At 44.3% G+C, this 57671-nt stretch carries 42 protein-coding genes and 1 other annotated feature (2 of these 43 only partly in view); of the genes, 35 read left to right on the top strand and 7 right to left on the bottom strand.

Annotation, left to right across the window (positions count from 1 at the left end; translation table 11 throughout):
* The 10 genes from QMA13_RS25575 to QMA13_RS25530 all read left to right on the top strand — a co-directional run.
* A protein-coding gene (locus QMA13_RS25575; protein ID WP_282936535.1) for an S-layer homology domain-containing protein crosses the window boundary here: on the top strand, window positions 1-6298 show its 3' portion. It extends 1424 nt beyond the left edge of the window; the window shows 6298 of its 7722 coding nt (coding positions 1425-7722); its start codon lies off the left edge, out of view; it ends in the stop codon at window positions 6296-6298.
* Window positions 6299-6480: 182 nt separating this feature from the next.
* Entirely contained in the window at window positions 6481-7416 is a 936-nt protein-coding gene (locus tag QMA13_RS25570; protein ID WP_282936534.1) for a carbohydrate ABC transporter permease, read from the top strand.
* A gap of 2 nt (window positions 7417-7418) precedes the next feature.
* Entirely contained in the window at window positions 7419-8285 is an 867-nt protein-coding gene (locus QMA13_RS25565) for a carbohydrate ABC transporter permease (RefSeq protein ID WP_282936533.1), read from the top strand.
* An 81-nt stretch (window positions 8286-8366) separates the two neighbouring features.
* Entirely contained in the window at window positions 8367-9710 is a 1344-nt protein-coding gene (locus tag QMA13_RS25560; RefSeq protein WP_282936532.1) for an ABC transporter substrate-binding protein, read from the top strand.
* A gap of 77 nt (window positions 9711-9787) precedes the next feature.
* Complete coding sequence (locus tag QMA13_RS25555; protein WP_282936531.1) at window positions 9788-11551, top strand: sensor histidine kinase; 1764 nt, start codon at window positions 9788-9790, stop codon at window positions 11549-11551.
* A gap of 19 nt (window positions 11552-11570) precedes the next feature.
* Window positions 11571-13172 (top strand): response regulator, encoded by a 1602-nt coding sequence (locus tag QMA13_RS25550; protein ID WP_282936530.1) that lies wholly within the window; start codon window positions 11571-11573, stop codon window positions 13170-13172.
* Window positions 13173-13403: 231 nt separating this feature from the next.
* Entirely contained in the window at window positions 13404-14561 is a 1158-nt protein-coding gene (locus tag QMA13_RS25545; protein ID WP_282936529.1) for a response regulator, read from the top strand.
* A gap of 167 nt (window positions 14562-14728) precedes the next feature.
* A complete protein-coding gene (locus QMA13_RS25540) occupies window positions 14729-18580 on the top strand; it encodes a helix-turn-helix transcriptional regulator (protein WP_282936528.1) in 3852 nt (1283 codons plus the stop codon).
* Between the two features lie 229 nt (window positions 18581-18809).
* Window positions 18810-20690, top strand: a complete 1881-nt coding sequence (locus QMA13_RS25535; RefSeq protein ID WP_282936527.1) for a hypothetical protein — start codon at window positions 18810-18812, stop codon at window positions 20688-20690.
* Between the two features lie 134 nt (window positions 20691-20824).
* Window positions 20825-22777, top strand: a complete 1953-nt coding sequence (locus QMA13_RS25530; protein WP_282936526.1) for an S-layer homology domain-containing protein — start codon at window positions 20825-20827, stop codon at window positions 22775-22777.
* 135 nt (window positions 22778-22912) lie between these two features.
* Here QMA13_RS25530 and QMA13_RS25525 read toward each other — a convergent pair whose 3' ends face one another.
* Entirely contained in the window at window positions 22913-23818 is a 906-nt protein-coding gene (locus QMA13_RS25525) for an AraC family transcriptional regulator (protein ID WP_282936525.1), read from the bottom strand.
* Between the two features lie 138 nt (window positions 23819-23956).
* On the opposite strand from QMA13_RS25525, the gene QMA13_RS25520 reads away from it, so the two are divergent.
* Window positions 23957-24781, top strand: a complete 825-nt coding sequence (locus QMA13_RS25520; protein ID WP_282936524.1) for a phytanoyl-CoA dioxygenase family protein — start codon at window positions 23957-23959, stop codon at window positions 24779-24781.
* 258 nt (window positions 24782-25039) lie between these two features.
* Here the strand turns inward: QMA13_RS25520 and QMA13_RS36460 are convergent, their stop codons facing one another.
* Window positions 25040-25438, bottom strand: coding sequence for a GGDEF domain-containing protein (locus QMA13_RS36460; protein WP_349254171.1), 399 nt, complete (start codon window positions 25436-25438; stop codon window positions 25040-25042).
* On the bottom strand, window positions 25392-26684 hold the full coding sequence (locus QMA13_RS25515) for a sensor domain-containing diguanylate cyclase (protein ID WP_349254170.1): 1293 nt from the start codon (window positions 26682-26684) through the stop codon (window positions 25392-25394). Before QMA13_RS25515 ends, QMA13_RS36460 begins: the two co-directional genes overlap by 47 nt.
* 327 nt (window positions 26685-27011) lie before the next feature.
* On the opposite strand from QMA13_RS25515, the gene QMA13_RS25510 reads away from it, so the two are divergent.
* From QMA13_RS25510 to QMA13_RS25485, 6 genes are all read left to right on the top strand, one after another.
* On the top strand, window positions 27012-27476 hold the full coding sequence (locus tag QMA13_RS25510; protein WP_282936523.1) for a MarR family winged helix-turn-helix transcriptional regulator: 465 nt from the start codon (window positions 27012-27014) through the stop codon (window positions 27474-27476).
* Window positions 27477-27522: 46 nt separating this feature from the next.
* The gene (locus QMA13_RS25505; protein ID WP_282936522.1) at window positions 27523-28479 is read left to right on the top strand and encodes an acetylxylan esterase; all 957 of its coding nucleotides are present in this window, start codon (window positions 27523-27525) and stop codon (window positions 28477-28479) included.
* Window positions 28480-28616: 137 nt separating this feature from the next.
* Window positions 28617-29210 carry a class I SAM-dependent methyltransferase gene (locus QMA13_RS25500; protein ID WP_282936521.1) on the top strand — a complete coding sequence of 198 codons (594 nt, stop codon included), beginning with the start codon at window positions 28617-28619 and terminating at the stop codon, window positions 29208-29210.
* Between the two features lie 201 nt (window positions 29211-29411).
* A complete protein-coding gene (locus tag QMA13_RS25495) occupies window positions 29412-30542 on the top strand; it encodes an MBL fold metallo-hydrolase (protein WP_282936520.1) in 1131 nt (376 codons plus the stop codon).
* Between the two features lie 44 nt (window positions 30543-30586).
* Window positions 30587-31159: a sulfurtransferase TusA family protein gene (locus QMA13_RS25490; RefSeq protein ID WP_282936519.1), complete on the top strand. Its 573-nt coding sequence runs from the start codon at window positions 30587-30589 to the stop codon at window positions 31157-31159.
* Window positions 31160-31182: 23 nt separating this feature from the next.
* Window positions 31183-31581: a DsrE/DsrF/DrsH-like family protein gene (locus QMA13_RS25485; protein ID WP_282936518.1), complete on the top strand. Its 399-nt coding sequence runs from the start codon at window positions 31183-31185 to the stop codon at window positions 31579-31581.
* A gap of 79 nt (window positions 31582-31660) precedes the next feature.
* On the opposite strand, the gene QMA13_RS25480 is transcribed toward QMA13_RS25485, so the two are convergent.
* The 3 genes from QMA13_RS25480 to QMA13_RS25470 all read right to left on the bottom strand — a co-directional run bounded on the left by QMA13_RS25480 (window position 31661) and on the right by QMA13_RS25470 (window position 35029).
* The gene (locus QMA13_RS25480) at window positions 31661-32938 is read right to left on the bottom strand and encodes a globin-coupled sensor protein (RefSeq protein ID WP_282936517.1); all 1278 of its coding nucleotides are present in this window, start codon (window positions 32936-32938) and stop codon (window positions 31661-31663) included.
* A 100-nt stretch (window positions 32939-33038) separates the two neighbouring features.
* On the bottom strand, window positions 33039-34706 hold the full coding sequence (locus QMA13_RS25475) for a putative bifunctional diguanylate cyclase/phosphodiesterase (protein WP_282936516.1): 1668 nt from the start codon (window positions 34704-34706) through the stop codon (window positions 33039-33041).
* Window positions 34707-34723: 17 nt separating this feature from the next.
* On the bottom strand, window positions 34724-35029 hold the full coding sequence (locus tag QMA13_RS25470; protein WP_282936515.1) for an STAS domain-containing protein: 306 nt from the start codon (window positions 35027-35029) through the stop codon (window positions 34724-34726).
* Window positions 35030-35662: 633 nt separating this feature from the next.
* Between QMA13_RS25470 and QMA13_RS25465 the strand changes: the two genes are divergently transcribed.
* From QMA13_RS25465 to QMA13_RS25420, 10 genes are all read left to right on the top strand, one after another.
* Window positions 35663-37201: an ABC-F family ATP-binding cassette domain-containing protein gene (locus QMA13_RS25465; RefSeq protein WP_282936514.1), complete on the top strand. Its 1539-nt coding sequence runs from the start codon at window positions 35663-35665 to the stop codon at window positions 37199-37201.
* 324 nt (window positions 37202-37525) lie between these two features.
* Window positions 37526-38941: a HEAT repeat domain-containing protein gene (locus QMA13_RS25460; protein WP_282936513.1), complete on the top strand. Its 1416-nt coding sequence runs from the start codon at window positions 37526-37528 to the stop codon at window positions 38939-38941.
* 328 nt (window positions 38942-39269) lie between these two features.
* Window positions 39270-39731, top strand: a complete 462-nt coding sequence (locus QMA13_RS25455) for a hypothetical protein (protein ID WP_282936512.1) — start codon at window positions 39270-39272, stop codon at window positions 39729-39731.
* Window positions 39732-39796: 65 nt separating this feature from the next.
* On the top strand, window positions 39797-41365 hold the full coding sequence (locus tag QMA13_RS25450) for a right-handed parallel beta-helix repeat-containing protein (protein WP_282936511.1): 1569 nt from the start codon (window positions 39797-39799) through the stop codon (window positions 41363-41365).
* A gap of 341 nt (window positions 41366-41706) precedes the next feature.
* A complete protein-coding gene (locus tag QMA13_RS25445; protein WP_282936510.1) occupies window positions 41707-42321 on the top strand; it encodes a nitroreductase family protein in 615 nt (204 codons plus the stop codon).
* A gap of 181 nt (window positions 42322-42502) precedes the next feature.
* Window positions 42503-43540 carry a metallophosphoesterase family protein gene (locus QMA13_RS25440; RefSeq protein WP_282936509.1) on the top strand — a complete coding sequence of 346 codons (1038 nt, stop codon included), beginning with the start codon at window positions 42503-42505 and terminating at the stop codon, window positions 43538-43540.
* 373 nt (window positions 43541-43913) lie between these two features.
* Window positions 43914-44807: a carbohydrate ABC transporter permease gene (locus tag QMA13_RS25435; protein WP_282943551.1), complete on the top strand. Its 894-nt coding sequence runs from the start codon at window positions 43914-43916 to the stop codon at window positions 44805-44807.
* Window positions 44804-45628 (top strand): carbohydrate ABC transporter permease, encoded by an 825-nt coding sequence (locus tag QMA13_RS25430; protein ID WP_282936508.1) that lies wholly within the window; start codon window positions 44804-44806, stop codon window positions 45626-45628. The genes QMA13_RS25435 and QMA13_RS25430 overlap by 4 nt, the downstream gene beginning before the upstream one ends.
* 77 nt (window positions 45629-45705) lie before the next feature.
* Window positions 45706-47064 (top strand): ABC transporter substrate-binding protein, encoded by a 1359-nt coding sequence (locus tag QMA13_RS25425; protein WP_282936507.1) that lies wholly within the window; start codon window positions 45706-45708, stop codon window positions 47062-47064.
* A 162-nt stretch (window positions 47065-47226) separates the two neighbouring features.
* A complete protein-coding gene (locus tag QMA13_RS25420) occupies window positions 47227-48483 on the top strand; it encodes a M48 family metallopeptidase (RefSeq protein WP_282936506.1) in 1257 nt (418 codons plus the stop codon).
* Window position 48484: 1 nt separating this feature from the next.
* On the opposite strand, the gene QMA13_RS25415 is transcribed toward QMA13_RS25420, so the two are convergent.
* Entirely contained in the window at window positions 48485-48856 is a 372-nt protein-coding gene (locus QMA13_RS25415) for a winged helix-turn-helix transcriptional regulator (RefSeq protein ID WP_282936505.1), read from the bottom strand.
* Window positions 48857-49038: 182 nt separating this feature from the next.
* Between QMA13_RS25415 and QMA13_RS25410 the strand changes: the two genes are divergently transcribed.
* The 8 genes from QMA13_RS25410 to QMA13_RS25375 all read left to right on the top strand — a co-directional run.
* Window positions 49039-49776: an SDR family oxidoreductase gene (locus tag QMA13_RS25410; RefSeq protein ID WP_282936504.1), complete on the top strand. Its 738-nt coding sequence runs from the start codon at window positions 49039-49041 to the stop codon at window positions 49774-49776.
* A gap of 419 nt (window positions 49777-50195) precedes the next feature.
* Window positions 50196-50478, top strand: a binding site (T-box leader).
* A gap of 484 nt (window positions 50479-50962) precedes the next feature.
* The gene (ilvB, locus tag QMA13_RS25405; RefSeq protein ID WP_481858249.1) at window positions 50963-52639 is read left to right on the top strand and encodes a biosynthetic-type acetolactate synthase large subunit; all 1677 of its coding nucleotides are present in this window, start codon (window positions 50963-50965) and stop codon (window positions 52637-52639) included.
* The gene (gene ilvN / locus QMA13_RS25400) at window positions 52636-53118 is read left to right on the top strand and encodes an acetolactate synthase small subunit (RefSeq protein ID WP_282936502.1); all 483 of its coding nucleotides are present in this window, start codon (window positions 52636-52638) and stop codon (window positions 53116-53118) included. Before ilvB ends, ilvN begins: the two co-directional genes overlap by 4 nt.
* A 205-nt stretch (window positions 53119-53323) precedes the next feature.
* Window positions 53324-53884: a class I SAM-dependent methyltransferase gene (locus QMA13_RS25395; protein WP_481858248.1), complete on the top strand. Its 561-nt coding sequence runs from the start codon at window positions 53324-53326 to the stop codon at window positions 53882-53884.
* Window positions 53885-54000: 116 nt separating this feature from the next.
* Window positions 54001-54702 carry a response regulator transcription factor gene (locus QMA13_RS25390; protein ID WP_282936500.1) on the top strand — a complete coding sequence of 234 codons (702 nt, stop codon included), beginning with the start codon at window positions 54001-54003 and terminating at the stop codon, window positions 54700-54702.
* Window positions 54695-55765 carry a HAMP domain-containing sensor histidine kinase gene (locus QMA13_RS25385; RefSeq protein ID WP_282936499.1) on the top strand — a complete coding sequence of 357 codons (1071 nt, stop codon included), beginning with the start codon at window positions 54695-54697 and terminating at the stop codon, window positions 55763-55765. The genes QMA13_RS25390 and QMA13_RS25385 overlap by 8 nt, the downstream gene beginning before the upstream one ends.
* 127 nt (window positions 55766-55892) lie before the next feature.
* Entirely contained in the window at window positions 55893-57188 is a 1296-nt protein-coding gene (locus QMA13_RS25380) for a stalk domain-containing protein (protein WP_282936498.1), read from the top strand.
* Between the two features lie 179 nt (window positions 57189-57367).
* Window positions 57368-57671: the 5' portion of a DUF2500 domain-containing protein gene (locus tag QMA13_RS25375; RefSeq protein WP_282936497.1), read on the top strand. The gene runs 56 nt beyond the window's last position; the window shows 304 of its 360 coding nt (coding positions 1-304); its start codon is at window positions 57368-57370; its stop codon lies off the right edge, out of view.

Below are 57671 nucleotides of genomic sequence, written 5' to 3'. Positions count from 1 at the left end.
CATAGCAGACGGTGTTAAATCGGATATAACTGCAGCGGCACCGATTGGAGGTTCATCTAGAAGAAGTTCGAGTAATCCTATTTTGAGCAAGACCGCGGCAGAAGTTGCTGGGTCAATTACAACGATTGCAGCACCAATGAAGGATGTTGTTGCTTTAACGCTACCTACTGTACCGGAAGGCTTTACTTTAGCGATAAAGACATCAAGCGACCCAAGTATCATAGCTCTGGATGGAACGATAGTTCCTCCAACAATTCAAGCAACTGTGAATCTCGTATTGGAAGTAACGAGAGCTTTGGATAATTCCAAATCAGACACTGTAAGCATTGAGGTTGTCGTACCAGCAAAGAGCATAGTTCAACAAACAGCAGCAGAAGTAGCCAGTGCAATATCAACGATTGCAGCCCCAGCGAAGGACGCAACTGCAATCACACTACCGACTGTACCACCAGGTTTCACGGTAGCGATCAAGATATCAAGCGATCCAAGCATCATAGCTCTGGATGGAACGATAGTTCCTCCAACAGCACAAACAACTGTGAACCTCGAATTAGAAGTAACGAGATCATCGGATAATTCCAAAGCGAGCACAGCGAGCATTGAAGTCGTCGTACCAGCAAAGAGTGTTGTTCAACAAACAGCAGCAGAAGTAGCCGGTGCAATAACGACGATTGTGGACCCAGTGAAGGACGCGACTGTGATCACACTACCGACTGTACCTCCAGGTTTCTCGGTAGCGATCAAGACATCAAGCGATCCAAGCATCATAGCTCTGGATGGAACGATAATACCTCCGACAGCACAAACAACGGTGAACCTTATACTTGAAGTAACAAGAGCATCGGATAATTCCAAAGCGAGCACAACAAGCATTGAAGTCGTTGTACCAGCAAAAAGCATAGTTCAACAAACAGCAGCAGAAGTGGCCGGAGCAATTACGACGATTGCAACGCCAGCGAAGGACGCAACGGCGATCACACTACCCATCGTGCCGCCAGGTTTCACAGTAGCGATCAAGACATCAAGCGATCCAAGCATCATAGCTCTCGATGGAACGATAATACCTCCGACAGTACAAACAACAGTGGACCTCGTAATTGAAGTAACGAGAACATCCGATAATTCAAAAGCAAGCACAGCAAGCATTAAGATCACAGTTCCTGCCAAAAGCGAAGTAACGGTCGCTGATACGGACATTCAACTGAAAGAAACCAATTATAACTATGTTAGTGATATTACAGGTGATGTCATTAATATAACATCAGGCAGCACCTATATTTATACAGTCGATACAGCCGAAGGTGCGGGTCTAACTACAATGGCTATACAATCCGTAGAGGAATTGCTAGACCAAATCATTTCCAAGAGCTCCGCTGCTCAATCCTATACAGTCAAGGGAACAAATGGGACTATCAAAGATAAGACAGATTCCGTAGTACAAGGTGACATTTTAACGGTAAGTGCAGGTCAAGCTGCCCGCGACTATTCGATTAATGTCATCAAAGGCGCGTTAAGGGGTAAGATGCAGCTCATCAATAGCACAATAACGGCCAATACTTCATCCGATGTCGTCTTGAATTTCTTTGCGGGGATGAGAAGCCCATCGACTGAGGTTGTACTAAAGGTTCCTAAGGGAATCAATGCAACTATGAATAATACTTCGGTAAACGTTATTGGAAGAGGCAAAGTAAAGCTCTCAGAGCTTGCGACACAATCGGTAGGCAGAACGGGTGCGGGATACCGGTTCCAGCAGGTAGGTACAGTTAGCGTTGATAACAATGGGGATGGCAGCCAGGTCATCACATTTAAAGGGCTTGATTTTAGACCAGCCAATGGAGCCGATCTTGAAATTACTTTCGAAGGTGTGGCACTAAAGGAAGGCAGCTATGCATTTGAAGCTTGTTACACGACATCGGAACCGGAAGTATTACAAAGCCCTACGGGCGCAGTCAGTTTGACGGTAGTCAATACGATAAGCAATTTCAATCGAATTTTAGATAAAAGCCTTACTTATAAGGAAAGCAGCGATACGTATACGAAGGCGAAGTTCAACTGGAGTGCCGCTAAGAATGCTTCTTCCATTAAGCTGATGCAATCAATGGATAAGGGAGCTACATGGACCGAGAGCAGCACTGCAGTTAGTGTACAAAGTGAGCAAGTAGAGGTAGCTAACCTTACTCCGAATACAGAGTATTACTTTAAGCTTGTGGTGACTGACGGTGAGAATAAGGGAGACTCCAATACTGCTAAGTTCTATACAGGGAAGTTCAATGCCAAGCTCATGGGAGCAAAGGGCGATGGTAAAGCGGATGATACCCAAGCCATCAATAATGCCATTATATATTTGAACTCTTTAGGCGGGGGTACGCTGCTGTTTGAAAATGGCACTTTTAATGTGAGAACAGTTCATCTTCAAAGCAATGTATATCTGTATATCCATCAAGATGCTGCCATAGCTGCTTTAAAAGGCGGCGATGCCCCGGAGACAACGTATTTCTCCGACAAAGGATATCGGTCCGGTACATCCGCAACGTCTACAGGACCTTACAAGGACCCAGAAAATTACTTGACGAAGCAGGATGTAGGTCATCATTACTTTAGAAACAGTATGTTTTTTGGTGAACGCTTGGATAATATCAAAATCATTGGTAACGGTAAAATAACAGGCAATGGGAATCTGGTAACCGGCGACGGCGTTATGGATAATACTGCGGACAATCGTACGGATAAGATGGTCACTGTAAAGCTGTGTACGAACTTTGAGTTCGGCGGCTTGGATAACGGGCTTGACCTGTGGTACGAAGAGACCAATTCGCCTACGAAGGACGAACCTTACTATATTCAAAGCATTAATGCAGATGGTACCAATGAAGTAAGGCAAACCGACATCAGCAATATGCTCAGAGTGGATAGGGCAGGCCATTTTGCTATGCTGGCTACCGGTACGGATTATATCAATACACATGACTTTTATTATGATAAGGGGAGCGGCGGCGCCAGAGATGTGTTTGACTACATGCAAAGCAGCTACGTGACCGCTAAAAATATTTATGCCAAAGGTACCTCCGATGATATTGTCAAGCCAGGCAGCGACTCTTCGCTAGGCTTTACAAGACCTGCAACAACATTCTATGTTCGCAATATTATTGGGGACACCAACTGTAATTTGTTCCAAATTGGCAGTGAAACGGTGGATGATATTAAAAATGTATATGTGGACAACATTTATGTCCTGGCGGGAAACAAAGCAGGATTCTCTATTTCCACGAATGACGGCGGTCATATTGAAAATATTTATTTGAACTATGGCAAGACAGGTACGGTACACCATAAATCCGAAATGAGACGTACGCGAGCGCCGTTCTTTATTTCTATTTCCAATAGAGGTCGTGTCATCGGCGGCGATGCAAAAAGAATGAAATTTATGGAAAATGGTGTGCAAAGAGATGAGCTGTTAAGTACGAATGTCAATATTGGGCAGGTAAGGAACGTGTTTATCAAGGATGTAAATATTGAAGAGGTTTATGGAGGCAGCCAATACGGCGATCCATCCAAGAGATGGGTTAAATATACAAATCAGAGTAAGGCAACGCCTATCATAGCCGGTTACAAGGTGGGTGAAGGAGGCCCTGTATTGCCGGATGGACGCAGCATAGGCTATATTGAAAATTTACATTTTGAGAATGTCGCCGTTCTAGTAAAGGGTGGAAACAGCCTTGCTGATTCGGAGATTAATCCTCCTGAGCTAGGTGTTGGCAAGTACAACATTTCGGATATTGGGGAACAACCGTCATACGGATTCTGGGCAAGGCATGTAGATGGACTTAGTTTTACCAATGTCACGACCAATTTTGAGAAAAATGATGATCGATATGCCTTCGTACTGGATGATGTTAAAAATGCGACAATGGATCAGATCAAAATGGTCAGTGGAGCGGGCAACCCTAATGTCATCCAATTAAAAAATGCAAGTAATATTACCATTAAGAACTCTTCTTACTATAAGGATAAATGGGGCAATGAGCTTACTGCTCTTGTTGATGTCAATAATGTTACAGTGCCAACTAAACAAACCTATCCGAATATGAAAGTACAGGACCCGCATAATACCTTGATCCAACTGAAGCTGACCGGTCATCCGAATCTGACGAATTTCGATAAAGCTACCAATTCGATTACGGCTACATTGGGGACTACGGTAGCTGATATCATTGACCAAGTAGAATCAACGGATGGTACGATACAGACATACTCCGTTGTTGATTCGTCAAACGCTGCGAAGCGCTCTGGAATGCTGGAAACAGGAGACCTCCTTGTCGTAACCGCTCAAGATGGGACAACGAAGAAAGATTATAGCATATGGGTTCCACTTGAGATCGTCGTTAGAGGCGAATCACAGCTCAATTCAGTGAAAAAGAGTATCCCTACCATTACGGTATCGACATCTTCAACGAATGGAATTACCTATCTACAAACGAATGCAGTACCGGTCGGAGAGTGGATTGAATTCAACATAGTCGTTCCTGCTGCGGGTACCTATAATGTGTCTTATCAGTATAAGACTAATGCGACGGGAAGGGCTACTGTCCAGGCTTATGTCGACGGAGTGGCAGCAGGCTCACCAGTCAATCAAAATAATGCGACCGCCAACCTGTTTATTCCGGTAGATCTGGGGCAGATAACAGTTGCGGCCTCAGGCAGCTATCCGGTGAGATTCGTTACTACTAACGCGGGCTCTATCGTCATCGATTACATTAAGTTCGCAAAGGTAACCGTGACAGCACCATCAACCAAAACGGATATTCAATTGAAGGATGTGCATCCGAACGTGACTGCCGTTGATAATGCGGCAAAAACCGTTAACGTAACTTCTAACACAATGGTTGCGGATATCAAATCTCAGGTCGTGTCGTCCGATGGCTCGGTGCAATCCTATTCGGTTATGGATGTTAGTAATGCTGATAAAAGTACCGGGCCGCTTGCGACAGGAGATAAACTGATTGTTACAGCGACGGATGGAACAACTCGATCTACTTATGCGATCCATATTGCACAAGCAGACAGCAGTAATACGAATATTGTCATGAACCCATCGCATCCGAACTTGAAGGCTATGAATACAGCATCCATTGTCATTGCAGCAGGCACAACCGTTGCCGATCTGTTAACACAGATCACTTCTGCGGATGGATCGAAACAGTTTTATGTTGTCACTGATTCAGGGAATACACCTAAGGTATCGATTGATGTGCTTACAGTAGGGGATGTTCTGAAAGTAACAGCAGCCGATGGAGCAGCAAGCAAGGATTATTCGCTTACCTTCCCTACCACGAATTTGCAGCTGAATGCAGGCAATACTACAGTAGTGGCTGTTAATAACATAGACCGTAGGATAGCAACATCTGGAGTCACTACAACGGTTTCATCTATACCTGATCAATTGAAATCAACAGATGGAACCATTCAAAAGTATACGATTACAAATGCAGCCGGAGGTGCACCTAAAGCTAACGCTGTGAATGGGGATAAGTTAATCGTGACGTCTACGGACGGCACAACAGCTGCGTATGTTATTAACATTAATGCTCTACCTTCAAGCACTTATGTACAGGCAAAAGTGGCAGGGCATCCCCATATTGCAACCGTATATAATTCCAGTCGCGCAATTATGGCTAATGCAGGCACGAGCGCAGCCAATCTTTTGGCTGAAATTGAATCGTCAGACGGGCTAACGCAGACTTATTCTGTGACGGATACCGTTTACGCTGTTAAGACAGGTAATGCACTTCTTCATACAGGCGATCTCTTGAAGGTAACCTCTCAGGACTCAGCGTCAAGCGGGTATTATACGATTCATTCAGTGGACGTACTTTACGATATAGATCCTGCTGGTAGTTACACAACGTCTAACAATAATACTAATGCCTCTGGAGCTGACGATACAGCCGGTAATCATGACCGCAACAGTGCAGTGAAAAATACCCACCTGCAGGTGAATTTTGGAGCAGCCAATCAATACATCGAGTTTACAATTAACGTTCCTACTAGTGGTACCTATGATGTGCTTTTTGGCTCTAAAAAAAGTAATACGAGTAGAGCTATTATGCAGCTAACCGTCGATGGTAACAATGTGGGCTCAGTAAATGAGACGGTGGATACGACGGCACTTCAGGGGATGTACCTAACTCAGGTGGGAAGCACTACCTTAGCCGCAGGCAGCCATAAGTTCAGGTTTACAGTAGCAGGTGCAGCAAGCGGTCAGTCCTTCGACTTTATTGGACTCACTAAAACCAACTAGCTCGATTGCTTGGCAAAAATAGAGGAGCGGGAACAATCCCTGCTTCTCTATTTTTTTAACTGTTAATGATCTTAAACACAATGATAATGATATTTGATTCTCGATACAGCCTAGCTGTCTTAAAATTGAAATATAGCATCGAGTAAGAAAAATCAGAACAGTTTTGAAGTGGAGGAAACCCAGTGAGTACCAATTCATCAACCGTTGTAAATGGGGCGATCGTAAGAAAACAAAAGCAGCGCATTCAGTGGTTGCCTTACATTCTTATCGCTCCGGCGATAGTCCTGATTATGGTCTTTTTGTTCTATCCCGTTGGAAATGTGTTTTACTTCAGCTTGCAGAAGTTCAATCCCGCAAAAGCTTATGAGAATGGATTTGTGGGGCTTGAAAATTTTATTACTATTCTCACAACGGACAAATTGTTTCTTTCAACTTTATGGGTCTCGGCTAAATGGGTGTTCGTCGAGGTAGCTCTCCAGCTCCTATTCGGGCTGGGTATCGCGCTTATGCTCAATCAAGCATTTAAATTCCGTGGATTATTCAGAGCTGCAGCCATATTGCCTTGGGCTATTTCAGGGGTTGTAACCTCCACCTTATGGCAAATTTTATTCAACGAGCAAATAGGACCGATCAACGATATTTTTATGAAATTAGGGCTTATCGATCATAAGATTGCTTGGCTCTCTGAAGTCCATACAGCATTTCCTGCAATTGTAACCGCTGAATTATGGAGAGGAATACCATTCTTCACAATCGCCTTACTCGCAGGGTTGCAAACCATTCCTGGTGACTTGTATGAATCAGCCGTGGTGGATGGAGCAGGGAGATGGAAATCCTTCATCCATATTACGCTCCCGTTTTTGAAAACGACCATCATCTTAACGACACTACTGCGGGCTGTCTGGGAATTTAATAATGTTGATTTAATATTTGTAATGACCAACGGGACAGGTGGGCCTATTGATTTAACGACAACACTGCCCATGTACATCGTGAAGCAAGCGGTTGTCGCACAAGACTTTGGTTACGGCTCGGCTCTAACCGTGATTGGATTTATCATACTGCTGCTGTTTGCAGTGTTCTACTTGAAATTAAGCGGATATGGAAAGGAAGAGTAAGCATGACAAAGACATCAATCATGAAATCAACTCCCCTTCTTCCTAGGATACTGGAAAGAACAGGACTTTTATATTTTCCAATGCTTCTGGCAATGGTATTTACTCTATTCCCCTTATTCTGGGCACTTGTCACCGCATTTAAAAGAGAGAGCGACATCACTAAGCTCCCTATAAAGTACTTGCCAATGCCCGCTACTTTTAATAATTTCCTAATTGCATGGAATAACGTAGGGTTCTCCAAGTATTTCGTCAACAGCTTAATCGTTGCAGCACTGACCGTACTTATCGTGCTTGTTTGCTCCATCTTGGTAGGCTATGCGATAAGCCGATTTAAATTTAAAGGCAAGAAGCTGTTCATGCTATTACTGTTATGCACGCAGTTTATTCCAGGGGCCATGCTGCTGATTCCTATGTTCGAGATTTTCAGAGCATTGCACCTGACTAGTAATTTGATGGCATTAGTCATCATTAATAGCACGTTCCAGCTGCCATTTAATGCTATTTTGATGAGTGGCTTTATATCAAACATTCCTGAACAGCTTGAAGAAGCGGCGATGGTTGATGGATGCAGTCGTTTGAAGTCCGTTTTCCTGGTTATATTCCCTATCCTTATGCCGGGTATCGTAGCGACCATGGTCTACACTTTTATTGGTTCGTGGAATGAATTCCTATTTGCCCTCATGCTGATCAGCAAAAAGGCGCTCTTCACATTACCGGTTGGACTCCGATACATGCAGGGTGAATATGACATTCAATATGGGGCTTTGGCTGCAGGAAGTGTCATTGCTTTACTGCCGGCGGCAATCTTGTTCGCCTATGTTCAAAAGTTTTTAGTACAAGGCATAAGTGCAGGAGCTGTAAAGGGTTAATATTTTCGAACTAATTCTCTTATCGAGTCTTTATTCGAAAAGGGATTTAGCATATATTAATACTATTAAGGAGATGTTAGCGTGTACAAAAAGGGTCTTAAGATGTTAATACTAATGGGCTCGGCCTTATCGTTGACCTTATCTGGTTGCGGCAGTGGAGGAGAGGTAAGCAACACGGGGACGAAATCGGATCAGACCGCCAAATCGACAGAAAATGTGAAGCTTACATTCTGGGATGAAAATCCTGGCCCTAACCGAACTCCTTTTTACGAAGAATTGATTAAGAGGTTTCAAGCTAAAAATCCGAACATTCAAGTTGAATATGTGGGAATACCAGCGAGTGGCGCTAAGCAAAAGTATGATGTTTCCATTGCGGCTAACGATACTCCGGATGTGGCGGGTATCAATATGGTGTGGTTATCCGATTTTGTAGCAAAAGGAGCTGTTCAAGAACTCGATCCGTATTTTAAGGATTGGAGTGATAAAGACAAGATTGCATCAAATATACTTGAGTTCGATCGCGGGCTGACAGCATCCAAAAAGCTGTATTATCTGCCGCATACGATGTTCTTGGATATACTCTGGTATCGAACAGATTGGGTAAAGGAAGCAGGTTTGAAAGCACCTACAACCTGGGACGACTTCTTTACGGATGTTGATAAGCTCACGGATATCAAAAATAATCGTTACGGATTCAGCATTCGCGGAGGGTCAGGAAGCATCAATCAGCTTACCTCTATGATTTATGCCTATTCCGGTATCACAGAATATTTTACGCCTGATGGCAAAGCTACGGTTAGAGATCCGAAAATCACGGAATTTTTGAATAAGTATGTAGCTCTATATAAAAAGAATACGCCTGTAAGTGACGTCACTAACAGTAATAAAGAAATGAACGCAACGTTCGACACAGGTACAACGGCCATCATTCAACATAACTTTGGTTCTTATAACGACCACGTAACGAACCTAGGTAACAGTAAATTTGCCGGTGTCATTCCACCCAAAGCAGCTAACGGAAAAAGAGTCGTAGTTCCTGTTGCCAATGGATTGGTCATGTTTAAAAACTCCAAACATCCTCAGGAGGCGTGGAAATTCTTAAGCTTCTTAATGAATGCCGAAAGCCAGACGTATTGGAATGAAAATATTGGTCAAATGCCTACTAACACCGATTCACTGAAAAGTGATTACGTAAAAAACACGCAGCATATCCAACAAGCGGCAGAAGTACTGGCGGACAAAGATACGGCTTCATTAAGTCTTCCTACTCATCTCCCGGATTATACAAAGATCACGACTCAACAGCTGGAGCCTGATTTCCAAAAAGTGCTGACAGGTAAAATGACCGTTGATGAATTCGTTAAAGGCTGGGCAACTTCGATGGAAAAAGCCAAAGCGGACTATGATGCTGCAATGAAAAAATAAGCAAGATGTATCCATCACATTTGGGGTGAACAATCATTTGTTCTCCCTGAATGTTGTTATATAGGGGGAGAAACTCTGTGCCGGTATTTCGTTCATTAAAATCAACGATCCTTTGGTTATTTGTCCCCATTATCATATTATTTGTTCTGGTCACAGGTACGGTTTCATTTATTCTGGCTTCACAGCAGTTAGAAGAAAACGCTTACACCAATTTAAACGATACTATTGCTCAAACGAAAAGCCTATTAAACGATAAGCTAACTGCGTTTATTGTGGAACTTATTGGTCTGGAAAATAAATCCGAATGGATAACTATAATGAATAAGACGGATGCTCCGGATGTTTCCCTTGACCCAGAGGATTACATTTTTATGAATAAGGCATTAGACTCTTATTTTGAACGCTATTCCATGCTGGATTCTGTATTGTTTTATTACAATGAGGGACGAGTATCTCTTTTTAAACAAAATTCTTTAGGCTCAACCGTCCATATATCTTTAGAAGATTACAGTAATAAATTGGAAAGCGATCGCCTATCGGTAATGAAATGGCTTAATATACATGATGAAGATAAGTTAGCTACACCGCAGGTGATCAGTGTTTATCGCATGTTTGGCAAAGATACATCGCATACAAAGGGAATATTCATGATGAATTTGAAGAGTCGATACTTTAGCGATTTATTAAACAATGCGAAGATCAGCACCAATGGTTATTTATGCATCGTTAGCAATGATGGGGTAATGAGCTTTAAAAATGTAGAACAACACTATGATATGGATGATACAGTTTTGCAAAAGCAGCTAATGACAGCTGATGAGCCCTCCGGTCAAATCAATATCACGAATAAATATGGCGAAAAGATGTTGATTGTTTACGATACGTTAAGCATCAATAAATGGAAGATCGCTGCAATTGTGCCGGAAAGTGAGCTTTTTAACAAGGTGAATTCTATTGGATTGGTGATCATTACGGTGATGCTATTGGTCATTGTGTTTGCTGCAATTCTCTCCAATATTATCGTTCATATCATTACAAAGCCACTGATTAAATTAACCCATAAAGTAAATCGTATTGACGATGGAAATTTGGAAATTAGGTACAAAACGTTTCCTTCTAATGAAATCGGCATACTTAGCAGAGGCATTCAGGAAATGACGCTTAGAATCAAGAATCTGTTAAAGGAAGTTAAGGAGGAGCAGGAGAAGAAGAGGTCAGCGGAGTTGGCTGTTCTACAGTCCCAGATTAAACCTCATTTTTTGTATAATACGTTATTTTCGATTAAACAGCTTTGTGATATGGAAGAAAATAAAGACGCTGCCAAGATGGTGACAGCTTTATCTAACTTCTATCGAATTAGCATTAATAAAGGGAATGAAAATATCCCAATATCCCAAGAGATCGAGCATATCCGAAATTATTTGTATATTCAGCAGATGAGGTATGGCGAGGATTTTAGCTATGAAATTGACATCGAACCGGAAATAATGAATTGCCATATTGTTAAGCTGACTTTACAGCCTTTAATTGAAAATGCTATTTATCATGGAATGAAGCAAAAACGAGGACAAGGCTTGATACGAATTTGGGGGCAATTACACAATAATCAAGAGGTACAGCTATATGTGGAGGATAACGGCAAGGGGATGCCAGAAGAAGACGTGAAAGCAATTAATCAAAGTTTAATGGTAGAGGAAGCTAGTGAGAGTGTGCTGGGTTTTGGCATTCTTAATGTAAATAAGCGTCTTCAGCTTAACTATGGAACATCTTATGGCCTAATCTACGAAAATAAACTTCATGGTGGTATCATCGTGACGATAAGAATCCCATTTTATGGATAACAAACAGGAGGGTGTTAATATGATGAAGGTGGTCATTGTAGATGACGACAGCATTATTCGCAAAGGGTTGTCGCGGACGGTCCCTTGGGAACAGAATGGATTTACTCTCGTTGGGTCGGCTAGAGACGGGGAGGAAGCTTTAAGCCTGATTGCTGAAGTGAGGCCTAATCTTCTATTAACAGATATCCGAATGCCTTTTATGGATGGGTTTCAACTGACGGAGGTTGTGAAAGAGAAGTTCCCAGAAATGAAGATTATTATGCTGACCAGCTTTGACGAATTTGAGCTTGCTCATCGGGCGTTGAAATTAAAGGTTTTTGACTATCTGCTGAAGCCTGTTGATACTCAACATCTTTTGGACACAGCCAAAAGGGCGATGGCCGAGCTTGAATATGAGAACGAAATGAAGCGGAAGGTCGTTGAAGGCATGCCACTGCTGCGACAAAGATTTCTGGAGAAATTAATTAAAGAGAATTTATCCGCGGACGATATTCGTTCCCACAGCGACTTTCTCAATTTCAGACTGCCAAGAGCCCGATATGTGGTTATCTTATTAACTGCAGACGATTATAGCTATCCCGATTACCAGAACCGCTTAGGTAAAGAAATGCTGAAATACTGCATACTGAATGTTGCCGAGGAAATGTTGCGAGATTATGAGGGAGTTGTTTTCGATTCGGAGGATGGAGAGATTGTTATCATCTATTGTGGAGAGGGAGAGCAGGACCTGATCGAACAGAACACGCTACAAATAGCGGAGACCATTCGAGGTAATGTAGAAAAATATTTGAAAACGACTGTGACTGTCGGGATTGGCTTTATCTATGATCATCCTGGTGATATTTCAAGGTCTTATCGTGATGCGAAAGCGGCTATTGAATTCCGACATATGATCGGCAAGAATAGGGTACTGACTGTTGGGGATACGGGTCTTCCCCCCACTTGCTCAACGGAAATCATATTAAACGGATTAGAGAGTGAACTTGTTATGAAGGTTAAGCTTGGGCTGCATAAAGAAGCACATGCTATTCTGGATGGCATTGAACAAAAGGTGCTGGAAATTAAATTCGTGTCATTGGTTCAAGTTCGGTTAATCGGAATCGAGATCAGTCTTCTTATGTTCAAAGAGTTGGAAGAGATCGTGAAGCGAAATGAAAGATTTAAGGATAGTATGGAGTCGTTCTACACTTATTATAATGAGTTAGAACGATTCCAAACGGTTCAGGACATCTTTGATTCGATACGTCAGTTGACCAATCGCTTCATTGACATTACGAATCTTCAGCGGGAAATCCAAACGAAAAGTATAGTTCATAAGGCAATTGAATATATCGAAAACAACTACGGTACGGAAGGGTTATCCCTTCAAGAGGTCGCCCGTTTCGTACATATCAGCCCGACTTACTTGAGTATTCTCTTTAAGAAGGAGAAAAATATTACATTCAGTGACTTTCTGCTGCAAGTTCGTATGAAAGCAGCGACAGAATTGCTTAGAATGAGCGGCTTGAAATCCTATGAAGTAGCGGAGAAGGTCGGGTACAGCAATCCGCAATATTTCAGTCAATGTTTCAAGAAGTATACCGGGTTCTCGCCAACAGATTATAAGAACAATGTTCATTGAATGAGTGGTAAGTTTGGTTATTCAATAAAATAAAGATCGCTCTCCGCCTAGAAATAGGCTTATGGGAGGGCGATCTTTTTGATTGACAACATATCTGTACGGAGCAATTCACGAACTAAATAAGCGATTGTGAGTTTCTTGTGAGAACCATTTAGTACAATCATCAAGGATTTGGTTTTGCAAGAAACTATCGCTTAGACCGAAGGGTATATTCATGATCAAGAGGAGTGAATGGCAATAATTCGCGTTATGTTGATAGATGACGATGAAAACGCGCTGGATCGTTTGGAGATTTTATTGCTTGAGCTTTGTGACGTAGCGATTATTGTTACACGCTACGACAATCCTTTGAAAGCATTAAAGGAGCTTGAAGCGACCGATGTGGATGTAGTATTTATGGATATTCAAATGCCTGGGAAAAAGCGGATGGAAACGGCGAGGAAGATTAAAGCGATGAGACCCCATACACAGGTTGTCTTTATTAGCTCTTCTTCAAAATATGCTATTGAAGCCTTTGAAATCGGCTCGATGGATTATTTGTTAAAGCCTATTACGAAAGATAGATTGAGTAACACGGTTTCTCGCATTGTGAAAGCCTTATCTGATCGTATATCCGTCAATAATGCAGGCGTTGGACAAATCTTTGCGCAATGTTTAGGCGGATTTAATATTCATACAGCACATGGAATGCTTCAATGGAAAACAAACAAAGAAAAAGAACTATGCGCGTTTTTAGTGCACCATGGCGGCAACGAAGTTACAGCATCTACTATTATTGAATCGCTCTGGCCCGAATCTGATCTTAAGAAAGCGAAAGCGTACTTATATACCTGCTTATCTTATTTGCGTAAAAGCTTCCAAATAAATGGCGTTCCTGCCAGTATAGAAAAGCGCGGAGGAGGTTATGTCATTAGTGGTAATGGAATGGAGAGTGATTTGCCGGCATTTCTGGCTTTGATGGAAACAGCAGTATCAGAAGGCTGCTTGGATGAACGGCAGTATAGAAGGATGAACGCTTTGCGTAGAGGTGACTATTTGGATGGTTGCGACTTTCAATGGGCTGTATGGAAACAGGAAAAACTCACTACTAAATATATCCAAGCATTGAGGATTGTATATAAACACTTTATGAAGAGTGGTAATGTGCTGCTTGCAATTGATAGCTTGCAGCGCATTTTGGAGCTAACTCCTGATTCTGAAAATGATGGACGGGAGCTGATCAAGCTCTACTTACATGCGGACAAGCGCAATGAAGCCTTAAAAGTATTCCGTCAGCTGGACCGGGAGGTTCGGGGAAATATGGGCGTTGAGCTGGAGTCAGCGACGGTGCAATTATACACACTTATTGCGGAGAACAGCATTGTATCGGACCAATTTGTCCGAAATTGAAATAGTATTCTTTTGTACGCTGTGAAAAGGATCTATCGAATTGATGGTTAACGAGAAAAAACACTTCCCTTCAGAAGGAACAACAAGGGGAACAGCACATATTGTCGAATTATTGTAGTTATACATGCAATATGGACGTATGCTGTTTATGAAGGGGTAGTGTTAGCATGCAAGAGCTTTATAAAACCATCCAAATCCCGGATGAAATTTATGGAAGAGAAGAGGAATTGGTCGTTTTGCAAGAAGCATTTCGATGGGCTTCTCTTGGTTCTACCGAGTTGGTGGTTATTTCGGGACAGCCCGGCTTGGGGAAAACCTCTCTCGTGCAAAAGGGCTTTAAGTCCACCGTTATTGGAGCTTGCAAATTTGCAACAGGTAAATTTGATCAGTATAGCACGGGAATCCCTTATGAGCCTTTAATTAAATGTTTTCAAATTGTCATTAGACAGATGCTCACGGAGCCTGAACCAGTTCTCCAAGCATGGAGCCAACGAGTGAAAGAAGTGGTTGGACCGAACAGCGCGGTAATTACGGAATTGATTCCAGAGGCGGAGCTGCTTCTTAAACCGGAGCTGCCGTTAGAGGAACTTCCTCCTATTGAGTCCCAGAACCGGTTTGAATCGGTTTTTTGTCGATTTGTTCAAGTGTTTGGCCAGATGGACCATCCCCTCGTCTTGTTTTTTGATGATGTGCAATGGGCAGATGAGGCTTCGCTTAGGCTGCTGCACTCCTTGATTGTCGCTCCGGAAAGTCAAAATCTCCTCGTTATCGCAGCCTATCGTGAACAGGAAAGTATGGGGAATATCGAACAATGGCTGCTAGGGGAACATACGGGATATTCGGTCCGTCGAGTCTCACTTAAGCCTCTTGATTTCGGTGACATACAAAAGATAGTGGCGGCTTCACTCGGATGCAGTCCATCGGAATGCTTGCCATTAGCTCATTTATTTTTTGCCAAATCGGTGGGCAATCCGCTTTATTTGAAGCAGCTGCTAAAAATGGCATATGACGAGCAATATATTCAATTCAATGCCCAAGGCCCTATGTGGGAATGGCAGTTGGATGCTCTCAAGCGTTTTCCTGATATTGACGGTCAAATGGACTATTTGGTGGATCGTATCAATAAAATTCCGATGCGCTCCAAGGAACTGCTTGTTACTAGTGCCTGTCTAGGGAATAATTTCAATGCTGCGTTATTAACTGCTGTGAGTGGTCATAGGGAACATGAGCTTGTTGAGTTATTGTCTCCAGCCGTTAAGGAGGGCCTCTTAGTTACGGCGGAGGATACCGAATCTATCAGGGAATATCAATTTACACATGACAAAATCCAGCAAGCGGCGTATTCCATATTAGATCATCAACGTTTAATGGAAGTTCATCATCAAGCAGGGCATTATTTGCTGAAAGAACATTCAAGTGACAAAGAAGCATTGTTGTTCGATATTGTGAATCATTATAATCATGCGTTGGGCCTGTTATCTCCAAAGGATCGTGAAATGGTTGCCGCATTGAACGAGGAAGCGGGTAGGAAAGCACTGCAATCTTCTGCCTATTCGACGGCGCTGCATTATTTTACAGCAGGGATTGAATGTGTCCCGGAATCCTTCTGGAATGACCGATTTGAATTCATGTTTCAACTCCATTTAAAATGTGCCGAGTGCGCTTACTTATGCGGACTATATGAACAGGCAGACGCTATACTAAATAAACTTTTGAAACAGACGCACAATTGGTCAGAACGGGTGCAAGTATATAAATTAAAAATCGAACGGTACAGCAACACAGGAAACTATTCGCAAGCAATAGATTTAGGACTTCAGGTGCTGCGGGATGCCGGTATTCGAATATCAGAACAGCCGCATAAATGGGTTATTCTCAAGGAAGTTTTTTTAACCAAGCGGCTGTTGAATAAGAGGATGGAGGAGCTGCCCACCTTACCTGAAGTGACGGATCCTCAAGCTAAAGGTGTCATGGAGCTGTTAGTAGCTCTCGTTGCGCCTACGTTCTTCTTCAATCGCAGTGTTTTTGCTATTATTGCCTCCAAATTCATTCGATTAGTTTACGATTATGGTTCTTCATCAATAGCTCCCAGCTTATATGCGGCATATGGCATGCTGTTAGGTACTACACTCGGTCAATACCAGATGGGATACCGTCTGGGGCAAATAGCGATCGACTTGGCCGATCGGTCTGGTGTTGCCTCCATTAAAACCAAAGTGCATGTCATGTTCTACGGAGTCATATCACCTTGGGTACGATTTGATCGAGATGATGAAGTCAAGCTGGAGCAAGCAGCCAGACTTGGGCTGGAGGCAGGAGATTATGTATACGCAAGCTATGCAATCGGCAGCCTTATTAATTTGTCTTACGTTCGAGATTCTATGGACCGCATGTTCGATGTCAATCGCAGAAATTTGCAGTTGATCGAGCAAACCAAAGAGGACTTGGTATTCAAAAACGCGCTAATTTATATGGAATTGGCCAAAAGCTGGAGATGCTCCCAAGGGGAGATTCTGTCGATCACGGACGGCAGGACCGGTGAAACGGAATTTTTAGAAGAAGTAATGAAGGATGAAGGCAAAGCCGTAACTCTGTATCAAGTATGCACGTACAAAGCTCAAATGTACTATTTGTTTGGGTACTATCGGGATGCTGTCCGTTTATCGGAACAAGCCAATCCCTATGAGCATTTGTCATCCCATGCTCCTCACTTAGCGGAACATCACTTCTATGAGGCATTATCCATAGCAGCTGCTTGGGGGGAATTATCTGTAAACGAAAAGAGAGCATATTCCAAAACGCTAAAGCGAAGATATCGGCAGTTCAAGGCGTGGGACCGGATGTCGCCGGAAAATTTCAGACATAAGCTGTTATTGATTCAAGCGGAAATAGCACGTCTAAAAGGAAATGAACAGGAGATGACCGATTTATACGACCGTTCCATCCAGTTCGCCCGTGAGCGGAATTATGCACAATACCAAGCGGTTGGTTGTGAGCTGGCGGCAAAGTATCATTTGCAAAAAGGCAGAGAAAGAATTGCCCTAGGCTATATTCAAGAAGCCTATGAGATGTATGGCGTATGGGGAGCGGAGTCCAAACGATATCTATTAAAGGCACAATATCCACAGTGGCTGCAAGAGACGATTAGTAACCAATCACGAGCATCCACAGTCATTTTAGAAAATAGCTTGGAGCAGCGCCAACAAAATGAGACCGACATTTCTGGTACATCAGAAGGTTTGGAACTAAGGAAAGAGCCCGCTGCAAAAGAAATTGATTTTGGTGCCATTGTAAAAGCTTCTTTGTCTTTGTCCCAGGGGCTGGACTTGAAGGAGCTTCAGAAGCATCTGCTGCAAATCATCATGGAGACCTCCAATGCCGAAAAAGGATGTTTGCTCGTGCTAAGGAACGGCAATATACGCTTGGAAGCCGTTATGCGAGCTAACGGGGAAGTGGTGGACTTATCTAGAGCTTTGGAAGATAGCGAGGAAGTGCCAGTTACTATGATCCAGTACACATCCCGGCTGGGACAATGGGTACAATCCGAAAATGCCGTACAGGATGATCTTTTTCAAACAGATCCTTATATTATCCGAAATCAAAGTCGGACAGTATGCTGCTTACCGCTATTTTTACAAGAACAATTGTCGGGAATGCTCTATTTGGAAGATAACAGGAGCTGCCGCTTTATTGCTGATGATAGGATCACCACGATTCGCATCCTGGCGTCACAAGCATTATTCGTTTGGAAGCTGTCCGGCTCGTTCGGAGATACTTCGATTTCGTCGATCATGACAACGGAAAAGCAGGAGGAGGACTCTGTAGACTCCTTGACCGATCGCGAGCTTGAAGTGTTGAACCTGATGGCTTCCGGAATGACGAATAAGGAAATTGCTTATCAGTTGGGGGTAACGGCAGGCACGGTCAAGGTTCACATCCATAATATTTTTAGCAAACTAAATGTGAACCGGCGGACAAAAGCTATCGCAGAAGCCAAAAAGAAAAAAATACTGATTTAGCCGTGAGGATGCGCAGAGCATCCTTTTTTTTGTGATATAACGATTTTTCTTTTGATCTATACCATTTGGTATATGCGGTTTTTTGTCGAAATAGATACAATCGTAATGATCTTCAAACAGCGAGTACGGTTTGAAGCATATCTATATAGGCAGGAGGAACTAATTTATGGGAGTGTCATAGCCGTCAGTATGAAATTATAGAAACTATGAAGTTAGGGAGGATATTGTTTTGCAATCGGCATGGTCCAAAAACAGCTTCAGACGCTGGCAAATCGTTATCACTTATTTACTTATTGCAGGACTTGTTGCTCTCGGTGGAGGGCTTCCGGCTCAAGCTGATCTAGGTAACGACCTCAGCTCTTTTGGCAACTTTACGGTGACGACAGAGACCCCTGCATTTTTTAGCGGCTACTGGGATAACCAAGGCAGCTATTCAAAAGAGACCCCTGTTTTTCATTTTAAGTTTACTGCTACCGATGATATACAGGCGGGAGATATCATTCAAGTCGAGCTGCCGTATCAATATAATTTTGTAGGGAACACAAACTTTTTGTGGGCAACCAATAAGGCGGTTCCGACAACCAATATGGTTACTAAGGTAAATGAAATATCAAGGAGCATCCTTGATGCCGCAACTACACAATACTCTGAGAATTGGCATCCTGCCTTACAATTCAAATTATCCAGCAGCATCGGAAGCGGCGATAATGTGGACATTCGATTGGCTGATTTTTTGATTACACCCGATTATCACTACATTAGACCAGGTCAGCAGGAGTATGCGATCAGTACGGACAAAAACACGAATCCACTAACAACGACGCATAATCTGTACACTAATAATGTCGCGAATTTTTACCCGGATGCCGACTCGTATGCGACAGCGGCCGTCACGGGGTACCACTTTAAATTTACTGTGATGCAGCCCATTGATCCCAGCGCGAGTATCACGATAGTATTTCCTCAAGGAATTACAAGACCTGCGACGATTGATGCATCCAAAATAAAAATCAATGGAATGGCTGCTTCATCAGCAGTCTGGACAGGTAATGAATTGACTTTACAGCCCTCAAATGCATTGCAAAGCTTCTCAATCGCTGTGATTGATATTGATTCGTCTGCTCAAGTGACGAACCCTCCCGTACCAGGGTATTACAATTACGACATCAAAACCAGCGTAGATCCAAAGGCTGCAACTCGGCGGATCGGCATCATATCTTCGTCAGGGGCATCCTTAGCTGATAATCCGTCTCATAACGAAGGATATGTAAGCAGCGATGGTAACCAATTGCGTTTTATGTTTGCGGCACCTACCATATTGAAGGGCGGGGATACCGTTACGGTTTCCAGCGCTCCTGGTACCATTTTGAGCGATCCGACTATTGATTCAGGAGATATCACATTGGAATGGGCATCTCAATATCAAGAGCATAACGAAGCCCCTCCAAGCTCAGTAACTCGCATAGCAGACAACAGGCTTCAATTTGTCCTTCCCGCAGATTATTACTGCGATCCTGATTACCATCTCGTATTCAATATTCCGAACGTCATAGGGCACAGCTATGGGGAATACGAATTTCAAGTTACTACTTCACAGCAGCGTCTTCCTGCAAGCGTAACACTGCTTGTTACGCCAACTGAAATTCAAAATTTGCAGCTGAATGTCAGTTCGACAGTAGCGAGTGCTCCGAACGTGTCCTATTCGTTTGCTTTCCAGACGAATCAGCCGTTGGAGGAGGGAGACGCATTTAACATCGTAATTCCTCAAGGGATGACCATTCCGGCAGGAATACAAAAGAGTGATATTGCCGTTAACGGTGTGCAAGCTAACAGTATCTCGTATGATAGCTTTCTACATAAACTTAGTGTAGGCGTTCCTATGAAATTACACTTGCTGGATTCGGTTACTATCGCCATATCCGGAAATGCGGGGCTTACCAATCCGGCTATTGGGGAGTATTCGTTTAGCGTATATCCTATTTGGAACAATTGGGAAGCAGCTACTGTAAAGATTAGCTTTACCGAAGCGCCGACAATGACTGGAATAACGGTCTCTCCGAACATCGTAGATCTGAAGCTGGGGGGAGTATCAGCAAGCAGTTACAGGTAACGGCGAATTTTTCGGATCAAACGGTAAAAGATATAACGGCCGCTAGCCTAGGCACAACATACAGCAGCAGCGATACGAATGTAGCCACCGTCAGCGCAGATGGTCTTATTGAGGCTAAGCAGGTAGGGCAAGCGGTGATTGCGGTTACTAACAGCGGTTTTACCGAATTAGTTAACGTAACGGTAGCCAAAGCGGATGCTCCTCCGCCTATTAAGGTAACAGGAATAACCGCATCTCCCAAAGTGGTTGAGCTGAAGCTAGGAAACAATATTGCTAAGCAGCTTCAAGTAACAGCCAGCTTATCGGATCAAACGGTAAAAGATGTAACAGCGTCAAGCTACGGAACGGTGTACAGCAGCAGCGATGCGAATGTGGCCACGGTCAAAGCCGACGGTCTGATTGAGGCCAAGCAGGCAGGACAAGCGGTGATAACAGTCACCAACAGCGTGTATAGTGACAAAGTAAACGTAACAGTAGCCAAAGCCGACACGCCAACATCAGTCATTACGATGACGGGAATAGCCGTCTCTCCCAAAGTGGTTGAGCTGAAGCTAGGAAACAATATTATTAAGCAGCTTCAAGTAACAGCCAGCTTATCGGATCAAACGGTAAAAGACGTTACGGCGGCAAGCGCTGGCACGATGTACAGCAGCAGCGATACGAATGTAGCGACCGTCAAATCGGACGGCTTGATCTTGGCCAAGCAGGCCGGACAAGCGGTCATAACGGTCACCAACAGCGTGTATAGTGATAAAGTAAGCGTAACAGTAGTCAAAGCCGATACCCCAGCACCAGTCATTACGATGACGGGCATAACCGCCTCTCCCAAAGTGGTTGAGCTGAAGCTGGGAAGCAGTATCAGCAAGCAGCTGCAGGTGACGGCGAGCTTATCGGATCAAACGGTAAAAGACGTCACGGCCGTAGGCGCTGGCACGACGTACAGCAGCAGCGATGCGAATGTGGCCACGGTCAAAGCAGATGGTCTGATCGAGGCCAAGCAGGCAGGACAGGCGGTCATAACGGTCACCAACAGCGTATACAGCGACAAGGTAAACGTTACGGTAACGGCAGATCAGCAAGGCGGGGGTCAGACAACTTCGAGACGCCATCATTCCTCCTTGCCTTTGCAGGAAGCAGATAGCGTAGAGAAGGACATTACTGCCGCTGAAGGCGGAATTGTAGACCTTAAAGGTACAGCTTCTGTACAAATTCCTCCAAATGCACTGCCAGCGGACGGGAAAATAAAAGTTGCCAAGCTACCGGCAGATCGAGCACCTCTTGCTGCATCCTTGGAAAGCTACAGCCAAACGGTAGAGTTCAGCAGCAGTACAGGAAAAACATTCAAACTACCTGTAACGTTAGGGTTTACTTATCGTTCGCCACAAGTAAGTGGAAGCTTGAAGCCGGCAGTTTATTACTACAACGAATCCCAGGCCCGGTGGGTTTATATTGGGGGTAATGTGAAGGACAATGGCACCATTACCGTTGAAGTAAACCATTTCGGCAAGTTTGCTGTATTTGCGGCGGATGTAATTCAATTTAATGATTTGAATGGACATTGGGTAGCAGCGTATGCAGATCGTTTAATGGGCATGAGCGTTATTCGTGGATTTGAGGATCATACGTTTCGTCCGAATCAGAATGTCACTAGAGCAGAATTTGTGAAAATGATTGCAGATGTCATGGGCTTGCAATCCACTGCGGTTTCTGCAACTTTTGCAGACAATGATTCGATTCCGTCTTGGGCAAAAGGAGCGGTTGCCTCGGCGGTGCAAGCTGGGATTATCTATGGCTATGAAGAGCAGGGCAAGCTATGGTTCAAACCGAACCAACCGATAACACGTGCAGAGATGGCTGTTATTCTCGGTAAAGTACTGGAGCAGCGGCCAACCACTATCATCATGGATAAAGTTGTATTTTCCGATCAGGCTATTATTCCGGCATGGGCACAGTCAGCGGTTAATGTGATAGCTGCTCATAAAATAGTCAGCGGCTATCAGGACGGTTCATTCCGACCAGATCATAGCGCCACGAGAGCAGAAACGGTAAAAATGCTGTATATGCTGTCAGAGTTATTGCCAATTTAAGCATGCAAAATCCATCCTGGTTATTTTTAATCAGGGTGGATTTTTTATTTAAACGAAGAAGCTCATGGAGTCATTCATTCAAAAACTGCGCTTTCTTCTTAAAAAGGGCGTTTTGGTGAAGGCGAATAAGCATTTTTATATCATTGGATTACGATCCGCCTCATCTCGTTCAGTGTAGTTTACAGTACCTTGCTGCTTAAATTCGCTAGGAGTTACTCCTGTTTCTTTTTTGAAATTTCTGCTGAAATAGTGAATGCTGATATAGCCTAGCCGCTCTGCGATACAATCCATTCTTTCCCCGTTTAAAAGTGCCTGCTTCGCTTGTCGGATTCGTTCCGATATAAGGAAGTGCTTCGGATTCTGACCGACTTCTTCACGAAACAGCCGTGTAAAATAGCTGGAGTGATAGCCGCATAACTGGGCTAGCTTGGAAACGGACCAATTTCTGGCAGGGTAGTCACGCATTGCTCGTAATGCATTTTGGATTTTAGGGCCGTGTTGCGAATGGCTCGGGCTTCTGAGCTGTCGTACTATAAGTACGATCATTTTCATCAATAAGGACCTTAGTAGATACGGGTAGGTCAGATGCTGCTGCTGGTATTCCACAACCATTTCCAGCAAGGTGGTTTCAATAACAGGAATGCGTACATGATGGGGAACGTGAAGCAATTTCCCTTCTGGGAGCACAAGGCCGTACGACGTCGGGTTAAATGTCTGCTCTGTTGGTGAGGCCACTCGTATTCCGTGAGCAGGGTGTACAGGAAGCGGGGAGCTTTCGTTCCAGGAAAAATGCAAACTGACGTAATCCGTAAGCTTTACTGTAGATAACTGGTGAGGACTGTTAGCACCATAAAACACACATTCTCCCGGTAAGATGCTATAGCGTTCCGTTCCGAGCTCTAACACAGCCTCTCCGGAAATGACATAGAACAATTGACAATCCGGAATGATTCGAGGCCCCCACGTAGTTCCGGTATCCGCTGCTGAACGAGCCACAAAGTTGACTGTTGGAGACATACTATACAATTCGTGAGTGATCAACGATTACCGCCTCCCTTAGCGGGAAAAGATTGAAAAAGTGCAAATAAGGCTTGAAAAATGCCAAATACACACGTTTCGATTGTTTGTAAGATTAAACCATAACCGAAAACATTATAACATTGAATGGGAGGCTATAACATGTTAAGTGCTGCTCAAATAGATGAGTTCGAAACGCAAGGTTTTCTGAAGGGATCTGTCATACTAAATGATGAAGAAGTGGAGAAGCTGCGTGAGGAATTGGATCTGGTAATGGAGGGCAAGTCCGTCAAAAAAGCGGTTCTAAATCATAACAAAAATGAAAAGAAAGACGGCCTTTATGATGATATGAAAATGAGTGTGGACGAAAAGGTAGTTCAGATCGTTAACATTTGGATGGCAAGTGATCCGTTCTTACAGCATGCTTCTCACCCGGTTATCTGCGAAGAGATTGCACAGCTCTGTAGAACGGATACGCTACGTATATGGCATGATCAAGTTCAATACAAACCGCCAGTATCTGGTGGGCCCACGGGATGGCATCAGGATCACCCGTTATGGCCTATTATACAGCCTGCCGATCTGGTCAGCGCTTGGGTTGCGTTAGATGATGCTATCATTGAAAACGGATGCATGTGGATGGTGCCTGGAAGTCATAAGTGGGGGGATCATCAGAAGCATTTAGCCAGCACCTCCGACTTTAAGCCTTATCATAAACAACCTCACCTGCTTCCTCAGGATGCTGTTGTAGAGGCGGTTCCTTTTGAGATTAAGAAAGGTCAGATAGGTTACCATCACTGTCTGACCTGGCATGGAAGCCCGCATAACCGATCCCAGTTGAAACGACGAGCGATAGCAGTTCACTACATGCCCGGCCATACACGATACGAACCTATGAAAAACCATGTGATGCATCAATATGTTTCGGTGAAACCCGGGGAAATTCTTGTTGGCGCGCAATTTCCGGTTGTTTACAGCCAGGGGTGATCATGGGATGTAATGGAGGAAGAGTGAACAGCAATTCAGTACAGAGAATGGTGCAGCGCTTGGATAAATCAAAGTCGGCATTGTAGATTGCGGCTGGCAAGAGCAAAGCTTTGACGATTCCGAATGACTATTCGCTTCGGAACACAGGGGAGAGGATCACCGGCTTGTTATATAGCCTACGCAAACCTTATCTGTCTACAGCAAGAAGCCGTTCTTCCATCGAAGGTGAACGGCTTTTTTTCAATATACATCGTTCCGTCAGGCATAGTGCGCGTCCGCATCCTTAACGAAGGAAGCGCGGTTCTTTCCGGCTTGTTTGGAGCGGTACAAGCATTCATCGGCCAACTGAATGATCTGGCTAGGGCTGCTCCCATTATCGGGATAAAGGGCAACCCCAATACTGCAGCCTATAGAGACTTGATTGAATTCAATGATAAAAGGTTTATTCAGCATGGCAATGATTTCATTAGCCAGTTGTTTGGCTTCCTCATAGGCTTGCACTTTGGGAGAACGAAGGATAAGCAGAAATTCGTCCCCGCCCAACCGAACAGTGATATTACTAGGATGCGTGACGGATGTAAGTCTCTGCGCAACCTTTTGCAGCAGGATGTCACCGAGTTGGTGACCGAGGGTATCGTTTACTTTTTTTAAACCCATCCAGGTCAAGATACATGAAAGCAAGGGTCTCGGAATGGAGATTCATCTGATGCAAGGTTTGTTCCAAGTATTCCTCCAGAGCAACACGGTTAGGAAGACCTGTTAATTGATCACTATGGGCAATGCTTCTCATACTACCTAGGGCAGATTCGGTTTTACCCAAGGATTCAACTAGACTTTTAAGTGAGTGTGTTAAAATGAAGATTTCTTGGAATCCAGTGTACTCCGGGATGTTAATATGTTCCCCTGCCCTCAAACGATCGGCAGCCACTGTAAGTCCACGAATAGGTCGAGAAATCTTATCCGCCAAAAACCAGCCGATGAGAGCAAACAGAATGCAGGCAATCGTACCTGTCATAATAAAATATTTCCGCAGTTCATCGACAGAAGAAAAAGCAACTTCTTCAGGCTGTCGGACCAACACGGTCCACCCCAGGCCTTTATAGTCCAGATAACCTTCTCCGTAAGCATACCCCGTCAAGTACGATTTCCCATCGGGCCAACGTACCAGCTCCCACCCATTGTTGCCCGTTTGCGCTTGTTGAATACTGTCCAATAATAGTGGATGACCTATCATATCCTGAGGTCCGAGAAGAACGGTATTGTCTGTCTTGCTAACAATGAATAGCTCCAAGTTTTTGCTGTAATCCTGCTGAGGCTTGAGTATAGTTCTTTGCACCTCTTTGGACCATTCCCAGCTAAGATGGGCAGCTAACACACCGATGGTTTGGCCATCGGCTCCTTTTACAGGCATACTGATATCTACGAATTGCAAAGGTTCACCGGTTGGATTCGGGAGCAGCTTGGCAAGCAGCACCGCTTCATGGACATCCCCGATGAATCTTCCTTTGATTCCTTCTTTAAATACCGGTCTTGCCGAGATGTTTGTCCCCACTAAGATCTCGTCTGTTGCAGCCAGTACATTTCCCCTAGTATCCAGGAAACCAACCCACGAGAAACAAGGAAAGCTCTTCTGAAGCTGATCCAACATCTTTTGAATTCCGGTGACATTGTTTGTTTGCTGCACAGCATCCAGCTTGACCATCATTTCCATTTCACCAGCTCTGGACCACATGAAGTAATCCAGTTTATTTGACATCTGATAGGCAATACCAGAGAGTGAATGGCCAATTTCATCTTGGATTTCCTGCGTAGAATGCTTACTCATTATCAGGCTCAGCATACTTGTCAAGAGAATGACAAAAGCGGTGAACGAGAGGATAAGAAAAGTACGAAGTTTAATCATCGCTGCCTCCAAGAGATAATCTTTTACAATAAAAAAACGCCACACGCATTGTGGCGATTCGGTTGAAAAGTAGATTAAAGGGCTTGTTTCCAAAGCCTTACAATATTATAAAGGACAAGATAGCATAAGTCTACTGTATTTGTAGTCAATATCTATACTCTAGCTTTTTAATACAACTTGCTAGGATGCGAACTAAAGGTGCTACAATTTATGCTATTTTAAAAGTAAAAAGCTACTATATTCATGAGCTTGACCTGTTATAATAAGTAGTAGCATTCATTATCAGAATGAGCGGAAATAAGGGTTTTTAATAGGGGAGGCATGGCTATGGAAGATTTAAGTACATATGCTCTTCGTATACGAATCGCTATGCATAAAACGCAAAGGGAAATAGCTACCATCATGCAGAGTCAATTTCAATTGGAGCTAACGAGGGCACAATTCTATATTCTTAAGCTAATATCCGAGGATGGTCCGTGCACGATAACACAACTATCCAAGAAGTTTGGCATCAATACCAGCACAGTATCGACAATGATTAATAAACTGGTCCAGGATGAATTAATATCCCGTGAATATAGTAACGATGACCGCAGAAAAGTATTTGTTTCCATAACCCAATACGGCAGTGACGTCCTGAAGCAGGAGCTGCTGCATTACAGCCAAATACTAGAGCGTTATCTCTCTCCGTTAAATCAAGAAGAGCTCGAAACTTTTGTGAATATATTCGAAAAGATTGTCATTGCTAACAGAGATAAAGATGTAAGCGAGTTAGATAAGGAGAAATTTTGAGTGCACTGTCGAGTATCGTTAGTGCTATAAGGGGGAAGTAGGTTTCATGGGATATTTGGATCGTAAAATAGCCGATTTATATCAATACACTCCGGAACTAACTGCTCCTGAGGATATACATCTTTACTGGGACAAGACGCTTGAGCAACTATCTCAGCGTGGAGAGGTCTTATCCGAGAAGCAGCAGGTGTCTACTACGATGCGGGGAGTACAGGCATATCAAGTCACCTATCAAGGCTACGACCAAACAAGGGTCTCTGGATGGTATCTTGTCCCTACCATGTGGCAGGAGGAGACTTACCCTTGTGTCGTGCTTTATCACGGATATGCGGGAAGCAGTGAACTTCCCGAAAGCTATGCCTCCTGGTTGTTGGCAGGGATAGCGGTATTTGCCGTAGACCTGCGAGGACAGACGGGGAGTACGGGCGACTTGCTGCCTCAAGAGAGCGGCATGGCTAAGGGATGGATTACCAAAGGCATTGATGACAAAGATACTTGCTACTATAAGGCTCTGGTAGTAGATTGCTTAAGAGCTGTTGATTGGGCTGCGGAACAGCCGGAGATTGATGCGAGTCGTATCGGTGTAGCGGGCGCCAGCCAAGGTGGCGGTCTAGCCCTTATTGTAAGCGCATTGAGCCGTAAGCCTTCCTTTGCCATTGCGGACATTCCGAATATGTGTCATATGGACTGGGGCATCTTTCATTCGACAGGTTCGCTGACCGAAGCGGCAGACTACGTTTCTCGTTATCCTGAGCGTTGGGAGAAGGTTATGCAGACGCTCAGTTACTTTGACAACATGAACTTGGCTGGACGGATCCAAATACCGATTATGGTATCTGTTAGTTTGAAGGACCCTGTATGTATGCCCGAGACAGTGTTTGCAGCTTATAATCGCATTGAGTCCGCAAAAGAGCTGCATATCTATCCATTCAGAGGGCATTCTACAGGTGAGCAGCATTTGCGTAAAGTGCTGGAATTTGCTCAGCGACAGGTAGCACGTTAAATGTTAGAACTAGACTGAGTTTCTATATATCATGGAGCCGTTCTATCTGCGCATGCGGAGAGGGAGGGCTTTTTTTGTATGATAGAATAGATAGTATAGATTGACAATGGTTTTGGTCAGGAGCGGGGGAATAGGCGATGAGTTCGCTGTTTATCAAATATTATGACAGATGGATGCGCCCTTTGGAGCAGCGAGCGTTTCACTCCATTCGTAAGCAGCTCATTGAGCAGGCGACAGGAACTGTTCTGGAAATCGGATCGGGAACAGGGGTGAACTTTAAGTATTATCAGTATGCGGACAAAGTGGTTGCCATTGAACCGGATGATACAATGCTGGAGCAATCGCTTGTGTATGTCGATCGGCTTGCCGTCCCTATCGAAGTAGTAAGAGCTGGTGCCGAGAGTCTGCCTTTTCAAGAGGATTCGTTTGATTGTGTTGTTTGTACCTTAGTGTTCTGCACGATACCGGATCCTATGATGGCATGGAATGAAATCAAAAGAGTGTGCAAGCCAGGAGGGCATGTTTTTCTGTTTGAGCATGTGAGATTAAACCATTCTTTATGGGGAACCTTGCAGGACTGGCTGACACCTTGGTGGAAACGTTGCTGCGGCGGCTGCCATCTGAACAGGAACACTTTGGACGATATGCAGCAGGCAGGATTTCAAGTAAAGGACTTGGATCGGAAATATAAGGGGCTGATATTGGTTGCGAGGGCAGTTAATAATAAATAATGAATATCCTTTCGGAAAATAAGAACACTTGACTAAAGCAAAGGATAGGAATATAGTATACACATACCCTATGGGGTATGTAGATCTGATCTACTAAAGAAATACGGAGTGGATTAAAGAGAATCGGTAATGCTGCCGACTCCTTTTTTTACTTAAATATATACCCTATAGGGTATAAGAAAGAGGATGGAGGAGACTTGAATGAGAGGTTTGACCTCAGCAGAATTGACCCGAAGATTGTTGTCCCATGAGCCTTTGTTCATTTTGGATGTGCGAAACGAAACAGATTTCCAAGATTGGAAAATCGAAGGCAAGCAAGTGCGGCATATGAACGTTCCTTATTTTGACCTTCTGGATGGTGTTGAAGGTATTATGGATCAAATTCCAGATGACCGAGAAGTTCTGGTCGTCTGTGCGAAAGAAGGCTCCTCGGTATTTGTTGCTGAGCAATTGATCGAGCAGGGAAGGCACCCTATTTCTTATTTAGTAGGTGGAATGAAAGCATGGAGTGAGCATCTGGAGCCAGTCAAAATAGGAGAACTTAAAGATGGAGGTGCCATCTATCAGTTCGTCCGGATAGGCAAAGGCTGCTTATCATACATGGTCATTTCACAAGGCAAGGCCGCGGTTATTGATGCTGTTCGCACGACGGATGTATTTGTGAGGTTTGCCGAAGAGCATCATGCGCAGATTCAACATACGATCGATACTCACCTCCACGCGGATCATATTTCCGGAGGCAGGCAATTGGCGGAGCAAACCGGCGCTTCGTATTGGCTTCCTCCAAAGGATGCAGATGAGGTGACCTTTCCTTATGAAAAGCTGGAAGAAGGGAATCGTCTTGTAGTAGGTCAAACCTCGATAGAAATTCAGCCTGTGTATTCGCCTGGGCATACGATAGGCAGTACATCCTTAATCATTGATGAGCAGTATATGATGTCGGGAGATATTTTATTCGTTGCATCGATAGGGCGTCCTGATTTGGCTGGTAAAGCCGAAGATTGGGTGAGCGACCTTAGAACTACCTTATATGATCGCTATAAGCAGCTTTCGGAGGATTTGATCGTGCTTCCTGCTCATTTTGGGAAAATATCGGAGCTAGGTGATCATGGGCAAGTAACGGCCCGGTTAGGTAATTTGTTCAAGCAAAATCCAGGGTTAAACATAGCAGATGAAGTGGAATTCAGAAATTCGGTCACACGGAACTTACCCCCTCAGCCTAATGCGTATCAAGAAATACGCCAAACCAATATGGGGAAAATAACCCCTACGGAAGAAGAACAACGAGAAATGGAGATTGGGCCTAACCGCTGTGCGATTCATGATGTGTAAAAAGCTTGCAGCTAAGCCATGATAACAAGGGAGGACTATGACGGATGACAGAACTGTATGTAAATCGAACATTGGATTGCAAGGGGCTTGCCTGCCCTCTTCCCGTAGTGCGTACGAAGAAAGCAATGGAAGAATTGAACGCGGGAGAGGTTCTGGAAGTGGTTGCGACGGATAAAGGCTCTGTGGCTGATCTGAAAAGCTGGTCAGGTCGTACAGGCCATCAATATATAGGGTTAAAAGAAGAGAATGGGGCCTTCCGGCATTTTATTCGTAAAGCGGAAGCCTCGGATACTAAAGAAGAAATGAAGCATGTGAATATAGCTACAAATGATGAGGTTCACCATAAATTGACGGCAGGCGACAAGCTTCACATCCTGGACGTGCGAGAACCTGCCGAGTATGCATTTGGCCGCATTCCTGGTGCACTTTCTATCCCACTTGGCGACTTAGAGGAGAAGCTGGATCAGCTCGATCCGAACACTGAATATTACGTCGTATGTCGTACAGGCAATCGAAGTGACTCAGCATGCCAAATGCTGACGGTCAAGGGATTCCGCAGCGTGATAAATGTAATCCCTGGAATGTCTCAATGGACCTATGAGATAGAGAAGGACTAATAGAATAAGGAGATGATATCATTATGGCTAACAAAAAAGTAGCAATTATAGCATCCTCTGGCGGTCTGGAAACAGCCTATAAAGTGTTGAATATAGCCACAGCGGCGGCGGCAATGGAAGCAGAGGTAGTGATTTTCTTCACCTTTGAGGGTTTGTCGATCATTCATAAGAATTCTGAACAATTGCTTCAGCTCAAGCCGGGCAATGAAGGTTTAGCGGAAGGATTCAAGCGTGCTAATGTCCCTTCCATTCAAGAGCTGCTGAACATTGCCAAAGAGTCGGGCGTACGGCTTATCGGTTGTCAAATGACGATAGACGTCATGGGATTGCAGCAGGAACATTTTATGGATGGAATAGAGCTGGGGGGCGCAGCCACATTCCTGGATTTTGCCTTCGATGCTCAGGTCAGTTTAAATTTCTAGAACTCATCCTAAAAATATCAAAAAACATCATTGGCATTCATTGGCTAATGATGTTTTTTACATATATTCGCTCAAGATTTCAAAGGTTCTGCGTCGTTTGATTAAGACTTTCCGTAGAATGGGCTACTTTCACCGTAGCAGTACCGATTACTTCAACTGCAGCAACTAGAGAACTGACCTCGTCCTTCACCTTCTCAATATCGGTAATACTGCTGTCGAGGGAAGAAAATATTTGCGTAAACACCTCATTTGTCTCTGACACCCCTTGTTGACCTAAAGAAATCAACTGCTGGACTCCATGAATGGAATCGATAACCTGAACGGTATAATGGCTCGTATGCTGAATGAACTCAGTAATTTGCTCTAGAGAATGACGGGTGTCCTCGGACAGTTTTCTAATCTCATCCGCAACGACAGAGAAGCCTTTCCCGTGCACACCGGCTCTTGCTGCTTCAATAGCTGCGTTCAGCGATAGGATTTTGATCTGATTCGAAATTTGAGCGACAATCGTTACGATTTGATTGATTTGCTTAGAGGTGAATTCTAGCTGAGAAATGGTTTGACCCATGAGATGAGAGCTTTCATGGATGGCCTGCATTTGTTCGGACAGCTGCTTAATCTTGGAGGAACCGGTCATAGCGAGTGATTTGGAGTTATGGGCTTTATCAGCGCTGTTGGTAGCGGAATGATAGACAGTTTGACTAGTAGACAGCAATTGTTGAACGGAAGCGCTTGTCTGTTCGGTCAAGGCGGCAAGCTCTTCTGTAACAAATAGCATGTTCCCCTTTAGTTCTCTTTTAACACGCTCGTAATGTTTCTGGCTTTGCTCTCGATGCTTTTGTTCATATGCCTCTAATACGAGCTGCTGCTCGAAATTAAGTAATTTGCAGATGGCTTTAAGTAGGATCAAGCATTCTTTATGATCTCGAATGTTGGAAAAGATGACGTCCATGATCGCATTTTGTAAATTATGAAAAGCCCCCATATACCACTTGGGCTCCAGTCCGATACGCAGATGAATATCGGCGATACGAAGTCTTTTTTGAATAAATTCATTGTCGATGCGGCCGTCAAACAGCTCGATGGTATGCTGCTGCAAGGTAACTTTTAATCGATCCAGGCTGCTGTTGTCTGTAATCATTTGCTCCAATGCTTTAACAGAGATGACTGACTGATAGAAGGCTTCTACAATGTGGTCTATGTGTTCGATAATGACAGGTTGAATGGAACGAAGAATGGATAAATCGGCAGGCGTCAAATGGACCATGTTCATTTGAGCAGACAACACGTCGTATGGTTGGGATTCGATGCCAAGCCATTGTTCAGAAACAACGGCTTGAAGCTGAGGGGCTTGCAATTGTTCGGTTCTCCTTATACGTCCGAATAAGCTGGTGACTGCGTGATAGGGGCATTTTTTCAAAGCTATTAGTCCCTTCCATGGTTTTATTCGAGGAATCTTATTTTGCGATAAATTCAGTTTCTATCATCTCGGGCGGAAGTGGCTTGGATAGCCAATATCCTTGTATGTAATTGCATTGAAGCTCCTTCAATAAGCCCAATTGGTCTATTGTTTCCACTCCTTCGGCAATAACACGCAAATTCAGGCTGTGTGCCAATTCGATAATGGCCTTGATGATAGCACGATTGGGAGAATCGACGGCATCAATACCGTCTACGAAGCATTTATCTATTTTCAAAATATGAACGGGGTATTTTTTTAAATAGCTTAAAGACGAGTAGCCTTTTCCGAAATCATCTATCGCAACCTCCACGCCTAGCTGCTTAAACTGATGCAATACAGAGACGATAGAATCGATTTGATGAATACTTACGGTTTCTGTGATTTCCAGGATGAGAAAATGAGGATCAAGCTCTGTTTCTTCCAAAATTTGGGCTACGGATTCCACCAGATTGTGCTGAAGAAATTGCCGAGCGGATAGATTAACGGCCATTTTTACGGGGGAGTAGCCTTGGGACTGCCACTTTTTACACAGCAGACAAACAGAGCGAAGCACCCATTCTCCAATTTCAATGATGAGTCCGCTTTCCTCGGCAATCGGTATGAACTCGATAGGCGAGATTGTACCCAGTTCGGGGTGCTCCCAACGCAATAAGGCTTCCAATCCGTAAACCTGACCGGTCAATAAACTTAATTGAGGCTGGTACACAATCGTAAACTGTTCCCGATCCAGAGCTTTTCGAAGTCCATTCTCCAGATGAATTCGTCGCAAGAAGGTGTTATTCATAGAGGAAGTGAACAGCTGATAATGGTTCTTTTGTTTTTTGGCGTGGTACATAGCGATGTCGGCATTTTTAATTAACGTTTCAGTATCGACTCCATCTGCCGGGTACAAGCTGATTCCTATGCTGACAGTAACAAACAGCTCTTGATCTCTGCACATAAAAGGTTCGATTAATTGTCGGCAAATCCTCTCAAGCTTGTGCAGGACAGGCTCTAATGAATGTTGATAAGGAATAATAATCGTAAACTCATCTCCACTTAAACGTGCCACCGTATCATCGGGTCCGATACATTCGCGCAAACGAACGGCAAGGTGCTGCAGCAGCAGATCTCCGATGATATGACCGAATGTATCGTTGATCATCTTGAAATGGTCGAGATCCATGAATAATAGAGCAACCGTTTGCTTGGTGCTTTGTGCTTGTTCTATTGCACGCTGAAGCCGTTCACGGAACAAAACGCGGTTGGGGAGCCCGGTCAGCACATCATAGTGAGCCAAGTAAGTGAGCTTTTCCTCATACTGCTTTCGCTCGGTTATATCTGAGAAAATGCCGATGTAATGCGTAATTTTGTTATGCTTGTCTCTGATGGTATGGATGGTTATCCACTCCAGGTAAATTTCACCGCTTTTGCGGCGATTCCATATTTCTCCTTGCCAGCTTCCAGTTTCATGAATACTTGCCCACATGTCTACGTAAAACGATGCGTCCTGCTTTCCGGAATGCAGAAGGCGCGGGTTTTGGCCGACGGCCTCTTTCTCTGTATAGCCGGTTGTTTTGGTGAAAGCTGGATTGACGGTTAAGATGACGCCGGAGGTATCGGTAATCATAATGCCTTGACTTGCTGTTTCAAATACAAGGGAGTGAAGATGATGGCTTTTCATATGCGCTTTCCCTTCATTCAATTGTTGGTATCCTTGTCCTGTGATAAGGAAAAGAACTCAAACCTTGCTCGAACCTCCTCCTGAATCCCATGAATGCTAATACCGCCACCAAGCGCCTTTGCTTTTTTTTGCAGGGCAAGCAGGATGCCGATCCCGGAACTGTCTATAGATTCAACTTCCGTAAAGTTAAAGGAAAACAGGCAATAGCCTTGTTCCAGATACGGAAACAGTTCTTCCCTTAACCAGGCTGCTTCAGTCATTCGAAGGTTCCTTTTTAACTCTACATGCACGGTTCTATCGATAATCCATACTATGGGATTCAAATCATTCCACCTCACATAGGACCGATTTACAAATGGACGTCGTCTGTCTATAAGCATGGTGAAAGGTATCCCAAATATTTAATATCATAAATGAATTGGAAAAATGAAGTAATGATAAATGTCACAAAATTCCTATAATTCGATATAATTTAAAATATGGAAAGTGGAGCAATGCGCTTTGATGGACGCCTTTTGAACATTCTTGACAAATGTAGAGATACATAATAAAATGGCACCAAATGAAAGGATGGTTTCAAATGGATTGCTTGAAAACGGTTAAACGTACTGCAAAAAGCTGCTCCGTGCAAATGGATAACAACGATGAAGCGTTGTCCGGAGCTTAATCAAAAAGCGTATTGCTTTTTTTCATCGATGGATAGCCTGTAAAAATTAGTGTGATTCTTCACGCTTGTTTAGCTGTGCTAACTGTCGGTGTTATTAGATTAAGAGGCTGTAGACAAGGTTTTGTCTGCAGCCTTTTGTGTATAATTTTTCAGTTTTCATCGCTGAAGTTATATTGCCGTACATTCTTTGAATGTGTACAGGTAAAGCAGAAGGCTTGCACCGTAAGGTGCTGTGCTTTCTGCTTTTTTTTATTTACCCAAATGATTGTAAAAAGTGAGGAATGTAAAGATGAGTTTACTTGAGGTTTATGATATGTCGCATGCGTATGGGGATAAAACCTTATACAAGAACGTTCATTTCGAGCTGTATAAAGGAGAGCATTTAGGAGTAGTCGGGCAAAACGGAACTGGAAAAAGCACATTAATCAGCATCCTGACTGGTGAGACCATTCCAGATAAGGGCTCGATTAAATGGCAGTCCAATATAAACATAGGTCATCTCGATCAATATGCCGAAATCCAAAGCAATGAAACGATTCAGCATTATCTTCAGTCTGCTTTCACGGAGGCGTATGAATTGGAGAGAGAGATTCAAAGAATGTATGAACAAAGCAGCATTACCGGGAATGAAGCCTATTTGCTGAAAGCTGCAGAGGTTCAGGAACGACTCGATGCACTCGACTATTTCTCCATTGACAGCAGCATCAATAAGGTAGTTTATGGTCTAGGCCTTGATGCAATTGGAATCCATCGACCTATCCAGAAGCTGAGCGGCGGGCAGCGAACCAAGGTCATACTAGCCAAGCTTCTACTGGAGAAGCCGGATGTACTTTTGCTTGATGAGCCTACCAATTTTCTTGATAAAGAGCATGTGGATTGGCTTGCCCATTATTTGTCGCTCAGCAAACAAGCGTTTATTGTAGTAACCCACAACTTCGAGTTCCTTGAAGCCATTGCGACTAGCATCTGCGATATCGAAGGGGAGACGGTAAGAAAGTATTATGGGAAATTTTCTGAATTTCTAAAGCAAAAGGCTCACTTACGAGAGGATCATGTTCGTCAATTCAATGCACAGCAAAAGAAGATCGAGAAAACGGAGGCGTTTATACGCAAAAATAAGGCCGGAGTCAATTCCAGAATAGCACGAGGACGACAAAAACAGCTGGATAGGCTGGAACGAATTGCGCCGCCGACTTTTGTCTCTAATCCGTCGATTTGCTTTCGTGAAACACCGCTTACAGCACAAGTGGTGCTGAAGGTAAACCGGCTGGAGGTCGGTTATGAAAAGCCGTTGCTCCCCAAAATGAATTTTGTTATTACAGGTGCCCAAAAGATTGTCATAACAGGATTTAATGGTATCGGGAAATCTACTTTACTAAAGACGTTAGTAGGTATTATCCCTAGCGTCTCAGGGGGATTTCGATTTGCGGAGCAAGTTAGAATGGGATATTACGAGCAGGATTTGAAATGGGATAATGATGATTTGACCCCCATACAGATCCTATCCGAGAAATACCCGAGGATGACGGTGAAGGATATCCGTCGGCATTTATCACAATGCGGAATTAAAGAGGCTCATGTTATGCAAGCTATCCGCACATTGAGCGGGGGTGAGCAGTCCAAAGTCAAGCTTTGCCGCTTGCTACTTTCCGAATGCAATGTTCTGGTGTTGGATGAACCGACCAATCATTTGGATGCCGAAACAAAAAACGCGCTTCAGAAAGCGCTAATGCAATTTGCTGGATGTGTCATTTTGGTATCGCATGAACCCATTTTTTATCAGGAGTGGGCAGATCGAGTTATTGATATAGAAGGGTTTGTGAAGTAAAAATCATTGCAACCTGAAGAAGGCCCTTCATACAAGTGTCTTTTTCGGGATGCTATTGGTTTTAAATGCCTTTGCGTTAGTGATTGGAGCGGGAAGCTCGTGATCTGCAAAATCGGTAGGACAGGAACCGTCTCGACACAGGAAATGATCCTTAATTTGTTCCAAATTGGACGCGGTATGAGAAGTCATAACAAAAAAGTTTGTTCGAATAATCCTTACTTTTGTGCAAATTTGAATTAGCATTCTGTATGTGAACCTCCTCTTCTGATGACTATAATTTGATTCAAGATCACATTCATAAGAACAACCTTAGGAGGTAGAGTCATGGGTCGCGAAGTTCCAGTATTGTTAAACGACGAGCAAATGAGAACGTTTATTACCGAAGGCTTCTTAATCTTGAAGACGGACTTTTCAGAGGAGTTTCACCAGAGGCTGACCGAGCAGTTGAATCAGGTATACGAGCAGGAAGGCAATCCTGGCAACAATCTGCTGCCGCGTCTCCGCGACTTGCAAAAGGTGTTTGATCACCCTATCGTAACAGGAGCATTGACCAGCGTACTTGGATCTAATTACTTAATGCATACGCATAGACACGGTCATTTTAATGCATCTCCTAAAGCAGGCGGTTGGCATAAAGACAGCTACTGGGGATACAAAAAAATGCGTAATCACCATCCTTGGTGGGCGATGGTCATGTATTTCCCTCAAGATACTCCAGTGGAGCTGGGACCAACTGGCGTGCTGCCGGGCACGCAAAACTACGAGAGTCGTACATTCGTACCGGATGATGTTGAAGGAGAAGCTGTGGCAAGCGGGCAGGCAGGCACTTTTGCCTTGATCCATTATGATATTTGGCATCGCTCAACTCCGAACATTCTTGGTAAACCAAGATATATGCTTAAATTCGAATTTATGCGTACCGAAGCGCCAACGGCTCCGAGCTGGGATTGTATAGATCCGGAATGGAAGCAGCCGGCATCCTTCAGCACCAACATTGTAGAACATGAAGAGATGTGGAAAGACACTTGGAATTGGCTCTCAGGTCAAGTAGGGAGCCTGGCAGACACAGTTCAAGCCGATTCGGCTCAAGTTCAGGAGCTTGCGGCACAGCTTGAAGACGCTTTCGAACCGAATGCAATCAACGCGGCTTACGGACTGGCAGCGATGGGAGCGCAAGGAATAGAAGCGCTGCTCCAAGGACTTCACAACGAAAATGCCAAAGTATCAAGGACATCCGCTTACGGATTGTCTGCAGCAGGAGCAGGTGCGGTGGCTGGTCTTGAGGCTGCACTCACTGACGAGCGAGTAGAGACTGTCGTTCATGCTGTCTTTGCACTTGGTGAGCTGCGTCATCTGGCTTCATTCTCAATACCTAAGCTTTTGGAGCTATTGGATGCATCGACGAACGTTGTTATCCGGCAAGCGGTTGCCGAAGCCCTGGCTATGATCGGAACACCGACCGAGCAGGTCGTTGACGGTTTGATCAGCTGCCTTCAAGATGAGGACGTTCAGGTCCGGTTTACTGCAGGTTTATCGCTTTGCCGTATGGGAGCAGCGGCAGATAAGGCTGTACCTGCCCTGGAACACGTCTTGGAGGACGACAATCGTTACGTTCGCGGTCACGCGGCGGAAGCGCTGCACTATATCGGCACGGATGCTGCGAAAAACGTTCTTATCGATTTCCTGCTGAAATCCCGCTGGTGTCCGACAACGACTCCGCAAAACACGTTCTATCCATAAATTCCACATAGTTAGACGAATCCTCATCCTTTGCAATTAACAGGGGATGAGGATTTTTTTGTGCCATTTGACCTATCCAAACGATAGTCCAAATGTAATGGTTTGTTATATCCCGACATAACATACCTATTGAATAATGAGCATATGCATTATTTTGAGACTTTGGTCTTTCTTGAAACCTTTACCATAGTATGACAGAATCTTCCTAAGGGAAAGGTGGTTATCATCAGTAAGACAGGAGGAGTAAAAGGCGAACAAATCGTAGATTTTTGTCGTAAAGCCGAGTTAGTCGATAGATTCATTAATAAAGTTGAAGAGTGGTGTAGAAATGAATAAAAAGCTTATTTTACTAATGATCTTATTGTTCTCATTTCAATGGACGGCAGCCTCAGCGGATAGTTCTGCTGCAGCTCAAGAGAACGCAAATGAGGTGTACAGACTCATCCCGGGAGATTGGGGCATCTACAACGACGGAACGCATCCTGTAGAAACGACCAAAGGCTTCAATGACGCATTAAAATGGGCACATGAGCAAGGTAAAACGATATTTAAGGTTCCTGAAGGAACGTATCTTATTAAAAAACAGGATCCCAAACTGTGGCTGGATACGACAGCAAGAATTAATATGGTCCCTAATATGACATTCGAGCTTGATGACAAGGCCGTTATTCAGAAGGAAACGAACGGCTTCGCAGGGTATCAGACACTGCATATTGGCTATGGAGCCAATAACGTGATCATCAAAGGAGGAACTTACAAGGAGACAAGGATACACATGACTACTCCTTAAAAGGGACCCATGAAGGAGGCTACGGGATTTCTGTTGAAGGAGCGGTTAACGTTACGATTGATGGTGTGAAGGCGATTAACTTCACGGGGGACGGTTTGGTTATCGGTGGGAAAGGGACGATGATTCAGGACCTTTATGAAAACAGCTTTGTATCAGGCTCCATTGATGACAAAGGAAATTTCATTGCTGATGCCACTAAAATAAGATTGAAGGGGCAACTCAATTTCAATAATCCGATCTTCCAAACCGAAAGGGAATTTGAATTTTCCAATAGACAAAAGCTGCCGGCCATGTTTGACATTTTCTTTTACAAACAAGATGGGACCTATCTAAGCAATTTAAAGGAGCAAAAAATACGCCAAATTATACAAATTCCCGAAGGGGCAAGTAGCTTCTATGTCGTGTTCAATCAAGCGAGCAGTCCAGGAGCCTACGTAGAATATTGGCAGCGTGCCGTATCCAAGGAAGTTGTAGTCCAAAACTCGGAGTTTGCATTTAACCGTAGACAAGGAATTACGATAGGTGGGGGAGACCGAATCACTATCACCAATAATAAGCTGCACGATATCAAGGGGACGGCTCCTCAAGCTGGGATCGATGTAGAAGCCGGATACAGCGAAAATGGGCATATGAACAGCAACATTGTGATTCAAAACAATCATTTTTACAATAACGCATCCTATGATGTTGTCCTGTATGACGGGCATGATGCTACGGTACAAGGAAATCATCTCGCTTCCAAAGGGGCCATAGGCTTGGCTGTATCGCCTCCCTTTACTTCAGCATTAATCAAGGATAATCATTTTGACGGCACGAGTATTTATGCATACCACGATGTGAAATTCGAGGGTAATGAAATGAACAATTCCTATACGTTCTTGGAAGGACCCAATATTCAGCTGGACGGAATGACCTTTACGGATTCCAAGTTCGGAATAAGCAGTAAGCAGCCATTCGGTGTCTCTGCTTCCAATATTATAATGAACAATAACAAGAGCGGTGAGCTTTCCATATGGGAAAGCCCGGTTCATCTAAGCAATATTGTAGTGAATGGAGGTGGAGTTTCCGGGGGCGTAAAGGAAGGCAGTGTGTTCGACAATTTGAAAATTGTGGGGGCCACCGGGCTGAATTTGCCTTTAGGCACATATAACGATTGTGAAATCGAATCCTTAGGAGGATCCATCAACGGTGGGATCATATTAGATGACGCTGGATCATATGCGTTTAACCGATGCAAGTTCAAAGTGAATCAAGGCGTTCTGGTAGCCAATGTGAATGCGAATGTTGCGATAACGGATTCCACCTTCGAGCTGCTGGATAAGCTGTATGCGTTCAAAGCGGTTAAAGCCAAAAAGATTTTATTTGAAAATAACGTGCTTCAAGCGGACCGATTCGTTAATCCAACGGACTATATGGTCATGATCGGGGATTATTGGACTCGCAGCAGTCCATCCACCGTAAAAGAAGCTGTCATCAGAGGCAATACGCTCAACGCTAACATCGATGCTGAAGGCATATCTACTCGATATGCGGGGACCAGCAACTATAATTATACGGTTGAGAATAATGTGTTAACGAAGGCGAAGGTCAAGCTTCAGGACTCGGATATGAAAGCCAACAATGCTGAGCAATAGACAAAGAACGGACTAAGGTGTTCGTTGAGTCTGTCGAGAAACCTTATTATTCAGAAGATGGATGATGGTGCGGGCGGGGTATTCCCTGGAGGAGCGAACGCGTCCGCCTTTGTTATCGGGAAATAACCGCTGTAAAGCGACTAAATTGAAAATTTCGGGATAACAACAGCGGCTGGAAGCGGATACCCCACCGGAGTACCGCATAAACTTATGATGCTTCATAGGGTTCTCGACACTCTGAACGGACTGCGATGCAGTTCGTTTTTTCTTTGAATAGGCGGTACTAGTGTGACAAATACTAGCTTGGTTGCTAACATTTCAAATATTTGGAGGGATGAGCTATGGCAGGATCAGTAGAGACGGCAAAAGAATTTTTGGCGGCGGTACGAGAAAGACGCACGATTTACGGACTTAGTAAGGAATCTCCCATTTCCGATGAGCGCATTGTCCACATTGTTGAGGAATCGGTCAAGCATACGCCTTCGGCCTTTAATTCGCAAAGCGCTCGAGTGGTGGTGCTGTTAGGAGAACAGCATAACAAGCTGTGGGATCTAACCAAAGAAACGTTAAGAGCAATCGTAGTAGGCGACTTCCAAGCTACGGAGCAAAAAATGAAAGGATTTCAAAGTGGTCACGGCACGATCTTATATTTTGAAGATATGGAAGTCATCGAAGGCTTGCAAGCCAATTTTTCCTCTTATAAAGAGCACTTCCCGAACTGGTCTATGCAATCCAATGGCATGCTTCAGATGGTCATTTGGACGGCTCTTGAAAACGAGGGGCTTGGTGCGAATTTACAGCATTATAATCCTTTGATCGATCAGAAAGTGAAGGAGACATGGAAACTTCCTGATACTTGGAAGCTTCTTGCCCAAATGCCCTTCGGGAAACCAACCGCTCCAGCGGGAGAAAAAGAATTTAAGCCGCTAGAAGAGCGGATGAAGGTTTTTAAATAACGGTTGAATCGATTTGGCTAAGCATTCAGCTTAGCCTCTTTTTACGTCTACTTTCATTCTGCTCTATAAATAGGACTATAGTAGATTTGAAGAGTGGGCAGGTTATTGTTATGATAGGAGTAGGACCATAGAATCCTAGTTTACATAATGAAACTTTTTGCGTAGTAATGAAAGGGACCGTATGACTAGACGTGAATTTATAAAAATGCTGCTTAGCATGAGTGTAGTGGTGGACGGATCGATCAATGCTTTATTTAAAATGCTGTACAAAAACCTTGCTAATAAATCAGATAACGGAACAAAGACGGATACAGTGGTAGAAGAGGTCAAGCCAGTCGTTCCGGCAGAACCCTTGCTATCTTTTTTTGTATTGAGCGACCTTCACGTTTCTATCTACGATAGCAACACACCTCGTAAATTGAAAAATGCTCTCTACCAGATACAGTATTTCAGTCATCCCGTCGAAGCATTGCTGCTGGGCGGCGATTTGACCGATTACGGTACAGAGGTGGAGTACAAATCGCTGCAATCCATCCTTAGCGGCTATAAGCTGCCTCAGCTGTACGCTAATATGGGCAATCATGACTATTATAATATTTGGATCGATAAGAAGGGTGCTTTCAATACCGCAACCATGCCAAACGGGAAGACGGATGCACAATCGAGGGAACGATTCCAGAAGATGTTCTGGTATACGAAGCCGTATAACGATTTTGATATTAAAGGATATCACTTCATTCTGATGTCACAGGAATCCTATCTTCAAGAAATGCCGGAGGTTGGAGAAGGAGCATGGTACTCTGATGCACAACTGGCATGGTTGCAAGCTAAACTAAAGGAGACGACGGACGGTAAGCCGATCTTCGTGCTTATTCATCAGCCACTGCCAGCGATTGGACAGGATGGCGGATCCCATCGGTTGATTCGAGCCAATAAATTCAGGGAAATACTGAAGCCTTATCCTAACGTATTTGTGATCTCGGGGCATACGCACCAGGATTTCGATAACGGATCGAATCACTACACCAAAGAGACGTTCCACTGGTTCGTCAACGCCTCTGTAGGACTCACTCGTAATCCACAGCCTTTGACTAAATCACAAGGGATGTATGTACAGGTATATGAGGACAAGGTGGTTGTGAGAGGCTGGGAGTTCGCCAACAGCACCTGGATTCCGGAAGCGGATTGGACGATACCTCTAGAAAATTTGAAAAAATAAATGTAAAAAGGACGGCACATTCTGCCAGTCCTTTTTTGGATTCATTGAAACCGGATGTGGCAAAAAAGAAAAATAACCGACGGACAATAAAATCGGAAAATAATGGTTGACACCAATAATGATAGCGTTTACAATTAATTCACAAGTTAATACACTGTGTAGGAGATCCGGAGATATACACATAGGTTGCTTCGATTCAAGAGGGCGATTTATGTGTTTTTGTTTTCCCATAAGACTTCGATAGTAGAGGGACTTGCTGATTGCCTCGGTATTAGAAGCTTGTAGGGGGGGGTCTTTTTTAGCAAAACGAGTTAAGCGCTTTACCATTTTGTCCAACTATTAATTGAAAGGGGGCTCTCCATTGTCTGCGTCTATGCAATCCTCTGCAAAAAAATCCCAAAGGAAAGAAGAGCTTCTCGGCTATTTTTTTCTAGCTCCGTCGTTGATTATTTTTATTTGCTTCCTCTTCTATCCCATGCTTCGATCCGTGTATCTTAGTATGACTTTAACGGATCCGCGCGGGCGTGTGGCCGCCTTCGTGGGTATGGATAATTATGTGGACCTGTTCACCTCCGGCCAGTTTTATTCCAATCTGAAGGTGACCCTGCTGTTTATTTTACTTACAGTACCTACGACGATTGTGTGGTCCCTCATACTGGCGGCACTGACCCATAATAAGCTTAGAGGGATGAAAGTGTTTCAATTCATTTTTTCGCTGCCCATTGTGATTTCTGTGGGTACGGGATCGATTATTTGGTTGCTGCTATTCCACCCGACAGCCGGGATGCTGAATTATTTCATTGGGTTTGTCGGAATATCTCCCATCTCTTGGTTAGCGGATCCTTCCTGGGCTATCATCTCCATATCGTTAATGACGGTGTGGATGAATATGGGCTTCGTTTACATCATATTGCTAAGCGGTCTTCAGGGCGTGCCGGAGGAGCTTTACGAGAGCGCCAAAATCGACGGCTCCGGGCCGGTTCGAACGTTTGTACAGATTGTGCTTCCACTGCTTTCACCAACCTTGTTCTTTGTCCTCATCGTGTCAGTCATCTCCGCATTTCAAGCCTTCGGGCAAATCAATATTTTGACCAAAGGCGGTCCGATTAACAGCACTAACGTAGTTGTTTACTCCATATATCAAGATGCGTTCATTAATTTCCGATTTGGCATCGGCAGCGCTCAAGCATTGATACTGTTCCTTATTATTTTGCTGCTGACCATCGTCCAATTTAAAGTTTTGGAAAAGAAGGTGCATTATCAGTGATCATCCGACGAGTATCCCAGACGATTCTGTATGTATTCTTGGCCTTACTCGCTTTGGCTGTGTTGTATCCGCTTTTATTCACGATACTGTCCTCCTTTATGACGGAAAAAGAGGTTGCGGTTTTCCCGCCGCCATTAATTCCGCACCAGCTTTATCTTGGCAACTTCATTAAGGCGCTTCAGACGGTACCGATTATCCGGTTTATCGTGAACAGCTTTGTCGTTTCCTCTGCCATCACGATCTGTCAGGTCATTACATCCAGCATGGCAGCCTATGCGTTTGCTTTTCTCAGATTCCGGTTTAAAAGTGCCATGTTCCTGCTCTATCTATCCACTATGATGATTCCTTGGGAAGTAACAGTCATTCCCAACTATTTGACCATAAAATCGCTGGGTTGGATGGACAGCTATCAGGGTTTAATCGTTCCATTCATGGCGGGAGCCTTCGGAGTTTTTTTACTTCGCCAGTTTTTTCTCCAGCTCCCGAATGAACTGTTCGATGCGGCAAAAATGGATGGCTGTGGGCAACTGCGCACCTTTTTCTCCATCGTTCTTCCATTATCACGACCAGCTATAGCCACACTATTCGTCTATGTTTTCATCAATCATTGGAATGCGTACTTGTGGCCATTGCTCATTACGAACAAACCGACCATGCGTACTGTGCAAATCGGCGTCTCCATGCTGCAGCATGAGGAAGTCATGTCTTGGAATCTGATTCTCGCCGGTGTTTCACTGGTACTCCTGCCTTCTTTTATTATGCTGGCCTTTGGCGTTAAGCAGTTGATCCGTGGCATTACCGCTGGAGCTATCAAAGGATAGCTTGCGGATGAACCTCTTAGAGAACCTTCGATTCTGAAGTTTTTCTATATATTATCTAAAATTAGGGGCGTGAAACGATGAAGCTTTTGAGCAAGAAAGGCTTACTGAGTCTTACGGTTGCAGCCATTATGATGGCTACGACCGCTTGTGGTGGAGATCAAGATACATCTGCTAAGGACAAGGGCGGGGGTGCATCCTCCGGACAGAAAAAGGTCGTATTCTGGCATGCCATGGGCGGATCGAACACAAAAGTGGTAGATCAGCTCGTAGCCGATTTCAACGCTTCGCAGGATAAGATCAAGGTAGAAGCTGTGTTCCAGGGCACGTACGATGATTTGCTCAGCAAGCTGAAAGCAAGTATGGGTACTAAGGATGGTCCAAGTCTTGTTCAGATGTACGAAATTGGAAGCCGCTTTATGATTGATTCCAAAACGATTACTCCAATGCAAAAGTTTATTGATGAGGACAAATTCGATTTAACCCAGCTTGAGCCGAATATTACAGGCTACTATACTTTAAACGGCAAATTGAACTCTATGCCGTTCAATACTTCCAATCCTATTCTCTATTACAATAAGGATCTGTTCAAAGCAGCTGGCCTTGATCCGGAGAAGCCGCCCAAAACGTACGAGGAGCTGCAAAAAGCAGCGGATGCGATTACGAAGACCGGGAAAGCGACGGGGGCGAACTTCGCTATTTACGGTTGGTTTATGGAACAGTTTTTCGCCAACCAAGGCGCGGAATATGTGAACAATGGTAACGGACGGACAGCACCAGCTACAGAGTCGATCGTCAACAGCGAAGCGGGCATTAAGACGTTGACCTGGTGGAAGGACTTGATTGATACGAAGGCGGCCAACAATCTTGGACGTAAAACCGATGATTCTAAGAAAGCATTTTCGGCGGGTCAAGTCGGGATGATTCTGGAATCGACAGCGTCGCTGAAAGGTTTGGTTGATAATGCCGAAGGCAAGTTCCAAGTTGGAACAGGCTTCCTGCCTAAACCGGCCAATGCCAAGGAAGGCGGAGTTGTCGTTGGTGGTGCGAGCCTGTGGATTATGAACGACAGACCTAATGATGAGCAGAAGGCAACGTGGGAGTTTATCAAATTCTTAACTTCGCCTAAGGAGCAGGCTTACTGGCATATTAATACAGGATATTTCCCGATCACGAAGAAAGCCTATGATGAGCAGAGCGTGAAAGACAACTTGAAAAAATTCCCGCAATTCCAGACGGCGGTTGATCAACTACATCAAACCAAGATGAGTACGGCAACCCAGGGTGCTGTCATGGGCGTGTTCCCTGAAGCTAGGCAGATCGTTGAAGGGGCTATTGAAGAAGTGCTGAATAATAAAAAATCGCCGAAGGATGCACTCGATGCAGCGGCGAAGGACATCACGTCCAAGATCCAGCAGTATAATAAGACGGTGAAATAAAGAGTATTGACATGTCATGGACCGAGCTTGGAAAGTGACGAACCGAAACCTTGGCTGCTGCCAAGGTTTTTTTGTCGTATACTTCGGATGTGATAAATAGGAAAAGAATGGACTATAATGAACAGATAGCTTGTATTTTCGATGGAATGGAAGGGAGGACTTATGAAAAAAGTACTTATCAGTGTAATTATTCTGATCATTTACTGTACGGCCATTAGCTATTACTTCCTTCATCAACCTGCGGGGAATGTACCTGATTCGTTGCGTGGAGGCCCGGCAGATCCGGCAACCTTCATGACTGCTGAACAAATACAGAGTATTCATAAGCTGTCGACGACCGGATATCTCTCTTTTTTTATCTCTACTCCAGTCATGTGGGTTATTATTATACTCCTGCTGACCCTTGGCATTTCTTCGTGGCTTCGCGGACGATCGGCATCCATCTTCAGATGGTCGATCTTGCAAATGGGGATCTATCTTATGGTGCTGCAGCTGATACTGCAAATCATTGAGTTTCCATTGAGCTATTATTTGCATGAGCTGGACCGGTCTTATGGGCTGACAAATCAAAGCATGGGATCGTGGCTGTTGGATATGGCTAAAAGTCTCGGTGTGAATCTCGTCATCTCTATTCCAATGTACTGGCTGTTGTATTTGGCTATCAAGAAAAGTCCCAAACGGTGGTGGCTCATAGGCTGGGCGGTTTCCATCCCGCTGACGCTGTTCTTTACTTTTATTCAGCCAGTCGTTATGGAGCCGATCTTCAATGATTTTAAGCCGCTGCAAAATCAGGAGCTTAAACAGGAAATTTTACAATTAGCTAAACAAGCAAATATCCCTACGGATCAAGTGTATCAGGTTGATAAGTCCAAGCAAACGAACACCCTGAATGCCTATGTGAGCGGTATTGGATCAACAACTCGCATTGTCTTGTGGGATACGACGCTGCAAAAGCTGAAGCCCGATGAAATCTTATTTATTATGGCCCATGAAATGGGGCATTACGTAAAGCGTCACGTGCTGTGGGGAACATTATGGGGAATTGTGGAAAGCTTTATCGGCTTCTGGCTGGTCCATCGTTTGTTCACTTGGATTCATTATCGATGGGGCTCGTCATTCCGACTGAGAGGCACCTATGATATTGCGGGACTTCCAATACTGATTCTGCTTGTTTCGGTACTGTCATTTGCCGCATCGCCCATTGATAATGCTATTTCACGAATGCAGGAACATAGCGCCGATGAATATGCGATACAGTTGCGGAAGGACCCTGATGCAGGAGTTCGTGCTTTTCAACAATTGGCCGCTAATAGCCTGTCGGATGTGAATCCGCCGTCACTGGTGCAATTTTTTGTCGGTTCTCACCCAACTCTTGCTCAACGGATTGATTATGTACAGCATTTTGGTGGGGGGAAATAGATCATTCCAGTTGTCCTTTTTGACGTGTACGATGGATGACTCCCCAGTCGTAGAGGATATCGAAGATCGGTTCCAAAGTCTTGCCATAAGCAGACATTTCGTACTCAACCCGTGGAGGGGTTTCCGGATAAACCCTTCGTTCGATTAACCCTTCCTGCTCAAGCTCGCGGAGCTGCTGGGAAAGCACCTTTTGCGAGATACTGGGAATGAACCTGCGCAGTTCGTTATAGCGTTTGCTGCCAGCGTGAACATGCCACAGGATGAGCATTTTCCACTTCCCGCCAATCGCTTGCATGGTTGTAGTGACATGGATATAACAATCGATATCTTCGTCGTTGTATCCCGGATGGGCTTTTAAAAAATCCAGAGACATAGCATCTCCCCCAATACCATTTTTTTAATTATTCTCTATACTACCATAGTTGATTAATTCTAACCTCAAAGTAACTATCCGGTAAAAAAGTGCCTTCTTGTACGTTTTCAATGGGTGATATACATTATCAGTAACAACTGGCGAATTCAGTACCCAGGCCTTTCGAGAGGGGAATATTGACGATGAAATATACAGGAAAAGTAGTGCTTGTAACAGGTGCATCAAGGGGGATTGGGCGCAAAATTGCGGAACAGTTTGGGCTTCAGGGCGCCAAGGTTGTTGTTAATTACAGCAGTAACTCGCATCAGGCTGAAGAAGTCGTATCGGCTATTAAGAAAAAAGGTGGAGAAGCTAGTGCCGTTCAGGCAGATATCAGCCGCGTTAGCGAAATTAATAAATTATTTAAAAGTGTATTGGACATATACGGACAGCTTGATATTCTCGTCAATAATGCAGGAGTTATGGTGACAAAACCTATTGAGCAAATGACGGAAGAGGATTTTGATCGGATGTTCGACATTAATGTGAAAGGCACCTATTTTGCATGCCAGCAGGCTGTGCAGCATATGAAAGCGAATGGAAGAATTATTAACTTTTCAACATCGGTTGTTGGAGCCATGTTCCCTCAATACAGTGCGTATGCCGGGACCAAAGGCGCTGTAGAGCAATTTACGAGACAGCTAGCCAAAGAATTCGGACCCCGTCAGATTAACATTAATGCAGTTGCTCCTGGGCCGGTGGGGACGGAGCTGTTTATGCAAGGTAAGTCGGAGGACCAGATCCGGCAAATGAGCAGCTTGAATGCATTCGGCAGATTGGGAGAAACTGGCGATATCTCTGATGTCGTACTTTTCCTTGCAAGCGAAGAAGCACGATGGATTACAGGACAAACCCTACGCATTAATGGCGGTTTCGTATAAAATATATGTGCATTCAGGTATTGAAAAAGCAAGTTTGCATATGTTATTATTATGAACAATTCATATTGAAGCGATGATGAGAAAAAAACACAAAGGCACTTATGTCCAGAGAGCGAAGGGAAAGCTGAAACCTTTGCCGTAATCCATTGTGTGATGTCATCTCGGAGCCTTTGCGCGAAAACCGCGGCTTTATGCTGTTGCTGGCTTGCGGCAAGTAGTCTCGAACGGAGTGGCACACGTTATCGTGCTGCAGGTAAGGCGTTACTGCTTTACCTCATGAGGCCGGAATTGCGAAATTCCCGGCAAATCAGGGTGGTACCGCGAAAATCAACCCCTTTCGTCCCTTGAGTAGGCACAGATGTGCTTGCTCGGGATGGAAGGGGTTTTATTGTTAGTATAGATATTATTGTTATATAGCGAAAAAAGCGATGAAGAGAAAAAAACACAAAGGCACTTATGCCCAGAGAGCGAAGGGAAAGCTGAAACCTTTGCCATAATCCATTGTGTGATGTCATCTCAGAGCCTTTGTGTGAAAACCGCAGGATATGCTGTAGCAGGCTTGCGGCGAGTAGTCCCAAACGGTTTGGCACACGTTATCGTGCTGAAGGTAAGGTATTACTGCCTTACCTCATGAGGCCGGAATTGTGAAATTCCCGGCAAATCAGGGTGGTACCACGAAAATCAACCCCTTTCGTCCCTTGAGTAAGGCACAGATGTGCTTGCTCGGGATGGAAGGGGTTTTATTGATTGTATAGGCTTTATTGTTATATAGCGAAAAAAGCGATGAAGAGAAAAAAACACAAAGGCACTTAAGCCCAGAGAGCGAAGGGAAAGCTGAAACCTTTGCCGTAATCCATTGTGTGATGTCATCTCGGAGCCTTTGCGCGAAAACCGTAGGATATGCTGTAACTGGCTTGCGGCGAGTAGTTCCAAACGGAGTGGCACACGTTATCGTGCTGAAGGTAAGGCGTAACTGCCTTACCTCATGAGGCCGGAATTGTGAAATTCCCGGCAAATCAGGGTGGTACCACGAAAATCAACCCCTTTCGTCCCTTTGAGTAAGGCACAGATGTGCTTGCTCGGGATGAGAGGGGATTTTATATTTTGAGGAGGCATTTCGATGAAATTAGTTCAAAAAGAAACAGCAGGAGTACAAGAGGCTCGTTTAGAACCATCCAATGAAATCATGACAGGCTCGGAGATATTGCTGCGAGGGCTGCTGCAGGAAGGAGTTGACTGTGTTTTCGGATATCCAGGTGGTAATGTTTTGTACATTTATGATGCCATGGTTGGCAATCCGGAGTTTAAGCATATTTTGACTCGGCATGAGCAAGGGGCGATCCATGCGGCGGATGGTTATGCACGTTCCACTGGTAAGGTCGGGGTTTGTATTGCGACCTCCGGTCCCGGAGCGACCAACTTGGTTACGGGGATCGCGACTGCGTACATGGATTCAGTTCCGTTAGTAGTTATAACAGGCAATGTACCTACTACGGTAATGGGGACCGATGCATTTCAAGAAGCGGACATCGTCAGCATTACAATGCCGATTACGAAGCATAGTTACTTGGTGCGAGATGTTCGGGAGCTGCCGCGGATCATTCACGAAGCGTTTCATATAGCCAGTACAGGCCGCAAAGGTCCAGTATTGATCGATATTCCCAAAGACGTATCCAACCATGAGACCGTGTACCACCCTTATGAACATAAGCCGATTCGCGGTTATCGGGAAATGCCAGAGCCTGCTTATTCACAGCTCGATAAGCTGCTTCAAGCTATTCAACAGTGCTCCAGACCGGTCATATTGGCAGGGGGTGGCGTTGTATATTCCGATGCTTCCGAAGAGCTGATCGCTTTCGCCAATACGACGCGTATACCGATCACGACGACGCTATTAGGCTTGGGCGGCTTCCCAAGCTCGCATGAGCTGTGCATGGGAATGTTAGGGATGCATGGGACCTACACAGCGAATATGGCCATTCAAAACGCCGATCTGATCATTTCGATAGGCTCTCGATTCGATGATCGTGTGACCATGCAAGTAGACGGTTTTGCTCCTAGAGCACGTCTAATTGCACATATCGATATTGATCCTGCCGAAATCGGCAAAAACATAAAGACCGACATTCCCTGCGTGAGTGATATTAAAATGGCGCTGCAATACTTAAACACGAAAGCGGAGAAAGCTCGGACTGATGAATGGATTGCCGAGATTGATAATAACCGAAGGCTGCATCCGCTGAAGTACGATGCTGCAGAGAATCAGCTGAAGCCGCAATTTGTCATTGAAATGTTAAATGAAACAACGGACGGAGAAGCAATCATTACTACGGATGTGGGCCAACATCAAATGTGGGTAGGGCAGTTTTACAAATTCAAGCATCCCCGCTCATTGATTACTTCTGGAGGACTTGGAACCATGGGATTTGGTTTTCCTTCTGCCATCGGCGCTCAGGTAGCAAACCCGGATCGGTTAGTCATCTCTGTCAACGGTGACGGGGGCATGCAGATGTGCGCGCAAGAGATGGCGATATGCTCCATTCATCAAATTCCGATCAAGATTATTGTTATTAACAATCAGGTGCTCGGTATGGTTAAGCAGTGGCAGCAGCTCATTCATGATAATCGTTACAGCCATATTGATTTGGCAGGGAGCCCTGATTTTGTAAAGCTGGCTCAAGCTTATGGTATCAAAGGATTAAGGGCTACCACCCAAGCCGAAGCCGCAGAAGTGTGGCGGCAGGCGCTCGAGACACCGGGACCCGTATTAGTGGAGTTCGTTGTTCCGAAGGAAGAGAACGTGTTCCCTATGGTAGCAGCTGGAACGAGATTGGATCAAATGATAATGGGGGATTTTGAATGATGACAAAACATACGTTGGCCATACTTGTAAATGATCAGCCCGGTGTACTGCAGCGGGTATGCGGACTATTTGGCCGCCGCGGCTTCAATATCGATAGTATCAGCGTCGGAGGTACGGAAGAGTCAGGAATATCCCGGATGACAGTGGTTACAACAGGGGACGAACGGACGCTTGAGCAGGTCCAGAAGCAGCTCTACAAGCTGATAGATGTTATTCAGATCCACAGTATAAGCTCTAAACCGATGGTTTCTAGGGAGCTTGCATTGATCAAGATAGAGGCAGAATCGTCCAAGCGCCCGGAGATTTTAGGTATTGTCGAGACGTTCCGCGCATCAGTCATTGATGTCGGGCCGAAGCATATGATTATTCAAGCGGTGGGAGATTGTAGTAAGCTGGATGCGATTATCGAGCTTTTGCACCCATATGGTATCGTCGAACTATCGTATACAGGCGCTACAGCCATGATTAGAGGAAGTTAGCAGCATCCGTATTGTTCTGCTGGTGAACTGCAAATTGCAGCCAGGCATCCTTCGAATACCCTTACTTTATGTAGGGGTATTCGTGCTTTCATCGCCAAGCTGAAGCTATAAACTTCAGAAATACTTTAGAATATCCTTCACTCGTTCTGAAGAAATATCGTTTACTCTAACGATAGTAGGAAGAAGAAGGGGAGAAGAAAGCATGATGAAGGCTGTGCAGGAAAAGCTGCTATTTTTATATAAATTTTCGCAAAAGCCCGGAGAAATCGGGAGTGTAACTCCAAGCTCCGCATTTTTAGCCAAAAAGATGCTTCAATACGTTCCTTGGGATGAGGTTAAGCAGATAGCTGAGCTCGGAGCCGGCACAGGCGCAATAACGAAGCATCTGGTTTCGAATGCCCCAGCAAACGTCAAGGTGCTCTTGTTTGAGAAAGATCTGTATTTACGTTCAAGTCTAACTCGCCGTTTTCCCGACTGCTCCTGCTATGCCGATGCTTGTAAGCTTCAACTAGCACTGCATAATGAAGGTGTTGAAAGCTTGGATTGCATACTAAGTGGCCTCCCGTTTTTTAATTTCTCTCAGCCAATAAGGGATCAGCTATTGGATCAAATCACAGTCTCGCTTAGACCTGGCGGCAGGTTCATTGCTTTTCAATACTCACAACAGATGAGACAACAATTGAGCGAAAAGCTGGATATCGAACACGTTCATTTTGTACCTTTGAATCTACCTCCAGCCTTCGTCTACGTTTGCCGTAAAAAATGAAAATCTGGAAAATGCCCAGACAGCTATAAATTCCAGGGAAATTTCGTGTAAGAATATGGTAATGTAATCATAAGTACGGCTATGTAAGGCGCTGCTGACTTCGGGAGGGGTACAATTTGGTCAAAACGATCTTAGTCACGGATGACGATCCTGAAATTCGTGATATCATTCGTATCTATTTGCAAAATGAAGGCTATAAGATTCTGGAAGCAGAGGACGGACTACAGTCGTTGAATATCATGAGCCGAGAAACCGTCGATTTAATTATTTTGGATGTGATGATGCCCAACATGGATGGGATCCATGCTTGCTTCAAGATGCGTGAAATGACGAACGTACCCATAATTATGCTCTCTGCGAAAGGCGAGGATATCGATAAAATAACAGGACTTACTACCGGCGCCGATGATTATGTTACCAAGCCATTTAATCCCTTAGAGCTGATCGCGAGGGTAAAGGCACAGCTGCGCAGACAGACATTAACTTCTGTCGACGGTAACGGGGGCAAAGCGAATGATGATAAGATCACTGAAATTGATGAGCTGATCATTAACAGAAATCGTCATATCGTTACGGTCCGCGGCAAGGAGGTTTCTTTAACACCCATCGAATTTTCAATATTGGAGCTGATGGCGAGGCATCGCGGACATGTGTTTAATATAGAGAAAATATATCAGAGCGTATGGAAGGAGGATAAATTTTTATCCGATAACACGGTCATGGTTCATATCCGAAATATCCGCGAGAAGATCGAAGATAACCCTCGTGAGCCCAGATACATCAAGACGGTATGGGGGGTGGGGTATAAAGTTGATTAGAGATTTCTTTTCTTTGCTGAATTGGAAAAAGAGCATCCGTGTAAGAATTGTAGGCGGATTTTTTGTAAGCTTTTTTCTCACCACAGTCATCTCGTTTTATTGTGGAAAATATGTTTCACTAGGCGGAGGTGTATTCGACAAGCTCATTTCCCTTTTCCTGTTTTTCGGGTTATTTATGTTCTTGTTTTTTTTGTTCATGCGCCGTGATGTTCGATATTTACGGTCGCTTGGCGATTGTTTAATCTCCATTGCACAAGGTAACCTGGATCAGCGTGTAACGATTTCAAGACAGGATGAACTGGGTGTCGTGGCAAGCAATATTAATTACATGGCTGAACAACTTCAAACAATGATGGAGAACGAGCGTCGAACCGAGAAATCCAAAATGGAATTGATAACCAATGTGTCTCATGATTTACGGACCCCTTTGACTAGCATTGTAGGTTATTTAAATTTGTTGAAAAACGATGATTATCAGAATATTGAAGAACACAAACGGTATATTTTCAATGCCTTTAATAAGACGCAGCAGTTGAAAAAACTTATTGATGATTTATTCGAATATACCCGTCTAACCAGTGGGAATGTCCATCTGACCCTGAAAACGATCGATCTGAACAGCTTATTAGAGCAAATTATGAATGAATTTGAACCTATCGCACAAGAACACTCTTTAACGATGAAAATCATTCGTGAACCGAATTCAATTTATGGAGAGGTGGATGCGGAGAAGTTCGTGCGGGCTATCGATAATTTGCTCATCAATGCACTTAAATTCTCATTTAAACCAGGAGAAATTACGGTCCGTCTGTCCGCATGGGATGATCAGATATATCTCGCAGTCGAAAATAAGGGGAAGCCGTTAACCGAAGAACAGGAGCAGCGATTATTCGAGCGTTTCTATAAAGCGGAGCCGTCTCGTAACGATAATGATTTGTCGCAGGGCGCAGGTCTCGGATTATCGATTGCACAAAATATTGTCGAGCTGCATAAGGGGCGGCTGGGTCTCGGACATCAAAATGGACATTTTACTTTTTATATTGAACTTCCTCAAAAAAAATAATTTCCTCTACCCGGAAAGTCCCTCTCCATTTCGAAATACATTAGTATAAAAAATTCCTTTTTAAACTTGGATATCCAGGGTAATAAACAAAGAGGTAATTTGTAGAAAGAAAAGGAGAGTTGTGTGTATGAAGAAAGGGATCATAACCTGTCTAGCGGCTGCGATGGTGACTTTGGCCGCTATTCCTGCTGCGGTAACGTCTAACCCGCAAAAAGTGTTCGCATGTTCAAAAGGGGAGGCTACTTCTGCAGAAACGGATTATTCGATTGCAAGTAACGTCCTCTACGGTTCAGTTACCAATGTGGAAAATGTGTATTACGACGGAAAAGCGTACCGAATGGCTACATTTGCTACGTTTACGAATTTAAAAGGCGGTTATGTTCGTAATGTTCTGACTGCTCCCGACAGTGATCAATGCGGAGTAACCTTTGAATTGGGACACACTTACTTGGTGTACGCGAACAACCGTCTGGGGCGTCCGGCTGCAGGCGTATTTGACGTGTTCGAAGGACAGGAAGCCGTAGATCGCGTTAATGAGCTCAAGGAAATGGATATGGTTCGCTATCCGGACCCTGGCGCACAGCAAGTGACGCTCTATCCGGGCACAGATGTCACCGTAACTCTCGATGGCAGAACGATTCCCGTTACACCGGGAGTATTGTTTTACAAAAATACGTTGTACACCCCAATGACTTTTTTTAGAGATACTCTTGGATATGTAACGGTGTGGAATTCAGAAAGCAGCCGTTATGAAATATTGCTTCGCTCTGAATGGGCGGGAATTGCAGCACAAGGAGACCCGTCACAATCAGAATTCAAGGACGCCGCAGTCGGCATTCCGATGGGCACCGATCCATTTGAGGCGACGGTTACTTATTCTGATGTTCAGGCGAAAGTTGATGGTAGAATATACGCTCCTGAAATGCATCCGTTTAATTACGGTGGCGTCGTCTATGTCCCGCTTCGGGATACCGCGGAGAAGCTCGGTTTGTTGGTGAATTGGGACCCTCAGACGTATACAGCAAGTATTAGAGACACGCGTCCTTTAGACCGGGATGAGCATCCGTCGCTGGTGATGAAGCTTTCGTCGAATAAGGATGGCGTATCCAATCTTATTGTAGATCGAATCGAGAACGATCAGGCATTGTACCGGGTTGACCGGCCGCTTCAGTACGGTGAAACTCCAGAGCAGCTAAAGGCTCCTTTCACCGACTTGATCCAAGAAAATGAGGGTACCCCTGACCGAAGAATCCGGTTGTTCTTGGAGAAGGGAGACCGGGAGTATGAGCTCGTTATGACCGAAGAGCTTATGAAATCATTAATGACGAATCCTTTGATCCGGACTTCTATCAGCTTGACACTTGGACGCGAGTATTACAGCTGGCCAGATAATGGCGTGATCAGACAGTCTAACATTCATTAACAGTGAACCGTCCGATTTTTCGGGCGGTTTTTCCTATTGCCCATAATTGGGTTGATCCCTAGGTGGATGTGCTTTAAAATAAGTACGACACTTGAAAAAATTAACATTATTACATTTCAATCTTGAACCGAAGCACGTTTGCAAGACAAGTTAGAAGTTCATAAAAGGAGGTAGTTCGTATGTCGGTTGGCTTCTCTGGTCCTCCGCCCATATTTAGTGCACTGTTTGTCATTGTTCCTATATTTATAGTTGGAGTTATTGTTGTTATGGTTGTAAAAGGATTGTCGACCTGGGCTGGCAATAATGCGGCAGAAGTCGTTAATACCCAAGCCAGAGTCGTATCCAAACGAATAGAGGTATCCGGGGGTTCTGGAGATACAAGCTCTAGCACGACATACTTTGTGACCTTTGAATTTCCAGATGGCAGACGAATCGAATTAAGGGTCAGGGGCTCGGTTCATGGGTTATTAGTTGAAGGAGATC

It is taken from the genome of Paenibacillus sp. RC67 (assembly GCF_030020805.1).
GTDB lineage: Bacteria > Bacillota > Bacilli > Paenibacillales > NBRC-103111 > Paenibacillus_S.
This window is presented reverse-complemented; position numbering and strand designations above follow the sequence as displayed.

Excerpts from the sequence above, each read along its gene's own strand:
- QMA13_RS25565 (WP_282936533.1), top strand. The coding sequence starts at position 7,419 with ATGACAAAGACATCAATCATGAAATCAACTCCCCTTCTTCCTAGGATA.
- QMA13_RS25550 (WP_282936530.1), top strand. The coding sequence starts at position 11,571 with ATGATGAAGGTGGTCATTGTAGATGACGACAGCATTATTCGCAAAGGG.
- QMA13_RS25545 (WP_282936529.1), top strand. The coding sequence starts at position 13,404 with ATGGCAATAATTCGCGTTATGTTGATAGATGACGATGAAAACGCGCTG.
- QMA13_RS25540 (WP_282936528.1), top strand. The coding sequence starts at position 14,729 with ATGCAAGAGCTTTATAAAACCATCCAAATCCCGGATGAAATTTATGGA.
- QMA13_RS25520 (WP_282936524.1), top strand. The coding sequence starts at position 23,957 with ATGTTAAGTGCTGCTCAAATAGATGAGTTCGAAACGCAAGGTTTTCTG.
- QMA13_RS36460 (WP_349254171.1), bottom strand. The coding sequence starts at position 25,438 with ATGGGTTTAAAAAAAGTAAACGATACCCTCGGTCACCAACTCGGTGAC.
- QMA13_RS25515 (WP_349254170.1), bottom strand. The coding sequence starts at position 26,684 with ATGATTAAACTTCGTACTTTTCTTATCCTCTCGTTCACCGCTTTTGTC.
- QMA13_RS25510 (WP_282936523.1), top strand. The coding sequence starts at position 27,012 with ATGGAAGATTTAAGTACATATGCTCTTCGTATACGAATCGCTATGCAT.
- QMA13_RS25505 (WP_282936522.1), top strand. The coding sequence starts at position 27,523 with ATGGGATATTTGGATCGTAAAATAGCCGATTTATATCAATACACTCCG.
- QMA13_RS25500 (WP_282936521.1), top strand. The coding sequence starts at position 28,617 with ATGAGTTCGCTGTTTATCAAATATTATGACAGATGGATGCGCCCTTTG.
- QMA13_RS25495 (WP_282936520.1), top strand. The coding sequence starts at position 29,412 with ATGAGAGGTTTGACCTCAGCAGAATTGACCCGAAGATTGTTGTCCCAT.
- QMA13_RS25490 (WP_282936519.1), top strand. The coding sequence starts at position 30,587 with ATGACAGAACTGTATGTAAATCGAACATTGGATTGCAAGGGGCTTGCC.
- QMA13_RS25485 (WP_282936518.1), top strand. The coding sequence starts at position 31,183 with ATGGCTAACAAAAAAGTAGCAATTATAGCATCCTCTGGCGGTCTGGAA.
- QMA13_RS25475 (WP_282936516.1), bottom strand. The coding sequence starts at position 34,706 with ATGAAAAGCCATCATCTTCACTCCCTTGTATTTGAAACAGCAAGTCAA.
- QMA13_RS25465 (WP_282936514.1), top strand. The coding sequence starts at position 35,663 with ATGAGTTTACTTGAGGTTTATGATATGTCGCATGCGTATGGGGATAAA.
- QMA13_RS25460 (WP_282936513.1), top strand. The coding sequence starts at position 37,526 with ATGGGTCGCGAAGTTCCAGTATTGTTAAACGACGAGCAAATGAGAACG.
- QMA13_RS25455 (WP_282936512.1), top strand. The coding sequence starts at position 39,270 with ATGAATAAAAAGCTTATTTTACTAATGATCTTATTGTTCTCATTTCAA.
- QMA13_RS25445 (WP_282936510.1), top strand. The coding sequence starts at position 41,707 with ATGGCAGGATCAGTAGAGACGGCAAAAGAATTTTTGGCGGCGGTACGA.
- QMA13_RS25440 (WP_282936509.1), top strand. The coding sequence starts at position 42,503 with ATGACTAGACGTGAATTTATAAAAATGCTGCTTAGCATGAGTGTAGTG.
- QMA13_RS25435 (WP_282943551.1), top strand. The coding sequence starts at position 43,914 with ATGCAATCCTCTGCAAAAAAATCCCAAAGGAAAGAAGAGCTTCTCGGC.
- QMA13_RS25425 (WP_282936507.1), top strand. The coding sequence starts at position 45,706 with ATGAAGCTTTTGAGCAAGAAAGGCTTACTGAGTCTTACGGTTGCAGCC.
- QMA13_RS25420 (WP_282936506.1), top strand. The coding sequence starts at position 47,227 with ATGAAAAAAGTACTTATCAGTGTAATTATTCTGATCATTTACTGTACG.
- QMA13_RS25415 (WP_282936505.1), bottom strand. The coding sequence starts at position 48,856 with ATGTCTCTGGATTTTTTAAAAGCCCATCCGGGATACAACGACGAAGAT.
- QMA13_RS25410 (WP_282936504.1), top strand. The coding sequence starts at position 49,039 with ATGAAATATACAGGAAAAGTAGTGCTTGTAACAGGTGCATCAAGGGGG.
- ilvB (WP_481858249.1), top strand. The coding sequence starts at position 50,963 with ATGACAGGCTCGGAGATATTGCTGCGAGGGCTGCTGCAGGAAGGAGTT.
- ilvN (WP_282936502.1), top strand. The coding sequence starts at position 52,636 with ATGATGACAAAACATACGTTGGCCATACTTGTAAATGATCAGCCCGGT.
- QMA13_RS25395 (WP_481858248.1), top strand. The coding sequence starts at position 53,324 with ATGAAGGCTGTGCAGGAAAAGCTGCTATTTTTATATAAATTTTCGCAA.
- QMA13_RS25380 (WP_282936498.1), top strand. The coding sequence starts at position 55,893 with ATGAAGAAAGGGATCATAACCTGTCTAGCGGCTGCGATGGTGACTTTG.